This window comes from Amycolatopsis rifamycinica (assembly GCF_000695625.1).
Classification (GTDB): Bacteria; Actinomycetota; Actinomycetes; order Mycobacteriales; family Pseudonocardiaceae; genus Amycolatopsis; species Amycolatopsis rifamycinica.
Genome location: NZ_JMQI01000028.1, coordinates 112476 through 168795 on the forward strand (window position 1 = coordinate 112476; position 56320 = coordinate 168795).

At 72.0% G+C, this 56320-nt stretch carries 53 protein-coding genes, 1 pseudogene and 1 riboswitch (1 of these 55 running past the window's edge); of the genes and pseudogenes, 17 read left to right on the top strand and 37 right to left on the bottom strand.

All coding sequences use genetic code 11. The features are described from left to right. The 10 genes from pcaG to DV20_RS15005 form a co-directional block, all read right to left on the bottom strand. Positions 1-411, bottom strand: partial view of a protocatechuate 3,4-dioxygenase subunit alpha gene (gene pcaG, locus DV20_RS14960; protein WP_043780528.1) — the 5' portion only. It extends 144 nt beyond the left edge of the window; the window shows 411 of its 555 coding nt (coding positions 1-411); the start codon lies at positions 409-411; the stop codon falls past the left edge of the window. After that, positions 411-1145, bottom strand: coding sequence for a protocatechuate 3,4-dioxygenase subunit beta (gene pcaH, locus DV20_RS14965; RefSeq protein ID WP_043780530.1), 735 nt, complete (start codon positions 1143-1145; stop codon positions 411-413). The genes pcaG and pcaH overlap by 1 nt, the downstream gene beginning before the upstream one ends. A 12-nt stretch (positions 1146-1157) precedes the next feature. Then, on the bottom strand, positions 1158-2339 hold the full coding sequence (locus DV20_RS14970) for a thiolase family protein (protein ID WP_043780532.1): 1182 nt from the start codon (positions 2337-2339) through the stop codon (positions 1158-1160). Then, entirely contained in the window at positions 2336-3094 is a 759-nt protein-coding gene (locus DV20_RS14975; RefSeq protein ID WP_043780534.1) for a CoA-transferase subunit beta, read from the bottom strand. Before DV20_RS14975 ends, DV20_RS14970 begins: the two co-directional genes overlap by 4 nt. Then, a complete protein-coding gene (locus tag DV20_RS14980) occupies positions 3091-3900 on the bottom strand; it encodes a CoA transferase subunit A (RefSeq protein ID WP_043780536.1) in 810 nt (269 codons plus the stop codon). Before DV20_RS14980 ends, DV20_RS14975 begins: the two co-directional genes overlap by 4 nt. Positions 3901-4065: 165 nt before the next feature. Beyond that, positions 4066-5373: a glycoside hydrolase family 27 protein gene (locus DV20_RS14985; protein ID WP_043780537.1), complete on the bottom strand. Its 1308-nt coding sequence runs from the start codon at positions 5371-5373 to the stop codon at positions 4066-4068. A gap of 22 nt (positions 5374-5395) precedes the next feature. Further along, on the bottom strand, positions 5396-6229 hold the full coding sequence (locus DV20_RS14990) for a carbohydrate ABC transporter permease (RefSeq protein ID WP_043780539.1): 834 nt from the start codon (positions 6227-6229) through the stop codon (positions 5396-5398). Next, on the bottom strand, positions 6229-7185 hold the full coding sequence (locus tag DV20_RS14995; protein WP_043780542.1) for a carbohydrate ABC transporter permease: 957 nt from the start codon (positions 7183-7185) through the stop codon (positions 6229-6231). Before DV20_RS14995 ends, DV20_RS14990 begins: the two co-directional genes overlap by 1 nt. Further along, positions 7182-8444 (bottom strand): ABC transporter substrate-binding protein, encoded by a 1263-nt coding sequence (locus tag DV20_RS15000; protein WP_043780543.1) that lies wholly within the window; start codon positions 8442-8444, stop codon positions 7182-7184. The genes DV20_RS14995 and DV20_RS15000 overlap by 4 nt, the downstream gene beginning before the upstream one ends. An 18-nt stretch (positions 8445-8462) precedes the next feature. Further along, on the bottom strand, positions 8463-9632 hold the full coding sequence (locus tag DV20_RS15005; RefSeq protein ID WP_235190841.1) for an ROK family protein: 1170 nt from the start codon (positions 9630-9632) through the stop codon (positions 8463-8465). A gap of 76 nt (positions 9633-9708) precedes the next feature. Here DV20_RS15005 and DV20_RS15010 point away from each other — a divergent pair, with 76 nt between their 5' ends. From DV20_RS15010 to DV20_RS15020, 3 genes are read left to right on the top strand one after another with little or no spacing between them, the layout of a single operon-like run. Further along, positions 9709-11805 (top strand): alpha-galactosidase, encoded by a 2097-nt coding sequence (locus DV20_RS15010; RefSeq protein WP_043780548.1) that lies wholly within the window; start codon positions 9709-9711, stop codon positions 11803-11805. 30 nt (positions 11806-11835) lie between these two features. Further along, positions 11836-12780 (top strand): 2-hydroxyacid dehydrogenase, encoded by a 945-nt coding sequence (locus tag DV20_RS15015; RefSeq protein WP_043780550.1) that lies wholly within the window; start codon positions 11836-11838, stop codon positions 12778-12780. Beyond that, positions 12777-13898: a glycerate kinase gene (locus DV20_RS15020; protein ID WP_043780552.1), complete on the top strand. Its 1122-nt coding sequence runs from the start codon at positions 12777-12779 to the stop codon at positions 13896-13898. The genes DV20_RS15015 and DV20_RS15020 overlap by 4 nt, the downstream gene beginning before the upstream one ends. Positions 13899-14122: 224 nt before the next feature. Here DV20_RS15020 and DV20_RS15025 read toward each other — a convergent pair whose 3' ends face one another. Both DV20_RS15025 and DV20_RS15030 read right to left on the bottom strand, forming a co-directional pair. Then, entirely contained in the window at positions 14123-14416 is a 294-nt protein-coding gene (locus DV20_RS15025; RefSeq protein WP_043780554.1) for an iron-sulfur cluster biosynthesis family protein, read from the bottom strand. 76 nt (positions 14417-14492) lie between these two features. Next, a complete protein-coding gene (locus DV20_RS15030; RefSeq protein WP_043780555.1) occupies positions 14493-14903 on the bottom strand; it encodes a hypothetical protein in 411 nt (136 codons plus the stop codon). A gap of 149 nt (positions 14904-15052) precedes the next feature. Between DV20_RS15030 and DV20_RS15035 the strand changes: the two genes are divergently transcribed. The 4 genes from DV20_RS15035 (at position 15053) to shbA (ending at position 17282) form a co-directional block, all read left to right on the top strand. Continuing rightward, positions 15053-15532 carry a GtrA family protein gene (locus tag DV20_RS15035; RefSeq protein ID WP_043780556.1) on the top strand — a complete coding sequence of 160 codons (480 nt, stop codon included), beginning with the start codon at positions 15053-15055 and terminating at the stop codon, positions 15530-15532. Positions 15533-15543: 11 nt separating this feature from the next. Beyond that, positions 15544-15912, top strand: a complete 369-nt coding sequence (locus DV20_RS15040; RefSeq protein ID WP_407638337.1) for a YidH family protein — start codon at positions 15544-15546, stop codon at positions 15910-15912. A gap of 163 nt (positions 15913-16075) precedes the next feature. Further along, positions 16076-16372 carry a DUF202 domain-containing protein gene (locus tag DV20_RS15045; RefSeq protein ID WP_043780559.1) on the top strand — a complete coding sequence of 99 codons (297 nt, stop codon included), beginning with the start codon at positions 16076-16078 and terminating at the stop codon, positions 16370-16372. 253 nt (positions 16373-16625) lie between these two features. Further along, the gene (gene shbA, locus DV20_RS15050) at positions 16626-17282 is read left to right on the top strand and encodes an RNA polymerase sigma factor ShbA (protein ID WP_456356071.1); all 657 of its coding nucleotides are present in this window, start codon (positions 16626-16628) and stop codon (positions 17280-17282) included. 34 nt (positions 17283-17316) lie between these two features. Here the strand turns inward: shbA and DV20_RS15055 are convergent, their stop codons facing one another. Genes DV20_RS15055 through DV20_RS15065 form a run of 3 tightly spaced genes read right to left on the bottom strand, consistent with a single transcriptional unit; the run spans position 17317 to position 19477 of the window. Continuing rightward, positions 17317-18168 (bottom strand): amidohydrolase family protein, encoded by an 852-nt coding sequence (locus tag DV20_RS15055; RefSeq protein ID WP_043780564.1) that lies wholly within the window; start codon positions 18166-18168, stop codon positions 17317-17319. Next, positions 18165-19133, bottom strand: a complete 969-nt coding sequence (locus tag DV20_RS15060) for an aldo/keto reductase (RefSeq protein ID WP_043780957.1) — start codon at positions 19131-19133, stop codon at positions 18165-18167. Before DV20_RS15060 ends, DV20_RS15055 begins: the two co-directional genes overlap by 4 nt. 5 nt (positions 19134-19138) lie before the next feature. Beyond that, entirely contained in the window at positions 19139-19477 is a 339-nt protein-coding gene (locus tag DV20_RS15065; RefSeq protein ID WP_043780566.1) for an L-rhamnose mutarotase, read from the bottom strand. Between the two features lie 80 nt (positions 19478-19557). Between DV20_RS15065 and DV20_RS15070 the strand changes: the two genes are divergently transcribed. Then, positions 19558-20277, top strand: coding sequence for a FadR/GntR family transcriptional regulator (locus DV20_RS15070; protein ID WP_043780569.1), 720 nt, complete (start codon positions 19558-19560; stop codon positions 20275-20277). Between the two features lie 58 nt (positions 20278-20335). Here the strand turns inward: DV20_RS15070 and DV20_RS15075 are convergent, their stop codons facing one another. From DV20_RS15075 to DV20_RS15100, 6 genes are all read right to left on the bottom strand, one after another. Then, complete coding sequence (locus DV20_RS15075) at positions 20336-21349, bottom strand: ABC transporter permease (RefSeq protein ID WP_043780572.1); 1014 nt, start codon at positions 21347-21349, stop codon at positions 20336-20338. Further along, on the bottom strand, positions 21346-22842 hold the full coding sequence (locus tag DV20_RS15080) for a sugar ABC transporter ATP-binding protein (RefSeq protein WP_235190842.1): 1497 nt from the start codon (positions 22840-22842) through the stop codon (positions 21346-21348). The genes DV20_RS15075 and DV20_RS15080 overlap by 4 nt, the downstream gene beginning before the upstream one ends. Next, a complete protein-coding gene (locus tag DV20_RS15085) occupies positions 22839-23870 on the bottom strand; it encodes a sugar ABC transporter substrate-binding protein (protein ID WP_043780576.1) in 1032 nt (343 codons plus the stop codon). The genes DV20_RS15080 and DV20_RS15085 overlap by 4 nt, the downstream gene beginning before the upstream one ends. 62 nt (positions 23871-23932) lie before the next feature. Further along, a complete protein-coding gene (locus DV20_RS15090) occupies positions 23933-24679 on the bottom strand; it encodes an SDR family NAD(P)-dependent oxidoreductase (RefSeq protein WP_043780579.1) in 747 nt (248 codons plus the stop codon). Then, entirely contained in the window at positions 24672-25976 is a 1305-nt protein-coding gene (locus tag DV20_RS15095) for an enolase C-terminal domain-like protein (RefSeq protein ID WP_043780581.1), read from the bottom strand. The genes DV20_RS15090 and DV20_RS15095 overlap by 8 nt, the downstream gene beginning before the upstream one ends. Before the next feature lie 2 nt (positions 25977-25978). Further along, entirely contained in the window at positions 25979-26830 is an 852-nt protein-coding gene (locus DV20_RS15100; protein WP_043780583.1) for a fumarylacetoacetate hydrolase family protein, read from the bottom strand. Between the two features lie 207 nt (positions 26831-27037). Here DV20_RS15100 and DV20_RS15105 point away from each other — a divergent pair, with 207 nt between their 5' ends. Further along, complete coding sequence (locus DV20_RS15105; RefSeq protein ID WP_043780584.1) at positions 27038-28240, top strand: multidrug effflux MFS transporter; 1203 nt, start codon at positions 27038-27040, stop codon at positions 28238-28240. Between the two features lie 70 nt (positions 28241-28310). After that, positions 28311-28613 (top strand): annotated as a pseudogene (locus tag DV20_RS46585) (MerR family transcriptional regulator); the annotation flags it as partial. A 434-nt stretch (positions 28614-29047) separates the two neighbouring features. Here DV20_RS46585 and DV20_RS15115 read toward each other — a convergent pair. After that, the gene (locus DV20_RS15115) at positions 29048-30271 is read right to left on the bottom strand and encodes an NAD(P)/FAD-dependent oxidoreductase (RefSeq protein WP_043780587.1); all 1224 of its coding nucleotides are present in this window, start codon (positions 30269-30271) and stop codon (positions 29048-29050) included. A gap of 204 nt (positions 30272-30475) precedes the next feature. Here DV20_RS15115 and DV20_RS15120 point away from each other — a divergent pair, with 204 nt between their 5' ends. From DV20_RS15120 to DV20_RS15130, 3 genes are all read left to right on the top strand, one after another. After that, positions 30476-30676 carry a hypothetical protein gene (locus DV20_RS15120; protein ID WP_043780589.1) on the top strand — a complete coding sequence of 67 codons (201 nt, stop codon included), beginning with the start codon at positions 30476-30478 and terminating at the stop codon, positions 30674-30676. A 59-nt stretch (positions 30677-30735) separates the two neighbouring features. Beyond that, entirely contained in the window at positions 30736-32715 is a 1980-nt protein-coding gene (locus DV20_RS15125) for an SDR family oxidoreductase (RefSeq protein WP_043780592.1), read from the top strand. Between the two features lie 379 nt (positions 32716-33094). Continuing rightward, complete coding sequence (locus DV20_RS15130) at positions 33095-34864, top strand: hypothetical protein (RefSeq protein WP_043780596.1); 1770 nt, start codon at positions 33095-33097, stop codon at positions 34862-34864. Here DV20_RS15130 and DV20_RS44930 read toward each other — a convergent pair. Then, positions 34861-36012: an FAD-dependent oxidoreductase gene (locus tag DV20_RS44930; protein ID WP_043780598.1), complete on the bottom strand. Its 1152-nt coding sequence runs from the start codon at positions 36010-36012 to the stop codon at positions 34861-34863. The genes DV20_RS15130 and DV20_RS44930 overlap by 4 nt on opposite strands. A gap of 103 nt (positions 36013-36115) precedes the next feature. Continuing rightward, positions 36116-37438, bottom strand: a complete 1323-nt coding sequence (locus DV20_RS15140; RefSeq protein WP_043780961.1) for an aminotransferase-like domain-containing protein — start codon at positions 37436-37438, stop codon at positions 36116-36118. 71 nt (positions 37439-37509) lie between these two features. On the opposite strand from DV20_RS15140, the gene DV20_RS15145 reads away from it, so the two are divergent. Next, positions 37510-38166, top strand: coding sequence for an O-methyltransferase (locus DV20_RS15145; RefSeq protein ID WP_043780601.1), 657 nt, complete (start codon positions 37510-37512; stop codon positions 38164-38166). Between the two features lies 1 nt (position 38167). Here the strand turns inward: DV20_RS15145 and DV20_RS44030 are convergent, their stop codons facing one another. Continuing rightward, on the bottom strand, positions 38168-40009 hold the full coding sequence (locus tag DV20_RS44030; protein WP_235190844.1) for a transglycosylase domain-containing protein: 1842 nt from the start codon (positions 40007-40009) through the stop codon (positions 38168-38170). A 287-nt stretch (positions 40010-40296) separates the two neighbouring features. Then, entirely contained in the window at positions 40297-41016 is a 720-nt protein-coding gene (locus DV20_RS15155; RefSeq protein ID WP_043780603.1) for a FadR/GntR family transcriptional regulator, read from the bottom strand. 157 nt (positions 41017-41173) lie between these two features. On the opposite strand from DV20_RS15155, the gene DV20_RS15160 reads away from it, so the two are divergent. Then, positions 41174-41350, top strand: a complete 177-nt coding sequence (locus DV20_RS15160) for a hypothetical protein (RefSeq protein ID WP_235190845.1) — start codon at positions 41174-41176, stop codon at positions 41348-41350. Positions 41351-41425: 75 nt separating this feature from the next. Here the strand turns inward: DV20_RS15160 and DV20_RS15165 are convergent, their stop codons facing one another. The 7 genes from DV20_RS15165 to DV20_RS15195 all read right to left on the bottom strand — a co-directional run bounded on the left by DV20_RS15165 (position 41426) and on the right by DV20_RS15195 (position 51013). Next, a complete protein-coding gene (locus DV20_RS15165) occupies positions 41426-42793 on the bottom strand; it encodes an L-serine ammonia-lyase (protein ID WP_043780604.1) in 1368 nt (455 codons plus the stop codon). A gap of 14 nt (positions 42794-42807) precedes the next feature. After that, on the bottom strand, positions 42808-43809 hold the full coding sequence (gene lipA / locus DV20_RS15170) for a lipoyl synthase (RefSeq protein ID WP_043780607.1): 1002 nt from the start codon (positions 43807-43809) through the stop codon (positions 42808-42810). Further along, the gene (glyA, locus tag DV20_RS15175; RefSeq protein WP_043780608.1) at positions 43806-45080 is read right to left on the bottom strand and encodes a serine hydroxymethyltransferase; all 1275 of its coding nucleotides are present in this window, start codon (positions 45078-45080) and stop codon (positions 43806-43808) included. Before glyA ends, lipA begins: the two co-directional genes overlap by 4 nt. After that, on the bottom strand, positions 45080-45457 hold the full coding sequence (gene gcvH, locus DV20_RS15180; RefSeq protein WP_043780611.1) for a glycine cleavage system protein GcvH: 378 nt from the start codon (positions 45455-45457) through the stop codon (positions 45080-45082). Before gcvH ends, glyA begins: the two co-directional genes overlap by 1 nt. Positions 45458-45468: 11 nt before the next feature. Beyond that, complete coding sequence (gene gcvT / locus DV20_RS15185; RefSeq protein WP_043780613.1) at positions 45469-46560, bottom strand: glycine cleavage system aminomethyltransferase GcvT; 1092 nt, start codon at positions 46558-46560, stop codon at positions 45469-45471. A gap of 4 nt (positions 46561-46564) precedes the next feature. Beyond that, complete coding sequence (gene gcvP / locus DV20_RS15190; protein WP_043780968.1) at positions 46565-49396, bottom strand: aminomethyl-transferring glycine dehydrogenase; 2832 nt, start codon at positions 49394-49396, stop codon at positions 46565-46567. Positions 49397-49528: 132 nt separating this feature from the next. Continuing rightward, positions 49529-49622: riboswitch (glycine riboswitch) on the bottom strand. Positions 49623-49711: 89 nt separating this feature from the next. Then, positions 49712-51013 (bottom strand): helix-turn-helix domain-containing protein, encoded by a 1302-nt coding sequence (locus tag DV20_RS15195; protein ID WP_043780616.1) that lies wholly within the window; start codon positions 51011-51013, stop codon positions 49712-49714. A gap of 72 nt (positions 51014-51085) precedes the next feature. Here DV20_RS15195 and DV20_RS15200 point away from each other — a divergent pair, with 72 nt between their 5' ends. Then, positions 51086-51283, top strand: a complete 198-nt coding sequence (locus tag DV20_RS15200; protein WP_043780618.1) for a hypothetical protein — start codon at positions 51086-51088, stop codon at positions 51281-51283. Here DV20_RS15200 and DV20_RS15205 read toward each other — a convergent pair. The 4 genes from DV20_RS15205 to DV20_RS15220 are packed head-to-tail and all read right to left on the bottom strand — an operon-like array spanning position 51280 to position 55490. Next, on the bottom strand, positions 51280-52047 hold the full coding sequence (locus DV20_RS15205; protein ID WP_043780620.1) for a 3-oxoacyl-ACP reductase: 768 nt from the start codon (positions 52045-52047) through the stop codon (positions 51280-51282). The genes DV20_RS15200 and DV20_RS15205 overlap by 4 nt on opposite strands. Next, complete coding sequence (locus tag DV20_RS15210; protein ID WP_043780621.1) at positions 52047-53414, bottom strand: aldehyde dehydrogenase family protein; 1368 nt, start codon at positions 53412-53414, stop codon at positions 52047-52049. The genes DV20_RS15205 and DV20_RS15210 overlap by 1 nt, the downstream gene beginning before the upstream one ends. Beyond that, positions 53411-54145 (bottom strand): gamma-glutamyl-gamma-aminobutyrate hydrolase family protein, encoded by a 735-nt coding sequence (locus tag DV20_RS15215; protein ID WP_043780623.1) that lies wholly within the window; start codon positions 54143-54145, stop codon positions 53411-53413. The genes DV20_RS15210 and DV20_RS15215 overlap by 4 nt, the downstream gene beginning before the upstream one ends. Further along, positions 54126-55490 carry a glutamine synthetase family protein gene (locus DV20_RS15220; protein ID WP_200876427.1) on the bottom strand — a complete coding sequence of 455 codons (1365 nt, stop codon included), beginning with the start codon at positions 55488-55490 and terminating at the stop codon, positions 54126-54128. The genes DV20_RS15215 and DV20_RS15220 overlap by 20 nt, the downstream gene beginning before the upstream one ends. Before the next feature lie 212 nt (positions 55491-55702). On the opposite strand from DV20_RS15220, the gene DV20_RS15225 reads away from it, so the two are divergent. Further along, positions 55703-56227, top strand: coding sequence for a general stress protein (locus DV20_RS15225; RefSeq protein ID WP_043780627.1), 525 nt, complete (start codon positions 55703-55705; stop codon positions 56225-56227). Positions 56228-56320: the final 93 nt, after the last annotated feature.

A 56320-nucleotide genomic window follows, 5' to 3' on the forward strand; every position in this document is an offset into this window, starting at 1 on the left:
CTCGAAGTAGATCCGCGTGACGACCCGGTTGAGCAGGCCGCGCGCGAACACCGAAACGTCGATGTGCCGGGCCTGCGTGGTGCCACCCTCGCCGGGGACCACGCCCGGGAGCAGAGTGAGGATCCCGTAGGTGCCGTCGGTCTCGGTCGGGCAGCGGCCGAAGCCGCGGAACTCGCCGGACGCCGCGCCGCGCGGGTCGTCCGGGTGGCGGAAGCCGCCGTCCGGGTCGGCCTGCCAGGTTTCGATCATCGCGTCCGGGACCGGGTCGCCGTTGCCGTCGCGGACGGTGCCGCGGATCCAGAACGCGCCCGGCGTGCCCTCGGGCACGACATGCGGGCCGTCGGGCCAGGGCAGCCCGATCGACAGGTACGGGCCGACGGTCTGCGAAGGGGTGGGCAGCAGCCTGGTCATCAGTCTTCGTCCTCTTCCTCTTCGAACACCGACGCGTCGCGTCCGCGCAGCACGATGTCGAACTGGAACCCGAGCGCCCACTCGGCCTGCGTGATGTCGTGGTCGTAGCGGGAGACCATCCGCTGCCGGGCCTTCTCGTCCGGGATGGAGTTGAAGATCGGGTCCTGGGAGAACAGCGGGTCGTCCGGGAAGTACATCTGGGTGACCAGCCGCTGGGTGAACGCCGAGCCGAACACCGAGAAGTGGATGTGCGCGGGACGCCAGGCGTTGTCGTGGTTCTTCCACGGGTACGCGCCGGGCTTGATGGTGGTGAAGGTGTAGCGGCCCTCGCTGTCGGTCAGGGTGCGGCCGACGCCGTCGAAGTTCGGGTCGAGCGGGGACGGCCAGCGGTCGCCGGTGTGCCGGTAGCGGCCGCCCGCGTTCGCCTGCCAGATCTCGACGAGCGAGTCGCGCACCGGACGGCCGTCGCCGTCGAGGAGCCGCCCGGTGACGATGATGCGCTGGCCCTGCGGCTCGCCGGCGTGCCGGCGGGTGAGGTCGTTGTCGTGCTCGCCGAGGCGGCCGGGGCCGAGCAGCGGGCCGGTGACCTCGGTGAGCATCTGCGGGAGCAGGACGAGGTCCTGCTCCGGGTGCCGCAGCGCGGTGGAGCGGTAGCCGCTGGAGTCGAGGGGCGGGTGGGTGCCTTCGGGGTCTTCCCCGTAGCGCGGCAGCCTGAGATCGGTCGGAGTGGCCATTGCTGTTCTCCCTTACCGGCCTTCGAGGACGACGGCCAGCCCTTGGCCGACGCCGATGCAGATGGCGGCGAGGCCCCAGCCCCCGCCGCGGCGGTGCAGGTCGTGCGCCAGGGTGCCGAGGATGCGGCCGCCGGACGCGCCGAGCGGGTGCCCGATGGCGATCGCGCCGCCGTGGGTGTTCACGATCTCCGGGTCGAGGTCCTTCCAGTCGCGCAGGCAGGCCAGCGACTGCGCGGCGAAGGCCTCGTTGAGCTCGACCGCGGCCAGGTCGCCCCAGCCGATGCCGGCCCGCTCGAGGGCGATCTCCGCCGCGCGCACCGGGCCGATGCCGAAGACGTCCGGGTCGACGCCCGCCGCGCCGCGGCCGGCGATCCGGGCGAGCGGGGCCTTGCCCAGGCGGCTCGCGGCCGTTTCGCCGCCGAGGAGGAGGGCCGACGCGCCGTCGTTCAGTGGGGAGGCGTTGCCCGCGGTGACGGTGCCGTTCTCCTTGCGGAACACGGGCTTCAGCTTGGCGAGCTTCTCGGGACTGGAGTCGGGGCGGATCCCTTCGTCCCGGGCCAGGTCGACGCCCTCGACCGGGACGACCAGGTCGTCGTAGAAGCCCTCGTCCCACGCCTTGGCGGCGTTGACGTGGCTGCGGGCGGCGAAGGCGTCCTGCTCGTCGCGGCCGATGCCGTAGCGCTCGGCGAGCTGCTCGGTCGACTCGCCGAGGGAGATCGTCCACTGCGAGGGCATCGCCGGGTTGACCATGCGCCAGCCGAGCGCGGTGTTGTACAAGGTCTGGTTGCCGGTGGGGAACGCCTTTTCGGGCTTGGGCATGACCAGCGGCGAGCGCGTCATGGACTCGACGCCGCCGGCGACGACGAGGGAGGCGTCGCCGACCTGGATCGCCCGACTGGCCTGGATGGCCGCGTCGAGACCGGAGCCGCAGAGGCGGTTGACCGTGCTGCCGGGGACGGTCGTGGGCCAGCCGGCGAGGAGGGCGGCCATGCGGGCGACGTTGCGGTTGTCCTCGCCCGCGCCGTTCGCGTCGCCGAGGGTGACCTCGTCCACTGTGGACGGGTCGAGGTCGTTGCGCCGCTGCAGGGCGCGCAGCACTCCGGCGGCCAGGTCGTCGGGGCGGACGCCGGCCAGCGCGCCGCCGTAGCGGCCGAACGGGGTGCGGATCGCGTCGAGGATGTAGACGTCGGTCATGCGCTTGCCTTCTCCAGGTCTCGCAGGAGGGTCAGCTCCTGCTCCGTGGGGGCGGGGGTGGTCTCGAGGTCGTCGGACACCTTCAGTTTCCACCCCGTGGCCGCGACGGCGCTGTCGAGGTCCACGCCGGGGTGCAGCTGCGTCAACGTCAGTTCCGCCGTCTCCGGGTCCGGGCGCAGCAGGCCCAGGTCCGTCACCACCAGCGTCGGGCCGCGACCGGGGAGGCCGAGGCGCTCGCGGTCGCCCTTGCCGGTTCCGTGGCCGAACGACGTCACGAAGTCGACCTTCTCCACGAACGCCCGGGGGTTCTGACGCAGGACGACGAACACCTCACCGCACGAGGCCGCGATCTCCGGGGCGCCGCCCGCACCCGGCAGCCGGACCTTCGGGTCGCGGTAGTCCGAGCCGATCACCGTCGTGTTGATGTTGCCGAACTTGTCCAGCTGGGCGGCGCCGAGGAAGCCCACGTCGATGCGGCCCGGCTGGAGCCAGTAGTTGAACACCTCCGGCACGCTGATCACCGCGTCCGCAGTGTCGGCCAGCTCGCCGTCACCGATCGACAACGGCAGCCTCGACGGCTTGGCGCCCAGGCAGCCGGACTCGTAGATCAGCGTCAGGTTCGGGGCGTGGGCCCGGCGGGCGAGGTTCGCCGCCTTGCTCGGGAGACCGATCCCGACGAAGCAGGACATGCCGTCACCGAGGGCGCGGGCCGCCGCGACGCTCATCATCTCGTCGGAGGAGTACTGGGCGCTCATGCCTTCACCCCGGTCAGCTCGTTCAGCCACTTCGTGAACTGTTCGCGGTCTCGCCCGATCTTGTCCCACGCCTGGTACGCCGAGTTGTCCCGCTCGTAGTACCCCGCCGCGTACGACGGCTTCGCGCCACCCGGGACCTCGGCCACCGCCGTGACCACCCATGCGGGGAGCACGACCGCGCCGGGCCGGGGTTCCAGCTCGTCGACGATCTCCTCGACCGTCACCAGCGACCGCTTCGCCGCCAGCACCGCTTCCTTCTGGACGCCGGTGATGCCCCACATCTGCACGTTGCCGGCCCGGTCCGCGCGCTGGGCGTGGACGATCGCGACGTCCGGGTTCAAGGCCGGCACCGCCGTCAGCTTCTCGCCGGTGAACGGGCAGGTGATCGGCTTGATCGTGGCCGTCTGCGCCGGCAGGTCGGTGCCCGTGTACCCGCGCAGCACCGCGAACGGCAGGCCGGACGCGCCGGCGACGTACCGGTTCGCCATGCCCGCGTGGCTGTGCTCCTCGATCTCCAGCGGCACCGGCCAGTCGTGCTGGACGGCGTCGCGGAAGCGGTGCAGCGAGCCGACGCCCGGGTTGCCGCCCCACGAGAAGATCAGCTTGCGCGCGCAGCCCGCGCCGATGAGCTGGTCGTACACGATGTCCGGAGTCATCCGCACCAGCGTGAGGTCCCGGCGGCCCTGCCGGATGATCTCCTGCCCGGCCGCGACCGGGATGAGGTGCGTGAACCCTTCGAGCGCGACGGTGTCGCCGTCGTGCACCAGCCGGGTCACGGCCTCCTCCAGTGACAGCAGCTCCGCCATCCCACGCTCCGAATCCGTTCGCATCACGCACACTCGTTCTGAAACCGAACATAGCACGACGACCCGCGGCCCGACCAGACGTCTTCCACCCAATGGATGACGCACGCACGTCGAAGGGGACTTTCTCGCGGAGCACAGCGAGAAAGTCCCCTTCGAACAGGAAAGTCAGCCGATCCGGATCAGCCGCGAGCCGTGGGGCGGCACGGCGGACGCCGTCCACGTGCCCCGGAACCGCCCGAGATCCTGGCGCGCGACGAGGTCACGCACCGGCCGCGCCCCGGGGATCCCCAGGTCCACCGGGATGTCCGCGGGCGTGGCGCCGAGGTTGTAGACGGCCGCGTACCACCGGCCGTCCGGCGCGCGCTTCTTCCACACCTGGAGGTCCCCGCCGGTGACCCGGGTGGGGTAGGTGCCGGCCTGGTCGACCGCGATGACCTCGGGGTTCGTCAGGATCGACACCGCCGGGTCGTCCAGGAAATAGATGTCTCCCCCGACGTACAGCGGCGACGACGCCATGGACCAGAACGTCATGACGCTCTGCCGCTCGACGTCGGAGATCCCGTCCTGGATGCCGCTGCCCGTGTTGTTGCTGATCGGCATCGAGTCGAGGTCCGGCCGGTACTGCGGCCCGAACACGCCCAGCCAGCCCGGCAGGTCGGCCCACCGCGCCTTCACCGAGCTGTCCCAGGTGGACACCGTCTCGCAGTAGCACTCGACGTCCGTGTCGACGCGCACGCCGTTCGCGTACGGGGCCAAGGCGGAGCCGATCGACCGCGGCACCGGCCACGCGCTCGCGGTCAGCCACATCGGCCGCCGCGCGTGGTCGATGGCCGCCGACCAGGCCCTGATGTCGGGGACGTTGTCCGCGGTCGTCCCGTCGACCTTGACGAAGTCGACGCCCCAGGACGCGAAGCGGGCCACGATCGAGTCGTAGTACTTCTGCGCGCACGGGTTCGTGAAGTCGACCTTCCAGTTGCCGCCCCAGCCGTTCGACGGCGTCAGCGGCCGGGAGGCGATGTCCTGCGCGCGGCACGACGTCCCGAAGATCGGCGCGTTCTTGTCGTAGACCTCCTTCTCGAGCCCGGTCACGGCGTACAGGCCCAGCTTCAGCCCGAGCGAGTGCACGTAAGAAGCCAACGCCGGGATCCCGGACGGGAACCGCGTCGGATCGGGGTCGGGGATGCCGTTGACGTCGGTGTGGAAGACCCAGGACTGCGAAGCGTTCCAGCCCGAGTCGATGTTGACGTAGGTGTAGCCGGCGGACTTGAGCTTCGACGCCATCGCCGAAGCCGCGTCCCGGATGTGCGACTCGTTGAGCCACGAAGTGCCGTAACCCGCGCGGGTCGACGACTCGAGACTCCAGCTGCTCCAGCCCATGAACGGCTTGACGAACGGCGTCCGCGCGTCGGCCGGTGGCACCACCAGCGCGAAAACACCCAGGACAGTGAGGAAAACGGAAAGGAGGCGCTTCACTGAACACTCCTCGATAGGGGACCTACTCCTTGAGCCCGCTCGCCGCGATCCCGCGGACGATGAACCGCTGGGCGACCAGGAACATCGCGACCAGCGGCGCGATGGTGACCAGGGCGCCGGCGAACAGCGCCGGCAGGTTGACCGACTGCGCGGTCAGGAACGTCGAGAGCGCGATCTGCGCGGTCCACGACGACGGGTCCTGCCCGATCACCAGCGGCCACAGGAACGCGTTCCAGCTTTCGATGAACAGCAGCGCCCCGAGCGAGGCGATCATGCTCCCGGAGTTCGGCAGGACGAGCCGCCGGTAGACGCCGAGGTGGCCGAGCCCGTCGAGCCGCCCGGCCTCCTCGATCTCGGCGGGGAACCGCAGGTAGAAGTTGCGGAACAGGATGACGGTGAACGCGCTGAACAGGTTCGGCGCGATGATGCCCCACTCGGTGTCGACCCCACCCACCGAACCGACGACGACGAACGTCGGCACGAACGTCACCGACTGCGGGATCATCAGGGTGACCAGCACGTACGTGAACACCGCACGGCGTCCGGGCACGTCGATCCTGGCCAGCGCGTACCCCGCCATCGAGCCGAAGAGCGTGCCGACCGGCGCGGTCACGACCGCGACCAGGAACGAGTTCCCCAACGCGTGCGCCATCGGCACCGAGGTGTCGGCGAACAGGTCGCCGAAGTTCACCCACGACAGCGGGTCCGGCAGCCACGACCAGTCCGGCGAGCTGACCTGCTGCCGCGTCATCAGCGCGTTGCGCACCATGATGTAGAACGGCAGCAGGAAGATCACCGAAAGCACCGACGCCAGGACGTACTTCGGCGCCTTCCGGGAGACCGGGAGGACGGCCATCAGTCCTTCTTCCCGAAGCCGACGAACCGGCCCTGCAGCAGCGTGATCACGATGATGATCACCGTCAGCAGGAACGCGCCCGCCGAGCCGACGCCGTAGTTCTGGTCGCCGAGCGCGGAGTCGTAGAGGTACACCAGCGGCGGCTTCACCGGCGCGGTCGCCGTGCCGGAAAGCCCGGTGCCGAACAGGTTGTAGAACTCGTCGAACGCCTGGAACGCGGCGATGAGGATCAACAGCAGCACCGCCACGGACGTGTTCCGCAGCTGCGGCAGCGTGATGTGGCGGAACGCCTGCCACTTCGTCGTGCCGTCGAGTTCGCCGGCTTCGTACAGCGACGGCGAGATCGCCTGCAGCCCGGCCAGGAACAGGATCATGTACAGCCCCACCTGCAGCCACAGCCGCAGCGTCACGACCGCGACCCAGTACACCGGCGGGCTCGTCGTCGACAGCCACGGCACCGGATCGGCGCCGAACAGCCCGCCCACGACGTTCGCGACCCCGGACGGCAGACCGGTGTACAGCGCCATCTTCCACACCAGCGCCGCGACGACGTAGGACACCGCCGCCGGGATGAGGAACACCGTCCGGAAGAACGCCTTTCCGCGGCGGATGCTGTTGATCAGCACCGCGAGACCGAGTGACGCGACGAAGGTGATCGGCACGATGAAGACGGTGAAGATCGCGATGGTCGTCAACGAGGTCCGGAAGGCGTCGTCGCCGAGCAGGAACGCGTAGTTGTCGAAGCCGATCCAGTTCCCGAGCGTGATGGTGCCGCGGGCGTCGTTGAAGCTGAGCAGGAAGCTCCAGCCGATGGCGACGTACTTGAACAGCCCCAGCCCGATCACGACCGGCCCGGTCAGCACCGCGAACGCGCCGATCGCGCGCCAATCGCGACGCCGGCGCCGCTTCTTCGCGGGCGTCGCCGAGGCCGCCGGCGCCTCCATCACGGCCGTCATGCCAGCTGCTTGTCTACTTCGGCCTGCGCCTTCTTCGCCGCGTCGGCCAGCTCCGCGGCGGGGTCGGCCTGCCCGTTCGCGATCTTCGTCGCGGCCTGCAGGAACAGCGTCGCCGACGCCTTGTTCCACAGGCCCGAGTAGGACTTGCCGAACTGCTGGGAGATCGTCACGGCGTCCTTCGCCGGGCCGGTGGCGAACTCGGTCGTCCGCGCCGCGACCGGCTTGCGGGCCGGGATGTGGAAGCCGTACTTGACGCACCAGTCCTTCTGCAGGTCGGCGTTCTTGATCCACAGCCAGTCGATGTACTTCTTGACCGCGTCCAGGTTCGGGGACTTGGCGTTGGCCAGCTGGTACCAGCCGCCGACGCGGGCGACCTGCTTGCCCGCGTCCCCGAACTTCGGCCACGCGACGACGCCGAAGTCGTCACCCAGGGCCTTCTTGATGTCCGGCAGCGACCACAGCCCGCCCCACTGCATGGCCGTGGCACCGTTCGCGAACGCGCCCGGGTCGGACCAGTCGGTCGGGTAGCCCTGGAGGAGGCCGCCGGTGTCGTGCAGCTGCTTGAGCCCGCCGATCGCGGCGACGGCTTCGGGCGAGGCGAAGGCGACCTTCTTGCCGCTGGAGTCGAAGAAGTCGGCGCCGGACGACCAAAGCAGGAGGGTCGCCGCTTCGCCGACGCCGTCGGTGCCGACGTACAGGCCCTTCTGCTTGCCGCTGTTGAGCTTCCGCGTCGCTTCGAGCAGCTCGGCGAACGTCTGCGGCGGCTGGACGCCCGCGGCCTGCAGCGCGCTCTTGCGGTAGTACAACATCATGACGTCGTCGATCATCTTGACGCCGTAGACCTTGCCGTCGACGGTCACGGTGTCCAGTGCGGCCGGGCTGAAGTCCGCCTTGACCGGGTTGACAACGTCGTCAAGCGGCGCGAGCAGGCCGTTCTTGACGTTCTGGTAGCGGAAGTCGCCCAGCTCGAACAGGTCGGGCGCCTGCGCGGTGAGCATCGCCGAGTTCAGCTTGGTCTCGTAGTCGCCGGCGATCCAGCTGACGTTGATCGCGATGTCCGGGTTGGCCTTCGTGAACTCCTGCGCGTACCGCTGGACCGCTTGCTGCGTCCCGGATTCGCCGTACGCGTGGTACCACTGCTGCAACGTCGTCTTCGCCCCCGAGGAAGCGTTCTTGTTCAACGGGTCCGAGGCACAGCCCGCGAGGGCCGCGCCACCGGCGAAGAGGACGGAACCGACCAGGAAGCTTCGGCGATTCATGGGGCTCACAGGGACTCCTTAGACGCTCTCGGCGACGAAAAGACTTTGGATGGCGACGGCGGCCGCGCCCCGCGCCCACTCCTCGAACGGCAGCGGCCGGATCACCAGGCCGCACCGGGCGGCGCTGCCGAACGCCTGGACCGCGAAGGTCCGGCGGATCTGGTCCTCGAACAGGTCGTAGGTGGCGACACCTTCCCCGGAGACGACCACCCGCTCCGGGCCGAACAGGTTGACCAGCGCGGCCAGGCCGAGCCCGATCGCGTGCCCGGCCCCGGCGAACACCCCGCGCAGCGGTTCGTCGCCGCCGCGGGCGCGCGCCACCGCGTCTTCCATGGTCAGGGCCGGCTCTCCGGAAACCTCGCGAGCGAGGGTCAGGATCGCCTCGGTGGACGCGATCGCCTCGACGCAGCCGCGGCCACCGCAGTGGCACGGCGGCCCGCCGTCGGCGACCGGAACGTGCCCGATCTCGCCCGCGACGCCGTGCGCGCCGCGGATCAGGCCGCCGTTCACCACGAGCGCGCTGCCGATCCCCGTCCCCACCGTGACCAGCGCGAACGAGGACGCGCCGACGCCTTCGCCGAACCACTGCTCGGCGACGGCGAGGGCCTTGACGTCGTTTTCCAAGGTCACCGTGAGCCCGGTGGCCTCGTGCAGGAGGGCGGCCAGGGGGACGTCCCGCCAGCCGAGGAACGGGGAGTACCGGACGACGCCGGACGTCTGGTCGACGTCGCCGGACACCGCGACGCCGAGGCAGTAGGCGCGCTCGGCAAGGTCGCCGGACAGGAGTTCGCCGGCGAGGTCGGCCAGCGCCTGGACGACGTGACCGACGTCGTGGCTGGTCAGGGCGTGGTGGGCGCTGGCGCGGACGTCGGCGCGCAGGTCGGTGACCACGCCGATCAGGTCGTCCCCGGTGATCTTGACGCCGACGAAGTACTCGCGGTCGGGCCGGATGGCCAGGGGGTTCGCGGGGCGGCCTGCGCCGGGGGCAGTGCGGCCTCCGGAGGCGAGTTCTTCCAGGTAGCCGGCTTCGATGAACGGGCGGGCGGCCTTGGTGACCGCGGCGGAGGAGAGCCCCGTGCGGCGTGCGACGTCGACCCGGGCCACCGGCCCTTCGGTCAGGACCGTGGTGAACACGGTCGCGGCCGCGGGACTGGTGATCGGCGCCCTTGCCGGTGCACTGCGAGGCATGGCCGGAAGGCTAGGCGGCATTAATTAACTTCGTCAAGAATTTATTTTATCGCTGGTCAGCTCTACGCTGTCGGGCATGCCGCTCGTCGAACACGACCCCGCGCACCGGCTCTGGCTGCTGCGCACCCCCGAGAGCTCGTACGCCTTCCGGCTGGACGCCGACGACCGCCCGCGGCACGTCCACTGGGGCCCGCCGCTGACGCTGGCCCAGGCCACGCAGGTCGCCGCGCGCCGCAACCCGGCCGACAGCAGCTTCGACGAGCCCGGCGACGAGCGGCAGGAGCTCCCGGCCGAGGGCGGCGCGTTCTTCGGCGTCGCGGCACTGGCCGTGCGGTACGCCGACGGGACTTCGGCGCTCGAGTGGCGTTACGACGGCTTCGCGCTCGTGGACGACGCCCTCGTCGTGCGGCTCGTGGACCGGCACTACCCGCTCGAGCTGTCCCTGCACTACCGCGTCCGCGGTGCCGTCGTCGAGCGCTGGACGTCGCTGCGGCACACCGGTTCCGAAGCGCCGATCTCGTTGCTGCGCACCGATTCCGCGTCCTGGACGCTGCCCCGCCGCGAGAGCGTGCGGCTGAGCCGGACTTCCGGCGCCTGGAACGCCGAGTACGGCGTGCGGCGCGAACCGTTGCCCGTCGGCGAAACCACGTTGACCAGCCGTCGCGGCAACTCCAGCCACCAGGTCAACCCGTGGGTGATGCTCGACGCGGGCGACGCGACGGAGACCGCCGGTGAGGTGTGGTCGTCGGCGCTGGCGTGGAGTGGGAGCTGGCGGATCACCGTGGAGCGCACGCACACCGGCCGCGTCACGTGGACCGGCGGGTTCGGGCACGAGCACGTCGCCTGGCGGCTGCGGCCGGGCGAAACGTGGGAGACGCCGGTGTTCGCCGGGCTCTACGCGGCCGACGGCTTCGGCGGGACCAGCCGGCGGTGGCACGCGTACGTCCGCGAGTTCGTCCAGCCGCACCCCGGCGAGCTGCGGCCGGTCGTCTACAACTCCTGGGAAGCGACCGGCTGGGACGTCGACGAGAAGACGGAGACCGAGCTCGCCGCGGCGGCCGCCCGGCTGGGGGCGGAACTGTTCGTGATGGACGACGGCTGGTTCGGCGCCCGCACCGGCGACGCGGCCGGGCTCGGTGACTGGACCGCCAACGAACAGCGCTTCCCGCGCGGGTTGCGGCCGCTGGTCGACGCCGTTCACGCGCACGGCATGCGGTTCGGGCTGTGGGTCGAGCCGGAGATGGTCAACCCGGACAGCGACCTCTACCGCGCGCACCCGGACTGGGTGCTGCACATGGCCCACCGGTCACGGACGACGTTGCGCAACCAGCTGGTGCTGAACTTCGCGCGGCCGGACGTCGCGGCCTGGGCCCACGAGTGGCTCGACGGCCTGGTCGGCGAGTACGGCATCGACTACCTCAAGTGGGACATGAACCGGGCGTTCACCGAGGCCGGCTGGCCCGCAGCCGGCCCGGACGCGCAGCGGCTGTGGGTCGGCCACGTGCGGGCGGTGTACGCGGTACTGGACCGGCTGCGCGCCGACCACCCGGACCTGCGGATCCAGGGTTGCGCGGGCGGCGGCGGACGGACCGACCTGGGCATCCTCGCCCGCACCGACGAGATCTGGGCGTCGGACAACACCGACGCCGCCGACCGGATCACCATCCAGCACGGCTACGGCCAGCTCTACCCGGCGGGCACGATGTCGGCCTGGGTGACCGACAGCCCGAACCCGGCCACGCGACGGGAGGCGCCGCTGAGCTTCCGGTTCCACGTGGCGATGGCGGGCGTGCTCGGCCTGGGCGGCGACCTGCCGCGCTGGACGCCGGGCGAACTCGCCGAAGCGGCGTCGCTGGTGGCCCTGTACAAGGAGATCCGGCCCGTCGTGCAGCACGGCACGCTGTACCGGCTGGCGGATCCGGCGGTCTCGGCGCTGACCGCGGTGCAGTACGTGCTCGGCGATTCCGTGGTCGTGTTCTTCTGGCGGCGGCCCACGGAGTTCGCGCGGCCCTTCACCCCGCCGCGGCTCGCCGGCCTGGACCCCGCCGGGCGCTACCGCGACCCCGACGGCGTCGAGCACCACGGCGCGGTGTTGCTGAGCCACGGGCTCGACGTCGATCTTCCCGGCAGCGGGTACGCGAGCGCGGTGGTGCGGCTGACGCGAGTGGGCTGAATTGCCGGTGCCGTGGCTTAGGCTGTCGGGGTGGCCAAGATCGCGGTGACCCGATGGATTCCCGACGACGCGGTGAAGCTCCTCGCCGAGGCAGGCGATGTGGAGATCTCCCCCGTCGATCGGCCGCTGACGCCCGCGGAGCTGCACGAGTTCGCCGACGGCGCCGCGGCCGTCGTGGGGATGCTGCACGACCGGCTCGACGGCGCGCTGGCCGACGCCGCCGGACCGGGGCTGAAGGTCGTCGCGAACGTCGCCGTCGGGTACGACAACGTCGACGTCCCGGCGCTGGCGTCCCGTGGCGTCGTCGTCACGAACACGCCGGGCGTGCTCACCGACGCGACCGCCGACCTCGCCTTCGGGCTGCTGCTCGCCGTCACGCGGCGGCTCGGCGAGGGCGAACGGCTGCTGCGGTCGCGCACACCGTGGTCGTTCCACCTCGGCTTCATGCTCGGCTCCGGGCTGCAGGGCAAGACGCTGGGCGTCGTCGGGTTCGGGCAGATCGGGCGGGCGATGGCTCGCCGGGCGGCGGCGTTCGGGATGACGGTCGTCTACTCCGGACGGTCCCAAAAGGACACTGACGCCGAGTACGTGTCGTTCGAGGAGCTGCTGGCGCGCTCGGACGTCGTGTCGCTGCACTGCCCGCTGACGCCCGAGACACGGCACCTCGTCGACGCCACCGCGTTGCGGGCCATGAAACCCGGCGCGTACCTGGTGAACACCACGCGCGGCCCGGTCGTCGACGAAGCCGCGCTGGCCGACGCCCTGGAAGCCGGGGAGATCGCCGGCGCCGCGCTCGACGTCTTCGAGAACGAACCCGAGGTCGAGCCGCGGCTGCTCGGCCGGGACGACGTCGTGCTCAGCCCGCACCTGGGGTCGGCGACGGTCGAAACCCGCACCGCGATGGCCGTGCTGGCCGCGCGCAACGTCGCGGCGGTGCTCGCCGGGCGTCCCCCGCTGACGGAGGTGAAGCCGTGACCCGGGTCGTCATCGCGCCCGACAAGTTCAAGGGCAGCCTCACCGCGGTCGAGGCCGCGGAGGCGATCGCGCTGGGCGTGCGCGATGCCTTGCCGGGCGCGGAAATCGTCACCTGCCCGGTCGCCGACGGCGGCGAAGGCACCCTGGACGTGCTGGAGGCGGCGGGCGCGCGGATCGTGCGGCTGACGGTCCGCGGGCCGCTCGAGGAGCCGGTCAAGGCGCGGTACGCGGTGCTCGACGGCACCGCGTACGTCGAATCCGCACGGGCGTGCGGCATCGAGTTCGTCGAACCTTCGCCGTCGACGGCGCTGGCCGCGCACACCTGGGGGGTCGGCGAACTGTTGGCGGACGCGCTGATCCACGGCGCGAAACGGCTCGTGCTCACGGTCGGCGGCACGGCCAGCACCGACGGCGGGGCCGGGATGCTGGGGGCGCTGGGCGCCGGCGTGCTCGACGCGTTCGGCGCGCCGGTCGGCTTGGGCGGCGGGACGCTGACACGAGTGGCGTCGACCGAGCTGACGCCGGTGCGGGAGCGGCTGGCCGGGGTGAGCGTGGCGGTCGCGACCGACGTGACGAACCCGCTGCTGGGCCCGGACGGCGCGGCGGCGGTGTTCGGGCCGCAGAAGGGCGCGGGGCCGTCGGAGGTGGCGCTGCTCGACGAGGCACTGGGGCGGTGGGCGCACGCGCTGCGGGTGGGTGGCGCGCCGGACGTCACGCGGGTGCCGGGCTCGGGCGCCGGCGGCGGGGTCGCGGCGGCGGCGATCGCACTGGGTGCGTCGGTCGAATCCGGGTTCGACCTGATCGCGGGCCTGACCGGGGTGGACGCGGCGCTGGCGGGGGCGGATCTGGTCATCACGGGCGAGGGATCGCTGGACGAGCAGAGCCTGAACGGCAAGGCCCCGGCGGGGATCGCCGACCGGGCGCGGTCACGCGGCGTGCCGCTGCTGGCGCTGGCGGGGCGGATCCAGCTGGACGCGGCCGGGTTGGCACGGCTGGGTGTGGTGGGGAGCAGCGCCTTGATCGACCACGCGCCTTCGCTGGACCACGCGCGGAGTCACGCCGCGGAGTTGCTGCGGGAGCGAGCCGCGGAGGTGGTTCGCGCCTGGCGGGAGGGGTAACGCGGGAGGGGTAACGCGGGAGCGCACGGAGGCGGCTCACCCCGGCCGGGCGGGCAGTCTCGCAAGACTGCATCGCGCTCAGCCGGAACCACGAATCGCCCGTGGCCGAAGCGCGGGCTGGTGAACCCGCCGGCGCGGGTCAGAGCGCATCCCGGGGAGCCGCCCGGCGGCCGGCGAGCGGACGGACCTTCCGCACCCGGCGGCGAAAGGCCCGTCCGCCGCGGTCAGCTCGTGTGCTGCGGCAGCACGGCGAAGGCCACTCCGCCGGCGTCGTCCTCCTGCACGTCGAGCACCTTGTCGTCCAGCAACGCCGCTGCCTGGGGCTCGAGGAACACCTTCGGCCCCTGGTCCTCCCCCAGCACGCTGTCGCCCTCTGCCGGCTCGGGGGCCACCGACAGCGCCAGCTGGGCGCTTTCGCCGTCGGTGTTCTGGACGGCCAGGCGCAGCCCGGCCTCGCCCTCCCCCTGGCTCGTCAGGGCGGTGATCGCCTCGGCGGCGGCTTCGGTCACGGTCAGCATCTTCGGCCTTCCCTTCGTCGCGGTCCGATGCAGCTTCACGCTAGGGGCGTCCGAACGGACGTGCAGGCTGAGCGGATCAGCCCTGCCGCGCCGCGCGAATGGCGTCCGCCACCGATTCGCCCGCGTAGTCCGTCGTCTCGCGGCGGCCCTGGTTCGAATGACGGCGAGGCACCGTCTCCTCCGGGACCACCGGCTCGAAGTCCGCCGGGGCGTCCTCGATCGTCTCGTCGAGCTCCGCCGCCGGTGTGGCCGCGAGCGGGCGTTCCGGGACCGGCTCGGGCTCGGCGTCCGGGACCTCTTCGGCCAGCCGCAGGTCCATCGGTTCGCCTTCGCGGATCTCCCGCGGCGTGGTGCCGTAGCGGTCGGCCGCGCTCCAGTGCTCGGGCGGCTCCATGCCCTCCTCGAGCGAATCCACGCGCAGCTCGTCCTCGTCGAGCGCCTCGCTGGGGCTCAAGCTCTGCGATTCGGCCGAGTCACGGTCACTCACGGGCCCTCCTGGCGCATCGGAAACTTCTTCATCGCCGGTGACCTACCCCGGGCGGCGGGGCGGCGAAACCCCGTGGTGTCACCGGGATCACATTTCTTCAACTGGTTTAACACATTCACAAGTTTGTGAATGCAGGGTACGTTGGGATCATGGCCACCACCAGGTGCGCACCGGAGCACCGGCTGCTCGCCACCGACCCGGACCGCCACCACGAGCTCGGCACGCACGCGGCGTGGTACGTCGTGGCCGGCGTGGTGACGACCGGTCTGCAGGCCGTCCTGTTCCTCTTGCTGCGCGACGAGCTCGGCTCCCAGGTGGCGAACCTGGTCGCGATCGCGCTCACCACGCTCGGCAACACCGAGTTCCACCGCCGCGTCACCTTCGCCGGCCGCCGCAGCAACGCCGGCAAGCGGCACCTGCAGGACCTGCTCACCTTCGCCTTCTACGCCCTGTACGGCTCGGCCGTGCTGGCCGTCCTGGACGCCGTCGTCGACCGGCCGACGTCGTGGGAGGAGACCGGCACCCTGCTGCTGGCCAGCCTGGTCGGCGGGTTCGCGCGGTTCGCCGTGCTGCGCTGGTGGGTCTTCGCGCACCGCGCCGAACCGGCCACGGCGGCCCACACCGGCTAGCGTCTGCGGCCGTGGCCCCGGACGAGAGCAAGCTGGACGACATCAAACCCCACTCGGGCGGCACCGAACCGGACTACCGCTTCACGCTGGCCAACGAACGCACCTTCCTCGCCTGGCTCCGCACGGCCCTCGGCCTTCTCGCGGGCGGCGTCGCCGTGCACCAGCTGGTGCCCTCGCCGGCCGCGGCGAGCGCGGTGCTCGCCGGGCTGTGCGTCGTGCTGGCCGCCGTCCTCGCCGCGACCGCGTACCCGCGGTGGCGGCGGGTGCAGATCGCGATGCGAGCCGGCGAACCGCTGCCGCGCAGCCGGATGATCCTGGTGCTCACCGGCGGGCTGCTGACCCTCATCGTCGCCGCCGCCGTGCTGCTGGTGGTCTCGTGAGTGACCCCCGAAGGCAGCAGACGGTGACGGCCGGAAAATCCGCCCCGCCCCCGCTGCGAGCCGGAGAGCTCGCCGCCGGCGAGCGGTCACCTCGGACGCGAATACCGCCGGTTCGCGATTATCGTGAGGTCAAAAATACCGACACCCCCGCCGGGACCGGGCCGTGACCACCCCGAACGGCGCCCAAGCCGAGCGCACCGGCCTCGCCTGGCGGCGGACCGCACTGGCGTCCGCCGCCTGCACGGTACTGCTCCTGCACTCCGCCGCCCAGCGCCATTGGGGTGGCACAGTGATCCCCGCGTTGCTCGCCGCGGGCACGTCTGCGCTGCTAGCGGCCATCGGAATGCACCGCGAACGGGCCTTGCGCGCCGCTCGACCAGCGCCACCGAGCCCCTTACTGCCCGCGATCGCGTCGCTGGCCGTGACCGTGACCGCCACTTCCGTGGTCGTCTTCCACTGACGAGTGAACTCGGCACATCCTGAAACCGATTAATCGCAATGTGCGGGTGCGGGTCGCGGGAACATCACAGTCGATACTGCTAACGGGGTATTGGTCGTTGAAATCTGGACTGACCCGCATGGAGGTGCTTACGATTACCCTGCGTCGCACGGACCGCAGATCCGCCCGGCTCCACCGGAGCATCTGCGATGGATCAGTTACGGAGTGTTGAACCCCCGGCAGCGACGGTCGAGGGTCGGCCGGGGAGACGACCATGACAGCACCGCCGAGGACCACCGAAGCTTCCACTTCGAGCGTTCGCGATTATCGCACTCCCGAGTCATTGCCGCGCCCGAGCGGGCGGCTGACGAAGGAGGACCTCGACCCCCTCGTGAAGGACGCGGGCGAGGGCAACCCGGCGGCGATCCACTCGCTGCTGCAGATGATCGAGCCGGTGGTGGTCCGCTACTGCCGCGCGCGCATGGGCGGCCGCGACCTGTCCTACCTGTCGGCCGACGACGTCGCCCAGGAGGTCTGCCTGGCCGTGCTCAAGGCCCTGCCCGACTACCAGGACCGCGGCGGCTCCTTCCTCTACCTGGTCCACGCGATCGCGGCCAACAAGGTCGCCGACGCCTACCGCGCCGTCGCCCGCGACCGCTCCGAGCCCGTCCCCGAGCTGCCGGAAAGCCCGCTGGTCGCCGGCAACGAGCCCGAAAGCCACGCGCTGCACCTCGACCTCGGCGCCCGCCTCGGCCGGCTGCTCGCCACCCTGCCCCGGGTGCAGCAGGAGATCCTGACCCTGCGCATCGCCGTCGGCTTCTCGGCGACCGAAACCGCCGAAGCGCTCGGGATCTCCCCGGGCAACGTCCGCGTGACGCAGCACCGCGCCCTGACCCGGCTGCGGGGCATGATCCGCGACGAAGAGTTCTGACCGGCCACCTCAGCGGCGGGCGGGGAGACCTCTTTTACCCCCTGGAGGAGGTGCCCCCGCCCGCATCCAGCCCGTAGGCCGCGCGGGCGTTGTGTTCGAAGACGGCCAGGCGCTCGGCGTCCGACAGCGACCCCGTCAGGGCGATCGCCGCGTCGAGGACCAGCTCGTAGGACGCCGCCAGTTCGCAGACCGGCCAGTCCGAGCCGAACAGCAGGCGCCCCGGGCCGAACACCTCCAGCACGTGGTCGACGTACCGGCGCAGGTGCGCGACCTCCCAGCCCGGCCAGTCCGCTTCGGTGACCAGCCCGGACAGCTTGCACACGACGTTCTCGCGCGCCGCCAGCGCGGCCAGGCGGGACGCCCACGGCTCCCACTCCCCCGCCGCGATCGGGGGCTTCGCCGCGTGGTCCAGGACCAGGCGCAGCTGCGGCAGGCGCAACGCCACCTCGGCCGCGGCCGGCAGCTGCGCGGGCCGGACCAGCAGGTCGAACGCCAGATCGGCGGCCGCCACCGCGCTCAGCCCGGCCACCACCTCGGGCCGCAGCAGCCAGTCGTCGTCCGGCTCGGTCTCCACCTGGTGCCGGATCCCCACCAGCGGACCGTCGAGGGCGGCCAGCCGGTCCACGACGTCCGGAGCCGTGAGGTCCACCCAGCCGACCACGCCCGCGATCACCGGCTCGGCGGCCGCCGTCGCGAGGAACTCCGCCGTTTCCTCCTCCGACGACACCGTCTGGACCAGGACCGTCGCGTGCACCCCGGCCGCCTTCGTCACCGCGCGCAGGTCGTCCACCGTGTACGGGCGGCGGATCGGGTCCATGGCCGCCCCCGTCATCCACGGGTACTCGCGCCGCGAGGGATCCCACAGGTGGTGGTGCGCGTCGATCATGAGACTCCTTCGGCGATGACGACGTCGGCGCGCAGCAGTCCCGCGTCGATCAGCTCGGTCCACAGGGCCGTCGGCACGACCGCCCGCGCCCGCCGCGCGTTCACGGCGACCTGGTCCGGATCATGCGCGCCGACGACCACGGACGCCACCGCGGGATGCGCCATCGGCAGCGCCAGCGCGGCCTCCGGCAGCTCCACGCCGTGCCGCGCGCAGACCCGCGCGATCCGCCGGGCCCGCTCGACCAGCTCCGCCGGCGCTTCGGCGTAGTCGTAGACGCCACCCGGTTCGGCGGTCGCCAGGATCCCGCCGTTGAAGGCGCCTCCGACCACCACGCGCACGTCCCGCGCAGCGCAGAGCGGGAACAGCTCGTCCAGCGCGGGCTGGTCGAGCAGCGTGTAGCGGCCGGCCACCAGCAGGACGTCCAGGTCGGTGCGGCGGACGAACTCGGCCAGCATCGGCGCCTGGTTCATCCCGGCCCCGAAGGCGCCGATCACGCCCTGGTCCCGCAGTTCCCGCAGCGCCGGGAACGCTCCCGAAACCGCCTCCTCGAAGTGGTCGTCGGGGTCGTGGACGTAGACGATGTCGACGCGGTCGAGACCGAGCCGCGTCAAGCTGTCGTCCAGGGACCGCAGGACGCCGTCGCGGCTGAAGTCCCACCGGCGCTTGTACGCGGCCGGGACGGCGAAGCCCTGGTCGTCCCGGGCGCCGGCACCCCCGGGGTTCGGTTCCAGCACGCGGCCGACCTTCGTCGAGAGCACGTACTCGTCGCGGGGGAACGCGCGCAGCGCCGCGCCGAGCCGGGTCTCCGACAGGCCGAGGCCGTAGTGCGGCGCGGTGTCGAAGTAGCGGATGCCCTCGTCCCACGCGCGCCGGACGGTCGCGGCCGCGGTCTCGTCGCTGATCGCGTGGTAGAGGTTGCCCAGCTGCGCGCAGCCGAGCCCCAGCGGGGACAGGGAGAGTTCCAACGCCGTCACTCCTTTTCCGGCAGTTCCCAGACCAGCCCGATGCCGGTGTCGTCGCCGGAGTAGTCGTCCTCGACGGCCAGCAGCTCGGCCATCCGGGCCTGCCACGGCACGTTCGCGGGGTGGTCCCGCAGCGCCGCGCGCATCGCCTTGTAGTCGTCGACTTCGAGGACGTGGAAGAGGTCGAGTCCGTTACGCCAGATCCGCCAGGAGTGGACACCGGCTTCGCGCAGCGCGGTGTCCAGTTCCGGCGGGATGACGGCGTGGACGGACTCGTACTCGGCTTCCTTGCCGGGCTTGAGCCGGGTGTGCAGAGCCACCCTTTGCGGTGTGCGCTCGTGGGTCATCGCCCCTCCTTCGCCGGGACATGGCACGCTGGGGAGTACCACCGAAACATCCGAGGTCTGTTGCAGGGAAGGCGGACACGATGCCCGTCACCGATGTCGCGATCGACAAGATCAAGGAGATGATCGTCTCCGGCGAGCTGGCGCCGGGCGACCGGCTGCCGAAGGAGGCCGAGCTGGCCCAGCGGCTCGGGCTCTCGCGCAGTTCCCTGCGGGAAGCCGTCAAGGCGTTGTGCCTGATCAGGGTGCTCGACGTCCGTCAGGGCGACGGCACGTACGTCACCAGCCTCGAGCCCAACCTGCTGCTCGACGCCATGACGTTCGTGGTCGACTTCCACCGCGACGACACCGTCCTCGACTTCCTCGCCGTCCGCCGGATCCTGGAGCCCGCCGCGACCGCGCTGGCCGCGTTGCACATGAGCGACGGCGACATCGCCGAGCTGGGCGCGCTGCTCAGCGAGCTGGAGGACGCGCCGACGGTGGAGGCGCTGGTCGCCAACGACCTGCAGTTCCACCGCAAGATCGCCGACGGTTCCGGCAACCCGGTGCTCTGCTCGCTGCTCGACAGCCTCTCCGGGCCGACCGCCCGCGCCCGGATCTGGCGCGGCCTCACCCAGGAGGGCGCGGTCGCGAAGACCCGCGAACAACACACGGCGATCTACGAGGCCATCGCCGCGCGCGAGCCGGAACTGGCCCGCTCGTGGGCGACCGTGCACGTCGCCGGCGTGGAGCAGTGGCTGCGCAACGCACTGGGCACCGCCGACGACCCGACCACCCCGGACCTCTCCGCCGAAGCCTCGTAGCACCACGCCCCACCTCCCCGCGGCAGACTCGGAACGTCGGATCTTCACCGGGTGGGTGTCAGGTTTGGGGCTTTCCGCCCGCGTACCGGGCGATGATCAGCGCGACCAGGATGATGGCGCCGTAGATCGCCCCCTGCCACTCCGCCGTGACGTGCGCGTAGTTGAGCAGGCTGGACACCGACGCCAGCAGCAGGACGCCGGTGAGGGCGCCGACCAGGGTGCCCTTGCCGCCGTCGAGCGAGACGCCGCCGATCACCGCCGCCGCGAACACCTGCAGGATCATGCCGGAGCCCTGGTTCGCGCCCAGCGCGCCGACGTAACCGGTGTACGCGAGCCCGCCGATCGCCGCGAGGATCCCGGCGACGACGAACACCGCCCACGCGATCCGGTCGACGCGCACCCCGGCCGCCCGCGCCGCTTCGCGGTTGCCGCCGATCGCGTACAACGCGCGGCCGACGCGGTGGTAGCGCAGCACCCAGCCGGCGATCGCGAACAGCAGCGCCGCCAGCCAGACCGACATCGGCAGCCCGGCGAACGTCGTCGTCGCCAGGTCGGTGAACGAGTCGGGCAGGTTGAACAGCGTCTTGCCCTTGGTCGAGCCGACCTGCACACCGCGCAGCACGGTCAGCATGGCCAGGGTGACGATGAAGGCGTTCAGCTTCAGCTTCACGATCAGGAAGCCGTTGACGAACCCGACCAGCGCGCCGCACAGCGGGATCACCAGCAGGCCGATCGCGGCGGGCAGCTCGACGCCGAAGCCCGCCGACGCCGCCGGGATCACGACCATCGCACCCAGCGCGGGCGCCAGGCCCATCGTCGATTCCAGCGACAGGTCGAACTTCCCGGTGATCAGCACCAGCGACTCGCCGAGCACGACCAGCGACAGCGCGGCCGACGCGGTCAGGATGCTGACGATGTTGCTCCAGCCGACGAACGTGTCGTCGACCAGGCCGCCGATGAGGAACACGACGACCAGGGCGGGCAGCAGCGCGAGTTCGCGCAGCCAGAGCGCCTTCCGGCGCCGGGGTGGCGCGGGCAGCGAAGCCTGCGGGGAGGTCATCACGTCGGTCACGAAAGCACGACTCCTTCGATGTCGGCCACGAGGTCGCCGTCGGACCACCCGGCCTGGTGTTCGGCGACGACGGCCCCGGCGCGCAGCACCAGGACCCGGTCGCTCAGGCGCAGGTCGTCGAGCTCGTCGCTGACGATCAGCACCGCCTTGCCCTCGGCGCGCACCCGGTCGACGACCGCGAGCAGCGCCTCCTTCGACTTCACGTCCACGCCGGCGGTCGGGTTGATCAGCACGACCACCCGCGGATCGCTCAGCAGCGCCCGGGCCAGCACCACTTTCTGCTGGTTGCCGCCGGACAGGTCGGAGACCGGCTGCCCGGCGCCCGCGGCCACGATGTCGTAGTCCTTCAGGGCCTGCGACGCCTTCGCGTACCGCGTGGCAGGCGACGCGATCCCGCCGCGGCCCAGCTTGTCCAGGATGGACATGGTCGCGTTGTCCGCGATCGAGTGGTCCAAGACCAGGCCTTCGTGGTGCCGGTCGCGCGGGACGCAGCCGATGCCCGCGCGCAGCGCCGCCGGGATGTCGCCGGGCCGCAGCGGCCTGCCGTCGACGCGGATCGTGCCCGCGGACGGCGTCCGCAGCCCGTAGACCGTCTCGGCGACCTGGTGCTTGCCACTGGCGTTGCTGCCCGCCAGCCCGACGACCTCGCCGCGGCGGAGCCGGAAGGAGACGTCCCGGAAGCCGTCACCGGAGAGCCCGTCGACGCTCAGGATCTCCGCAGCGTCCGCTTCCAAGGACTCCCGGGAAGCCGCGTCACGGACGGACAGGCCGCCCGGTTCGCCGGTCATCGCGTCGACCAGCGCGGACTTCCCGACCTCGGCCACCGGCGCGGTGAGGACGTGCCGGGCGTCGCGCAGCACGGTCACCGCCTGGCAGACCTCGTAGACCTCGTGCAGGTGGTGCGAGATGAACAGGAACGTCACCCCACCCGCCTGCATCTGGCGCATCCGGTCGAAGAGCCGCTCGATGGCCTGGCTGTCGAGCTGCGCGGTCGGCTCGTCGAGGACGATGAACCGGGCGCCGTAGGACAGCGCGCGGGCGATCTCGACGAACTGCCGGTCCTCGACCGAGAGGTCCCCGGCCGGGGTGTCGACGTCGACGCGCACGTCCCACGAGTCCAGCAGCTCGCGCGCCTTGCGCCGCAGGGACTTCCAGCCGATCGAGAACCCGCCGCCCGCCTGCCGGTTGAGGAACAGGTTCTCGGCCACGGTGAGCTGCGGGACGACCATCGCGTGCTGGTACACGCAGGCGACGCGCGCCTTCCATTCGTCCTGTCTGGACAGTGGCGGGGCCGGCTCGCCGCCGAACTCGACGTGCCCGGTGTCCGTGGCGGACAGGCCGGTGAGGATGGAGACGAGCGTCGACTTGCCGGCCCCGTTGCGCCCGACGAGCGCGTGCGACTCGCCGGGGTGCACGGTGAGGCTGACGTCGTGCAGCGCCACGGTGGGGCCGTAGCGCTTGCCGACGCCGCGGGCGCTGACGACGGGGCTCACAGGTTGTTCCCCCAGAGGGCCTTGTCGTCCACGTTGTCCTTGGTGATGACGGGCGCGGGCAGCTGGTCTTCGAGGATGCCGGGGCTGATCTCGACGATGGTGCTGCCGTGGTCGGTCGGCCCGGCCTTGAACGTCTCGCCCGCCATGGCCTTCTTCAGCCAGTACAGGCCGTACTTCGCGTAGGCGTCGGCCGGCTGGGACACGGTGGCGTCCAGCTCACCGGCGCGGATCGCGGCCAGCTCCTGCGGGATGCCGTCGTTGGAGACGAGCACGATGTGCTTCGGGTCCCCGACCGGGAAGAACAGGTTCTTGCGCTTGAGGGCCTGTTCGGTCGGGGCCAGGTAGACGCCGCCGGCCTGCATGTAGACGCCCTTGATGTCCGGGTTCGCGGTCAGCATGCTGTCCAGACCCGAGGACGCCTTGTCGGCCTTCCACTCGGCCGGGATCTCCAGCACCTGGACACCGGGGTACTTCTGCTTCATGCAGTCGCGGAAGGCCTCCGAGCGGTCGCGGCCGTTGACCGACGCCAGGTCGCCCATGATCTGCACGACCTTGCCGGACTTGACCTTCGCGCCGATCGCTTCGCAGGCCTTGGTGCCGTAGGCCTTGTTGTCGGCCCGCACGACCATGGCGACCTTGCCGCTTTCGGGGGCGACGTCGACCGCGACGACCGGCACGCCCTTGTTCTCGGCTTGCTTGAGCCCGGCGACGACGGCCGCCGAGTCCAGCGGCGTCACGACCAGGCCCTTGACGCCCTGGTTGAGGAAGGTGCCGATGTCGGTGATCAGCTTCGCGGGGTCGCTGTCGGCGTTGACCGTCGGGAGGACGTCGACGCCCTCCTCCTGGGCCATCTTGGGCACGTAGTTGTTGTAGGCCTGCCAGAACGGCGAGGTCAGCAGGGGCAGCGTCGCGCCGACCTTGCCGCCCGCGCCGCCACCCGCCGCGGGTGCCGCGGCGTTGTCCTTCGTGGACCCGCAGGCGGCCAGGACCAGGCCGCAGACGGCGGCCGTGGCGGCCACCTGGACCACCCTGCTTCGGAATACCACAGCGCGCACCGCATCCTCCTTGATGACAGCGGAAACCAAGTCTCTTACTGGTGTTGCACCGGGCCGCGAGGACGCAGGCCGTACATGCCGCCGTCGACCGCGAGCGCGGTGCCGGTGGTCGAGGCGGACAGCGGGCTCGCCAGGTAGGCGATCGCGTTCGCGACCTCGTCCGCGGTCACCAGCCGGCCCATCGGCTGGCGGGCCGCCAGCGCCGCGCGTTCGGCCGCCGGGTCGTCGGCGGCGTCGAGCAGCCGGCCCACCCACGGGGTGTCCGCCGTGCCCGGGCACACGCAGTTGACGCGGATCCGGTCGGGCAGGTGGTCGGTCGCCATGGCCAGGGTCAGCGAAAGCACCGCGCCCTTGGTGGCCGAGTAGAGCGCGCGGTTCGGCAGGCCGGCCCAGGCCGCGATGGAGCAGGTGTTGACGATCGCCGCGGACGGCGAGTTCTTCAGGTGCGGCAGCGCGGCGCGCGCGAGCCGGACCATGCCGACGACGTTGACGTCGAACACGCGGTGCCATTCGTCGTCGTCGTTGGCCGTGACGTCGCCCTGCGCGCCGATGCCCGCGTTGTTGACGAGGATGTCGAGGCGCCCGAAGCGTTCCACGACGGCGTCGATCGCTTCACGGACTTCGTCGTCAGAGCCGACGTCGCAGCGAAAGCCGTCATCGCCCGGGTTCAGATCCAGCACCGCCACCTGGGCGCCACGCTCGGCCAGCAGGTCCGCGGCGGCCGCGCCGATGCCCGAAGCGCCTCCGGTGACGGCGGCCACCAGTCCCTCGAATTCACGCACTGGCGGTCTCCGTCCACTCGGGACCGTCCGGGAACCGGAACCGGCGCAGCGTGGCGTCGTGCATGCGCGCGGAGAACCCGGGGGCGGTCGGGGCGAGGTACCGGCCGCGCTCGACGACGGCCGGGTCGGTGAAGTGCTCGTGCAGGTGGTCGACCCACTCGATCGAGCGGTCCGCGTCGGTGCCGGACACCGCCACGAAGTCGAACATCGACAGGTGCCGGACGAGCTCGCAGAGCCCGACGCCGCCGGCGTGCGGGCACACCGGGACATCGAACTTGGCGGCCAGCAGCAGGATCGCCAGGTTCTCGTTGAAGCCGCCGACGCGGGCGGCGTCCAGCTGCAGCACGGAGATCGCGTCCGCCTGCAGCAGCTGCTTGAAGACCACGCGGTTCTGGACGTGCTCGCCGGTGGCCACTTTGACGGGCGCAAGCGCTTTCGCGATCGCCGCGTGGCCGAGCACGTCGTCCGGGGAGGTCGGTTCCTCGATCCAGTACGGGTCGTAGGGAGCCAGCGCGGTCATCCAGGCGACCGCGGCGGAGACGTCCCAGCGCTGGTTGGCGTCGACGGCGATCCGGATGCCGTCGCCGACGGTCTCGCGGGCCAGCTTCAGGCGGCGGACGTCGTCCTCGAGGTTGCCGCCGACCTTGAGCTTGATCATCTCGAAGCCGTCGGCGACGGCCTGCTCGGCGAGCCGGACGAGCTTCGCGTCGGCGTAGCCGAGCCAGCCGGGTGACGTGCTGTAGGCGCGGTAGCCGTCCGCTTCGAGCTGGGCGGCGCGCTCGGCCCGGCCGGGTTCGGCGCGCCGCAGGATCTCGAGGGCCTCGGCTTCGGTGAGCGCGTCGGACAGGTACCGGAAGTCGACCAGGGACACGAGTTCCTCGGGCGTCATGCGCGCGGCGAACCGCCAGACCGGCAGGCCGGCGCGGCGGGCGGCGAGGTCCCACGCGGCGTTGACGATCGCGCCGACCGCCATGTGCGCGACCCCCTTTTCCGGGCCCAGCCAGCGGAACTGCGAATCGCCGACGAGGGTGCGGGACAGGTCGCCGAGCGCGGCCGCGTCCTCCGGGACGTCCCGGCCGACGACGTGCGGCGCGAGCGCGCGAATCGCGGCGGCCTGGACGTCGTTGCCGCGGCCGATGGTGAACGCGAGGCCGTAGCCGTCCGGGCCCTCGTCGGCGTGCAGCACGACGTACGCGGCGGAGTAGTCTGGGTCGGGGTTCATCGCGTCCGAGCCGTCGAGCTCCTTCGACGTCGGGAACCGGACGTCGAGGACCTCCATGCCGATGATCTTCGCCATGGTCAGGCCCGCCTCGCGGTCTGGCGCTGCCGCCCGAGGCCGTCGATTTCGAGCTCGATGACGTCGCCGTCGCGCAGGTACGGCTTGGGGTCGGGCTGCCCGAGCGCGACGCCTTCGGGGGTGCCGGTGTTGATCAGGTCGCCCGGCCGCAGCACCATCACCTGGGACAGGTGGTGGACGATCTCGGCGACGCCGAAGATCATGTCCCGGGTGGACGAGTCCTGCTTCTTCTCGCCGTTGACCCACAGCCGCAGGCCGAGGTCCTGAGGGTCGGGTACCTCGCTCGCCGGGATCAGCGCCGGGCCGAGCGGGTTGAAGTTCTCGCACGACTTGCCCTTGTCCCACTGGGCGGTGCGGAACTGCAGCTCGCGCTCGGAGACGTCGTTGGAGACGACGTAGCCGGCGACGTACTCGAGGGCCTCGTCGACGCTCTCGAGGTAGCGGGCGGTCCTGCCGATGACGACGCCGAGCTCGACCTCCCAGTCGGTGCTGACCGACCCGCGCGGGATGAGGACGTCGTCGCCGGGCCCGACGACGACGTCGGGGGCCTTCATGAAGACGACGGGCTCGGTGGGCGGGGTCGCGCCGGTCTCCTCGGCGTGACGGCGGTAGTTCATGCCGATGCAGACGACCTTGCCGGGCTGGGCGATCGGCGCGCCGACGCGCAGTCCCGCCTCCGAAGCGACCGGCAGCTCTCCCGCGGCGAGCGCGGCGGCCGCGCGGGCGATCCCGTCCGCGGCGAGGAAACCGCCGTCGACGTCGGCGGTGAGGCCGCCCAGCTCGTAGGTCGTGCCGTCGCCGGCCCGCACGAACGGACGCTCACTTCCCGGCTCCCCGAGGCGCACCAGCTGCACGAATGTTTCCCTTCGCCCACACCGACCAGACATCCGATGTATATCGCAGTCGTGACCACCGATCCAGAGTCATCGCCGAATCGGTGGCAAATTGGTCGGATCAGTGTCGATTCACGGGTCCGGTGACCACGGGGTGTCACCGATCACAGCCGGAATAGCACCGGCGGCCTTCCCGCTGGTCCCGGGTGAGGGAACGAAGGGACGCGCATGACCACCACGGCGGAACGTACCGCGCCGAGCCGGCGGACGCAGCTGAAGTTCGTCCTCGTCCTGGGTGGCCTCACGGCCTTCGGGCCGCTGTCGATCGACATGTACCTGCCCGCGCTGCCGCGGATGGCGGCCGACCTGCACGCGGCGGACAGCACGGTGCAGCTGACGCTCAGCGCGTTCATCGTCGGGCTCGCACTGGGCCAGCTGGTGCTCGGGCCGCTGTCGGACGCGCTGGGCCGCCGCGGCCCGCTGCTGGCCGGGCTCGCGCTGTACGTCGTGGGCTCGGTGCTGTGCGCGGTGAGCCCGGACGTGTGGCTGCTGGTCGCGGCCCGGTTCGTGCAGTCCCTCGGCGCCGCGGCGGGCATCGTGATCGCGCGCGCCACCGTGCGGGACCTGTTCTCCGGCACCGCGATGACGAAGTTCTTCTCGACGTTGATGCTGGTCAGTGGCCTGGCCCCGATCCTGGCCCCGCTGATCGGCGGGCAGCTGCTGACCTGGACGTCGTGGCGCGGGGTGTTCGTCGTGCTGACGGCGTTCGGCGCGCTGCTGCTGGCCGTGGTGGTGTTCTTCCTGCCGGAGCCGTCGGCCACGCGGTCTCCGCTGCGGCTCGGCCCGGTGCTGCGCACCTACGGGCGGCTGGCGCTGGACCGGTCGTTCGCCGGGTACGCGCTGGCGTCCGGGCTGCTGTTCGCGTCGCTGTTCGCCTACATCTCGGGCTCGTCGTTCGCGCTGCAGGGCGTGTACGGGCTCAGCCCCCAGGCGTACAGCGTGGTGTTCGGCGCGAACGGCGTCGGCATCGTCCTGGCGGGCCAGCTCAACGGCCGGCTGGTGGGCCGGGTGCCCGAGCGGGCGCTGCTGCGGTCCGGGCTCCTGCTCGGCGTGACCGGCGGCGCCTTGGTGCTGGCCTCGGTGGTGTTCCGGGCGCCGCTGGCGTTGCTGCTGGTGTCGCTGTTCCTGCTGGTGTCGAGCATCGGCCTGGTGATGCCGAACGCGAGTTCGCTGGCCCTGGCCGCGCACGCCCGCTCGGCCGGGGCGGCCTCGGCGTTGCTGGGGGTGCTGCAGTTCGTCGTGGGCGCCTTGGCGACGCCGCTGGTCGGCCTGGGCGGACCGGGCACGGCGGTGCCGATGGCCGCGACCATGGCCGGGTTCGCCGTCCTGGCGCTGGTGGCCTACCTCGCCTTGGCACGGAAGCCGTCGTGATCGACAAGGCGGGCTAGAACCACTCACGACGGGCGGACAGGAGGCGTTCCAGCTCCTCGGCGGCCGGTTCGTGGCCGGCGTCGGCGATGCGCTGCAGTTCCAGCAGGTCTTTCGCGGCGACCGCGCGGCGGGTGAGCAGTTCGCCGGCCCGGCCGGAGCCTTCGTCCAGCAGCTCGCTCAGCTCCTCGACGTCGCCGCGGGTGTCGGCGAGGTCGGCCAGGCGGTCGAGTGCCGTTTCGTTGCCCTCGTCGAACAGCTCGCCGGGTACGTCGGGGTCACGACCAAGGCGATCCGCGTCTACCACGCGAAAGGCCTGCTCCCCGAGCCGGAACGCGACCGTTCCGGCTACCGCGCTTCCGATGCGGTCGAGCTGATCAAGATCCGCACGCTCGCCGAGGCGGGCGTCCCCCTGGCCCGCATCCGCGAACTCCGTGCGGGCGACGGGCTCGCCGGGGCGCTCCGGCAGATCGACGACGTCGCCGCGCGGATCGCCGGGTTGCAGGCCACCCGCGTGCGCCTCCGCCGTCTCGCCGACGGCGATCTCTCGCCCCTGCCGGACGCGGTGGTGGCGTACCTGCGCCGGCTGCCCGGCCTCGGGTTCAGCGAGCGCTGGGTACGGCTGCAGGACGACCTGTGGACCCTGCTGTTCGCCACCCGCCCGGAGACGGCGCACACGAACTTCCGCGACCAGGCGGCGATGCCTGCCCGCGTACGACCCGGGTTCGGCGATCCCGGCGCTGGTGCAGGGCGAGGTCAACGCGTCCTCCCCCGCCTGGCGACGGCTCGACGGTCTCCTGCGGGACCGGCTCAGGTGAGCGACGCCAGGTCGGCCGTCTTCAGCTGCTCCGCCGTCACCTTCGCGTGGCCGTCGACCAACGCTCCCAGGGCGTCGCCGTCGTCCCACATGTTCACGTTCATCGCCGCCGCCACTTCACCCTCGCGCAGCCAGAACGCCGTGAACTCGCGGGCGGCCAGGTCGCCGCGGACCACCAGCTCGTCCGATGCCGGGTCCGCCAGGCCGCGGTACTCGCAGCCGAGGTCGTACTGGTCGGTGAAGAAGTACGGCGAGGCCAGGAACGGCTCGTCCGCGCCCAGCAGGTTCTGCGCCACGTGCGTGCCCTGGTCCTTGGCGTTCGCCCAGTGCTCGACCCGGACGCGGCGGTCGTAGCGCGGGTGGAAGTGGGCCGCGATGTCGCCCACGGCGTAGACGTCCGGGGCCGACGTGCGCAGGGCCGCGTCCACGGCCACCCCGCCGTCGTCCGACAGCTCCAAGCCCGCGTCGTGGGCCAGCTCCACCCTCGGGGCCGCGCCGACCGCGATCAGGACGACGTCCGCCGTCAGCTCTTCGCCGCCGCTCAGGCGGACGCCGCGGACGCCGTCCGGGCCGCCGGTGATCTCCGCGACCTGCTCGCCCAGGCGGTAGTGGACCCCGTTCGCGACGTGGAGGTCGCGGAACACCGCGCCGATCGTCTCGCCGACCACGTTCGCCAGCGGTACCGGCACCGGGTCGACGACCGTCACCTCCGCGTTGTGCGTCCGGGCCGCCGCGGCCGCTTCGGAGCCGAGCCAGCCCGCGCCGACGATCACCACGCGCTCGGCGGCGGTGAACGCCGAACGCAGCTTCAGCGCGTCGTCCAGGGTCCGCAGCGTGTACAGCCCGGGCAGGTCGCCGCCGGGCACCGGCAGCCGGCGCGGCCGCGAGCCGGTCGCCAGGACCAGCCGGTCGTAGGGGTATGCGCCGTCCGCGTCGTCGACGACCTGCCGCGCGCCGAGCTCGATCCGGGTCGCCGTGACGCCGGCGGTGAACCGGATGTCCTTTTCGGCGTAGAACTTCTCTTCGTGCACCCAGTCGGGTTCGTCGGCGTTGCCCAGCAGCACGCCCTTCGACAGCGGCGGCAGCTCGTACGGGCGGTGCGGATCCGAGCCCAGCAACAGGATTTCGCCGGTGTACCCGCGTTCTCGCACCGCGGCCGCCGCGGACGCCCCACCGAGGCCCGCACCGACGATGACGATCTTCCGCGGTTCCGACATCCATACCTCCCAGAGACGGCTGTGGAACCGGACGCTACTCCGGAATCGGCCGCGCGACGACCCGCGAGTACGCCGCAAAACCGCGAAGCGCAAGAGGAAACCCGCGAGTAGGCGGATCGGGTGAACCCGCGTCATAGCACCGCCGGCGCCCGCTCCCACCCTCGCACGGAGCACGACCACGACGAGGAAGCGAGGGCGGCGACCATGAGTCGGGGCGAGTGGTCGATCGGCTGCCGGGATCTGGCCGGCAGGCGCAGGGATGTGACGGTGTTCGTCAGCAACGACAAGGTGGTGCTGGTCGCGCCGCCGGGGGAAGCGGCGGTGCTCGGGCCGCTCGACGTCGGACGGCTGCGCGCCGCCCTGCGGGACGCGGTCGTGGCGACGACCGACGAAGAAGAACACTGACAACTACCGTTCCTACTTTTCAGTAGGTTAGAGTCGGGCCCGACGAGAAGGGACCGGCCATGACGACCTACTTCGTGACGGGCGCGACGGGCTTCATCGGGAAACGCCTGGTCGCCCGGCTGCTGCGGCGGCCGGAGACGGCCGCGGTCTACGCGCTGGTGCGGGAGACCTCCCGCGAGCGCCTGGCCACGTACGCGCGGGACTGGCCGGGAGCGGACAAGCTGCACCCGGTGCTCGGCGACCTCGCCGAACCCCGGCTCGGCGCCGACCCCGCCGAACTCCCCCACCTCGACCACGTCGTCCACCTCGGCGCGATCTACGACCTGACCGCCGGCGAGGAGGCCAACCGGCGCGCCAACGTCGAGGGCACCCGGCACCTGCTGGCCTTCGCCGCCGCGGCACGGGCCGGGCTGGTGCACCACGTGTCGTCGATCGCCGTCGCCGGCGACCACGCCGGGCGGTTCACCGAGGCCGACTTCGACCTCGGGCAGCGCTTCGGTTCGCCGTACCACGCGACGAAGTTCCAGGCCGAAAAGCTCGTCCGCGAGCAGCCCCTGCCCTTCCGCGTCTACCGCCCCTCGGCCGTCGTCGGCGACTCGCGGACCGGCGAGATGGACAAGGTCGACGGGCCCTACTACTTCCTCCCGGCCATCTCGCGGCTGGCGGCCCTGCCCGGGCGCCTCCCGCTGGCCGCGCCCGACCTGGGCGCGACGAACCTGGTGCCGGTCGACTACGTCGTGGAGGCGATGGAGTACTTGATGCACCGGGACGCGCCCTCGGGGACGACCTACCACCTCGCCGCCGCGCGCCCGCAATCGCTCAACTCCGTCTACAACGCCTTCGCGCGGGCCGCCGGCGGGCCGGTGATCCGGGCCGTGCTGCCCGCCGGGCCGTCGGGCGCGCTGCGTCGCGCGGGCGGCCGCCTGGCGCACGCGGCCGCGGCCGGGATCGACCGCGTGCCGGGCGGCCGGGGCGCCCGCGCGGCCGTCCTCGAGGAACTGGGCGTTCCCCTGGCCGTGCTGCCGCACCTGACCATGGACGTCGTCTTCGACACCGCGCGCACCACGACGGCGTTGTTCGGCAGCGGCATCGAACTCCCGGAGCTGCGGGAGTACGCGGCGCCGCTCTACCGGTACTGGCGGGCCCACCTCGATCCCGACCGCGCGCGCCGCACCCCCGGCCTCGCCGGGCGCACGGTGCTGATCACCGGCGCGTCGTCCGGGATCGGCCGGGCGTCGGCGCTCGCCGTGGCCCGCAAAGGCGCGAAGGTCATCCTCGTGGCCCGCCGGGCTTCCGAGCTCGAAGAGGTCCGGGCGGAGATCCTCGCGGCGGGCGGCACCGCCGCGGCGTACCCGTGCGACCTCACCGACGGCGACGCCGTCGACGCGCTGGTCAAGGACGTGCTCGCCGACCACGGCGCGGTGGACGTGCTGGTGAACAACGCCGGCCGGTCGATCCGGCGCTCGGTCGCGCTGTCCACGCAGCGGTTCCACGACTTCGAGCGCACGATGGCGATCAACTACTTCGGCCCGGTCCGGTTGATCCTCGGCTTCCTGCCGTCGATGGCCGAGCGCCGGTTCGGCCACGTCGTCAACGTCACGACCCAGGGCCTGCAGACCGACACCCCGCGCTTCTCGGCCTACCTGGCGTCGAAGGCGGCGCTGGAGGAGTTCGGGCTGACGGCCGGGCGCGAGACGCTCTCGGACGGCGTCACGTTCACGTCGGTGCGGATGCCGCTGGTGCGGACGCCGATGATCGCGCCGACCGGCTACCGCGGGATCCCGTCGAGCAGCCCCGAACGCGCCGCCGCGCTGGTGGTGAAGGCCTGCGAGGAGCGGCCGGAGATCCTCAGCCTCCCCGAAGGCCGCGCCGCCGAACTGGCTACCCTGGCCGCGCCGAAGCTCGCCCGGTTCGCCGCGCACCTGGCCTACCGGGCGATGCCGGAATCCGCGCCCGAGGCGCGCGGGCTGCCCCGCCGGTCCGCGCCGGCGTCGATCGCGGCGACGGTGACCCGCCTGATCTGGCGCCGTCGCGCCTGATTTCCGCGAATTCCGCGGAAACGCTGGCACGCACGCGACGGTACTTCTACCCTCGCGCGAGTCCCGTACACCCGTGCGGGCTTCAACTGGGGAGTTCGAAATGCCGGTATCCAGCACAGGACAACGCACGGCCGTGACCGACGAGACGGCCGTGATCGGCACCGCGCGGCGCACCCTCGGGTGACGTCCGGCCGGAGCCGGGCTCGCGCCCGGCTCCGGCTTCCCGGTCGGTTCCGCCCACCCCCGGCGTCCTGACTGGGTCCGTTCCGGCGGGCGTCCGGGCGTGGTGCACGCGGGCGGGTGGTGGCGTGCACGCCGGTGCCCGCTCCGGCCGCTACCATCGCTTCCCGGGTGATCGGGAGCGGAAGGCGGGCGGGGCGTGGACGTGGCGAGTCCTGCGCAGGTCGCCACGACGCCGGCGCCGCCGGCGCGCACCCGGCCCCTGCTGCGCTGGAGCGTCCACGCCGGCTGGGTGCTGCTGCTCGCGCTGGCCACCGAACTCCGCGTCGGCCGCTTCGGCTTCCACCCCTCCGACCAGGGCTTCATCCTCGCCCAGGCGTGGCGGGTGCTGCACGGCGAAGTCCCGCACGCGGACATCATCTCCGCCCGCCCGCTGGGCTCCGCGGTGCTGCACGTCGCCGACTACGCGCTGCCGATGCCGCTGTTCTTCGGCTCCAGCTTCCTGGCCATGGTCGAAATCATCGTGGCCACGATCGCGTTCGCCGCGCTGGTCACGCGGCGCCGGGTGCTCGACTGGGGCCCGGGGATGACCGCGATCGTCGCGGCCGCGTCGCTGATCAACCTCAACGCCTTCCCCCTGATGGCCTGGCACACCATCGACGGCATCGCGCTCACCGCCTGCGGCGCCTGGGCCCTCGACGCGGGTCTGGGCAGCGGCCGCGCGCTCGCCCGCCGCGGCGGGCTGGCGCTGCTCGGCAGCGCCGTGTTCGTCAAGCAGAGCTTCGTGCTGGCCGCGGTGATCGGCCTGGTCTGGCTGCTGCTGCACCCGGCGACGCGGGCCGGCACGCGCCGCGCGCTGCGGCTGGTCCTCGACCTGCTCGCGCTCGGCGCGCCCGGGCTGGCGTACGTGGCGTGGGTGAGCCTCGGCGGCGGCTTCACGGAGATGGTGGAGCAGGTCACCGGCGGCGTGCCCGCGTACGGCGAGCGGCTGCTCGGGCTGTGGCTCGACGACCCGGAGGCGCTGACCAGGGCCCCCGGGCGCGAGCTGGGCTTCTTTGCCGCCATCGCCGTGGTGCTGCTGGCCGTCCGGCTGCCCGGCGACCGCCTCGGGGCGGCCGGGCGGGTGGCGTCCTGGGTGCTGGTGCTCGCCGGCGCCGCCGCGGTGGTCCGGACCGTCGTCGACGGCCGGTTCACCGGCGCCACGCGCTGGGCGGACGTCCTGTGGTGGATCCTCGCGGTCAGCGTGCCGGTGAACGCGGCCGTGCGGCGGAAGGTGCCGTGGCCCGGGCTGCTCGTGCTCGCCACCGGGTTCATGATCAGCCTGTCCTGGGGCAACGACACCCCGACGCTGCTCACCGGCACCCTGGCCCTGACGGCGTTGCTGCTGCTGGGCGAGCTGGTCCCGGCCCGGCCGCGTCGCTGGGTCACCGCGACGGCCGGCCTGACGGCGGTGGCGGTCTGCGGCGGGGTCGTCGTCGCCCGCCACGACCAGGCGGCCTACCTCGACGTCGGGCACGACCGGCTGACCGAGGACCTCGGGGCGGTCACCCCGGCGATGGCCGGCATCCGCACGAACCCGTCGACGTTCACCTTCGTCCGGCAGATCCGCGACTGCCTGGACCGCTTCCCGGCGCCGCGGACGGCGATCCTGCCGGACAGCCCGTTCGCCTACCCCGCGTTCGGCCTGCGCAACCCGTTCCCCCTCGAGTGGCCGCTGCCGCTGGAGATCGTCGGCGACGCGCCCGAGCGCATGCTCGCGACGGCGGACCGGCTGAACCGCGAGGGCGGTTACCTGGTCCTGTTCCAGACCGATTCGTACCGGATGCTCGCCACGGGCGGCCCGGTGCCGGAGTCGATCCCGGCCGGCACGCCGGTGTTCGACTACCTGGGGCTGGAGAAGGCGATCCAGGCCCGGCTCACGGGCCGCACCGTGACCTGCGGCAGCTTCGTGGGCGAGTACGTCCCCTAGGACTCCCGCACGGCCCCGGTGAACTCGTCGAACGCGTCGACCAGGATCCGCGCGACGTCGTCCTCCCCGGCCCCGGCGAGCAGTTCCTCGAACCGGGTGGCTTCGGCGCCCACCTCGGCGCTGCGCGGGAACATCGCCGCCTCGTACTCGGCGAGCGCGGTCTCGACGTCGTCGGGACGGGCGGCGAGGGCCTGGCCGAGCTCGGCGCCGTCGAGCATGGCCAAGTTGGCGCCTTCGCCGTTGGCCGGCATGAGGTGGGCCGCGTCGCCGATCAACGTCACCCCGGGGACCCGCGCCCAGCGGTGCCCGAGCGGCAACGTGTAGTGGGGACGCAGGACCGGCGCGGTGTCGCCGTCGGTGATCAGGGCGGTGAGCTCCGGTGCCCAGCCGTCGAACTCCGCCGCGATCCGGGCGGCGGCCCCGGCGGGATCGCCGAAGTCGATGGTGGCGAACCAGTCCAGCGGCCGGGCGAGCGACACGTAGGTGTGCAGCGTGTCCCCGCGCTCCCGGTGGGCGTGGATGCCCTTGCCCACCGACGGCACCATCAGCGAGCCGCCGCCCACCGCCTTCGCCGCGGCGGGGTGCCGGGTGTCGGCGTCGTACAGGTAGAGCTCGACGAAGGCCTCGCCGACGTACTCGGGAACCACCTCGGTGAGCAGCGGCCGGATCCGCGACCACGCGCCGTCCGCGCCGACCAGCAGGCCGGTGGTGAGGGTGCCGCCGCCGGCGAACACGACCTCGTGGCGGCCGGCGCCGACGGCGCGGGCGCCGGTCACCTTGTGTCCCCAGTGGACAGTGCCGGCCGGCAGCGCGTCGAGCAGCATCCGCCGCAGGTCGGCGCGCTGCACCTCGGGGCGGCCGCCGGTGCCGTCGTCGGCCCGCTCGGCCAGCACGGTCCCGTGCCGGTCGAGGACCCGCATCGCCTGCCTGCCGTCCAGGACGAGGCCGCGGAAGGCGTCCGTCAGCCCGGCCGCTTCGACGGCGAGCTGCCCGTTGTAGTCGTGGATGTCGAGCATCCCGCCCTGCGTCCGGGCCAGCGGGGACGGCTCGGCTTCGTAGACCGCGGCCGGGATGCCGTGGACGTGCAGGACGCGGGCGAGGGTGAGGCCGCCGAGGCCGGCGCCGACGATCGTGACCGGGGTGTGCATGCGTGCTCCTTCGGGCTGGGTGGTGACCTCCGAAGGCTGGCGAAGATCGCTGGCGCGCGACGCACACGGCGCTGACACGCTCTGGCAGGCGTCGCCGCGGCTGTCAGTCGGCGAGCAGGTCGTCCGGACTGCCGCTCGCCAGGCCCGCCAGGACGTCGAGCGCCGAAGCCAGCGTCGCCGCCGGCGGGGCCGACACCGCGATCCGCACCGCGTTCGGCGCGTGGCCCGGCAGCACCGCGAACGCCGCCGCCGGGGAGAGCGCGATCCCCCGGCGGGCCGCCGCCGCGACGAACGTCTCCGCCCGCCAGCGCTCCGGCAGTTCCCACCAGCGGTGGTAGGACGCCGGATCGCCGCGCAGGCCCGGCAGGTTTTCCGCCACGACGGCCGCGCGCGCGGCCGCGTCCCGCCGCTTCGCCGCCTCGATCTCGGCCAGGGTGCCCGTCACGATCCACTGCGTCGCCGCTTCGACGGCGAACCGGGACGCGGCCCAGGCCCCCGAACGCACCGACGACGCCAGCCGCGCGGTCCAGGACGGGGGTGCCACGAGGAACCCCGCCGTCAGGCCCGGGGCGACCCGCTTGGACAGGCTGTCGACGAACACCGTCCGCTCCGGCGCGTACGCGGCGAAAGGGCGTACGTCGTCGCGCAGGAACGTGTAGATGCCGTCCTCGATCACCGGGAGGTCCAGGCGGCCCGTGACCTCGGCCAGCTCGGCGCGGCGCCGCGGGGGCATCGTCGTGCCGAGCGGGTTGTGCAGGGTCGGCTGGACGTAGAGCGCGCGCACCGGTCCGGCCGCGGCCAGGGCCGCCGGTACCAGCCCGGACTCGTCGGTCTCGATCGGCACGAGCTCCACGCCGAGGCGCGACGCGAGGGCCTTCACCACCGGGTACGTCAGGGACTCCACCGCGAGCCGCTCGCCGACCGGCACGAACGCGGCGATCGAGGCCGCCAGTGCCTGCCTGCCGTTGCCGGTGAACAGCACCGTCGCCGGGTCCGGGCGCCAATCGCCGCGCGCGAGCAGGCCGGCCGCGGCCTCGCGGGCCACCGGGGTGCCCGCGGCGCCGATCGGGTGCAGGGCCGCGGTCAGGACGTCCTCGCGCAGCAACGGTTCCAGCGCGCGGGCCAGCCGCGCCGACTCCTCCGGCAGGACGGCGAAGTTGAGCTCGAGGTCGACGCGGGCGTCGCCGGGCTCGGCGAGGGCGGGTTCGGGCGGCGGCTTGGCCGCGCGGACGAACGTGCCGCGGCCGACCTCGCCGACCGCGAGGCCGCGCCGGACGAGCTCGCCGTAGACGCGGGCGGCCGTGGAGCCGGCGATGCCGCGCTGCCGCGCGAAGCGGCGCTGGGGCGGGAGCCGGTCGCCGGGCCGGAGGCGGCCGGCCTCGATCTCGGCGGCGATGGCGTCCGCGACGACGCGGTAGTCGTCCATGGTCCCCTCCCCGCCGGAAACGCCGTCGGCGAGCATGATCCCACCCGGGCTAGATTGGCCGTGGAGGTGCCATGACCGACCAGAACTGGACCGAAGTCGACGACTACCTCGCCGGCGCGCTGCTCGCCCCCGACCCCGCGCTCGACGCCGCGCTGGCCGACGCGGACGCCGCCGGGCTGCCGCAGATCGCCGTCGCGCCCAACCAGGGCAAGCTGCTCAACCTGCTGGCCCGGATGGCCGGGGCGCGGACGATCCTGGAGATCGGCACGCTCGGCGGGTACAGCACCATCTGGCTCGCCCGCGCGCTGCCGGCCGGCGGCAAGCTGGTGACCTGCGAATACGAGCCGAAGCACGCCGAGGTCGCGCGGGCCAACCTGACGCGGGCGGGCTTCGGCGAGGACGTCGTCGACATCCGGGTCGGCGCCGCGCTCGACACGCTGCCGACGCTGACCGGGCCGTTCGACTTCGTGTTCATCGACGCCGACAAGGCCAACCTCGCGAACTACGTGCGCGCCTCGCTGGCGCTGTCCCGGCCGGGGACGGCGATCGTCGTCGACAACGTCGTCCGGCAGGGCCGGGTGGCCGACGCGGGCAGCGAAGACCCGAACGTCCGCGGCGCCCGCGAGATGTTCGACGTGCTGGCCGCCGAGGACCGGATCGACGCGACCGCGGTCCAGACGGTCGGCGGCAAGGGCCACGACGGGTTCGTGCTGGCCCTGGTCCGCTGACTCACCGCGGCGGCCCCGCGGCCGCCGCGAACGCGCGCCAGACGTCGGCCGGGACGGAGTCGCCGGTCAGCTTGCGGCCGCTCGCGTCCTTCAGCCGCCGCTCGTCGTCGGAGCCGATCCAGACCGCCGTGGCCAGCTGCGGGGTGTAGCCGATGGCCCAGGCGTCCTGGTAGTCCGGGCTGTTGCCGTGCTCGGCCTCGCCGGTGCGCAGCGCCGCCGGGCCGCCGTCGCCGCGCAAGGTCTCGGTGACCTGCGCGGCGACGCGGCGGCTCGTTCCTTCGTCGCCGAACGCCGGGGCCGCGCTGTCGTGGTGTTCCCAGACGACCGAGCCGCTTTCGTCGCGCACCTTCGACACCAGGTGCGGGGTGGCGCGCCGGCCGTCGTTGGCGAAGGTCGCGTAGGCCCCGGCCACGTCCAGCGGCCGCAGCGGGTAGCGGCCGATGGCGATGCCCGCCCCGATGAGGAAGCCGTCCTTCTCGCGCAGGGTGGGAACGCCGTCGACGGCGTCCGGGATCCCCGCCTGCCGGGCGGCTTCGCTCAGCGCTTCCGGGCCGAGCTTCTTCGCCAGCGCGATGAACGGGCCGTCGGCGTGCGTTTCCATCGCCGAGCGCGGCGTGCACTTCGGGCCGCAGACGTCCGGGTACTGGAAGGTCTCGCCGAGGAACGTCAGCTTCGACGGTGCCGGGATCGGCTGGTCGAGGCCGTAGCCGCGGCGCAGCGCCGCGGCGAGCGTGAAGGGGTGGAACGCCGTGCCGAGCGCGTGCGGGGTCCCCGCGTAGTCGCGGACGCCCTGCTCACCGCCTTGGTAGGCGCGGACGGCCCCGGTCGCCGGGTCGATCGCGACGACGGCCCCGCGGAACTCCTTCGGCGCGCCGTGCAGCCTGTTCCGCAGGGCTTTCTTCGCGGCGTCCTGCCGGGCGCGGTCCAGCGTCGTCTCTACCGTCATGTTCCCCTGCTGGAGCCGGCCGAGGGGGAAGCCGTCCTGTTCCAGCTCGGCCAGGACCTGCTGCTTGACGTGGAATTCGTCGTAGGTGACCCGGCCGGCCCGGGTCTCCGACGGCGGCTGGATCTCGTTGCCGGGGTAGGCCATCGGCTCGTCGCTGCGCACGTACCCGCGGCTGACGAGCTTGTCGCGCACGTACTGCCAGCGCCGGGTCGCGTGGCCGTCGCCGGAGGCGGCGGGGTCGTGCACGGACGGCGACTGGATCATCCCGGCGAGGAAGGCGGCTTCGCTCCAGGTGATGGACTCGTCGAGCGGCTTGCCGAAGTAGGCGTTCATCGCGGCGGCGGGACCGAACGTGCCGCGGCCGAAGGAGATGATGTTGACGTAGCTTTCGAAGATCTGTTCCTTGTTCTGCTCCTGGGTGATCTTCGTGGCCAGCACGAGCTCGGCGAACTTGCGCCCGAGCGTCGCGTCTTCGTCGCCGGTGGACTTCTTGATGTACTGCTGGGTGATCCCGGACCCGCCGCCGACGCCGGTGAGGAACGCGCGGCCGATGCCGGTCGGGTCGAAGCCCTGGTTGTCCCAGAAGGTGGGGTCCTCGGTGGCGATGATCGCGTCCCGCAGCTTGGCGGGCACCTGCGCGTAGGGGACGAACCGGCGGTCGCCGTCGGCCGGGACCACCTTGAGCAGCTCGGACCCGTCGGCGTACTGCAGCACGACGGTCTTGTCGAGCCCGGCGAGCACTTCCTGGGGGCTGCGGACGTCGAGCACGAGGTAGGCGACCCAGAAGGCGATCAGCGGGCCGCCGATCAGGACACCGGACGTCCAGCCGGCGATCCGCCGGACGCGGCGCCACTTCGGGGTGCCGGGCTGGTCTTCTTCCTCCGTCGGCAAGGTCACGAACAGATGACGGCCGGCCGGAGAGGAAGGTTCGGTGGAGAAGCAACGAGGGTTGTTCGAATCCTGTGAAGACCCCCGCCGCCTCGATCGCCCATCCCCAGCCCCGGCCCGGCCCGGCCCGGCGATCATCAACGTCCTGCTCATCCCCCGTCCCCTGCCCGCCGCGAACCGGCCGAAGAGGTCTGCCGGCGGGTCCTCCGGATCCTGGGCCACCACGCACCGGCGGCGGATCGCGGCGCACCGTCGCCGCTACGACGCGGGCCACCGGGACGACGGCTGACGGGCGCTCAGGACAGGAAGGCGCGCAGCAGCGAAGCGGTGCCTTCGATGTGCTCGGCCATCGCCCGGCGCGCGGCGGGCGCGTCGCCGGCCAGGATGGCGTCGACGATCGTCTCGTGCTGGGCGTTGGAGTGCTCGAGGTTGGGCGGGAGCAGGGGGATCCGGTCGAGCAGCTGGTTGACGCGGGTGCGGGCGTCGGCCATCGCCGTGGTCAGCGAGCCGGACGCGGTCACCTCGGCGATGGCCAGGTGCAGGCGGGAGTCCTTGCGGCGGTAGTCGTCGAGGTCCGCGCCGGCGGCTTCGGCGAGCGTGCCGGTGAGGTGCCGTCGGTCGGCGGGGCTCAGCGACCGCGCGGCGGCCATCTCGGCGGCGCCGGTCTCGAGGACGTAGCGGAGGCTCAGCGCGTCTTCCAGCGAAACGGCGTCGACCTCGCCCCCGGGCTCGGGCGGGGCCGGCAGGGTGTCGTGCACGAACGTCCCGCCGTAGCGGCCCCGCCGTGACTCGACGTAACCGGCGTCGGAGAGGGCGCGGATGGCCTCGCGCAGCGTGACCCGGCTGACGCCGAGCCGCTCGGCGAGCTCGCGTTCGGACGGCAGCCGCTCCCCCGCGCCGACGACTCCCAGCCGGATGGCCTGCAGCAGCCGCTCGACGGTCTCCTCGAAGGCGTTGCCGGTGCGGACCGGCCGGAACAGCGCTTCGCCGGCATTCACCACCGGAGTCGACTCCATCCCGCGAGTCTAGGCGGGCCGCCCGCCCTCGGGCAGGCGCGGCCATCACCCTGTGTTCGCGGTGCGGAAAACCGGTGGCACCGGACGGCCACTCTTCGCGACGATGGGCGCACCGACACCGAACATCGACGCAGGGGGCGATCCGGTGCACTTCCTGATGGCTGAAGATCTGGTCCACGAGCGGGAGGGCGAGCTGCGCCGCGGCGTGCGCAACCGCCCACCCGGCCGGGCCACACCTCGCCGCCGCACGGGAACGCGGAAGCAGCAGCTGGGCTGGCGGCTGGTCGAGGTCGGCTTGAAGCTGGCCGTGGAACCGGACGACCCCCGGCCCTGACCCGGGGCACTTTCACGTGAAAGTGCCCCCCAGGGTCAGCAGTCGCGGCACTTCCACGTGAAAGTGCCCCCCAGGTCAGCACTCGATGACGTTGACCGCGAGGCCGCCGCGGGCGGTTTCCTTGTACTTCACGCTCATGTCGGCGCCCGTCTCGCGCATGGTCTTGATCGCCTTGTCCAGCGTCACCACGTGGCTGCCGTCGCCGCGCATGGCCATGCGGGCCGCGTGGATGGCCTTCGAGGCGCCCACCGCGTTGCGCTCGATGCACGGGATCTGGACCAGGCCGCCCACCGGGTCGCACGTGAGGCCGAGGTGGTGCTCCACCCCGATCTCCGCCGCGTTCTCCACCTGGGCCGGGGTTCCGCCGAGGACCTCCGTCAGGCCCGCCGCCGCCATCGCCGAGGCCGAGCCCACTTCACCCTGGCAACCGACCTCGGCGCCGGAGATCGAGCCCGTCTGCTTGAGGATCGAGCCGATCGCGCCCGCGGTGAGCAGGAACGTCACGATCCCGTCGTCCGTCGAGTGGCGGATGAACCGCTGGTAGTAGTGCAGCACCGCCGGGATGATGCCCGCCGCGCCGTTGGTCGGGGCGGTCACCACGCGGCCGCCCGCCGCGTTCTCCTCGTTGACGGCGAGGGCGTACAGGCTCACCCAGTCCATCGCGTACAGCGGGTCGTCCGCGCCGTCCTCGGCCAGGAGTTTCTCGTGCAGCGCGCGGGCCCGCCGGGGCACCTTGAGGCCGCCCGGCAGCACGCCTTCGTGGGTGCAGCCGTTGCGGACGCACTCGGCCATGACCGCCCAGATCCGCAGCAGCCCGGCCCGCACCTCGTCGCGCGAACGCCAGGACAGCTCGTTCGCCAGCATGACCTCGCTGATGGACATCCCCGTCGCCGCGCAGTGCTGCAAGAGGTCCGCGCCGGTGCGGAACGGGTACGGCACCGGCGTCGAGTCCTCGACGAACACCGTGTCCGTCTCGTAGGACTCGTCGCGGACGAAACCGCCGCCCACCGAGTAGTAGGTCCGCTCGCGCAGCAGCGACCCCGAGGCGTCGAACGCGCGGAACACCATGCCGTTCGGGTGCGCCGGCAGTGACTTGCGCCGGTGCATGGTGAGGTCGGTGTCCTCGTCGAAGGCGATCTCGTGCGTGCCGGCCAGTACCAGCCGCCCGGACTCCCGGATCGACGCGATCTTGCCCGGCACCGTGTCGGTGTCGATCTCTTCGGGACGCTCACCCGACAGCCCGAGCAGGACGGCCTTGTCGCTGCCGTGGCCGAACCCGGTCGCGCCGAGCGAGCCGAACAGCTCGGCCTGGACGCGCGACACCGAGCCGAGTTCCGCGCCGAGTCCGTCCACAAAGGTCAGTGCCGCTCGCATCGGCCCGACGGTGTGGGAGCTCGACGGGCCGATGCCGATGGAAAACAGGTCGAAGACGCTGATCGCCATTGATCCGCCCCTTCCTATCGCGCCAGCAGCGAGCTGGCCTCTTGCGAAGCCGGGCCCTGGTCGGCGAGGTGCGCCAGGTTTTCCGGCAGCTCTTCCCCACGGTGACGCTTGGTCTGGGCGTAGAGCCGTCCCGCGCGGTACGACGATCGCACCAGCGGCCCGGCCATGACACCGGCGAAGCCCATCGCCTCGGCGGCCTTGGAGTGCTCGACGAACTCTTCCGGCTTCACCCACCGGTCCACCGGGTGGTGCCGCGGCGAGGGACGCAGATACTGCGTGATCGTCAGGATCTCGCACCCGGCATCCACCAGATCCCGCATGGCCGGAGCCACCTCGTCCGGGGTCTCGCCCATACCCAGGATCAGGTTCGACTTGGTCACCAGACCGGCCTCACGAGCCTTCGTGATGACCTCCAACGAACGCGCATACCGGAAACCGGGACGGATCCGCTTGAAAATCCGCGGCACCGTCTCCACGTTGTGCGCCAGCACCTCCGGCCGCGACCCGAACACCTCCGCCAACTGCACCGGATCAGCATTGAAATCCGGGATCAGCAACTCCACACCCGTACCCGGGTTCAACGCATGGATCTGCCGGACGGTCTCCGCGTACAGCCATGCACCGCCGTCCTCCAGGTCGTCCCGGGCGACGCCGGTGACCGTCGAATACCGCAGACCCATGGCCTGCACCGACTCGGCGACCTTCCGCGGCTCGGTCCGATCCAGCTCGGCAGGCTTACCCGTGTCGATCTGACAGAAGTCACACCGCCGAGTGCACTGATCCCCACCGATCAGGAACGTGGCCTCGCGGTCCTCCCAGCACTCGTAAATGTTGGGACAACCAGCCTCTTCGCACACCGTGTGCAGACCTTCGCGGCGCACGAGACCCTTGAGCTCGGTGAACTCCGGACCCATCCGCACCCGCGTCTTGATCCACGACGGCTTCTTCTCGATCGGCGTCTCACTGTTGCGAACCTCGAGACGCAGCAGCTTCCGGCCTTCGGGCGACGCGCTCATCGGGAAAGGTCCGCGTACAGCGGGTGCTTCTTCGCCAGGCTCTCCACGCGGCCGCGGAGCTGGGACCGCACGGCGTCGTCGAAGTCCGGCTTCAGCGCTTCCGCGATGATGTCGGCGACCTCGGCGAAGTCCTCGGCCTGGAAGCCGCGGGTGGCCAGGGCCGGCGTGCCGATCCGCAGCCCCGAGGTGATCATCGGCGGGCGCGGGTCGAACGGGACGGCGTTGCGGTTGACCGTGATGCCGACCTCGTGCAGCCGGTCCTCGGCCTGCTGACCGTCCAGCGCGGACTGGACCAGGTCGACCAGCACCAGGTGGACGTCGGTGCCGCCGGTCAGCACCCGCACCCCCGCCGAAGCGCAGTCTTCCCGCGACAGCCGCGAAGCCAGGATGCGGGAGCCTTCGAGGGTGCGCTGCTGGCGCTCCTTGAACTCCTGGCTCGCGGCGATCTTCAGCGCGACGGCCTTGGCCGCGATGACGTGCTCCAGCGGCCCGCCCTGCTGGCCGGGGAACACCGCCGAGTTGATCTTCTTCGCCAGTTCCTCGCGGCAGAGGATGAGTCCGCCGCGCGGGCCGCCGAGGGTCTTGTGCGTGGTCGTGGTGACGATGTCGGCGTGCGGCACCGGCGACGGGTGCAGCCCGGCCGCGACCAGCCCGGCGAAGTGCGCCATGTCCACCATCAGGCGCGCGCCGACCTTGTCGGCGATCCGGCGGAACTCGGCGAAGTCGAGCTGACGCGGGTAGGCGGACCAGCCGGCGATGATCAGCTTCGGCTCGTGCTCGACGGCGAGGCGCTCGATCTCGGCGAGGTCGACGATCCCGGTCTCTTTGTCGACGTGGTAGGCGACGACGTTGTACAGCTTGCCGGAGAAGTTGATCTTCATCCCGTGCGTCAGGTGGCCGCCGTGCGCCAGGTCGAGGCCGAGGATCGTGTCGCCCGGCTTGAGCACGGCGAACATCGCGGCCGCGTTGGCCTGGGCGCCCGAGTGCGGCTGGACGTTGGCGTGCTCGGCGCCGAACAACGCCTTCGCGCGGTCGATGGCGAGCTGCTCGACGACGTCGACGTGCTCGCAGCCGCCGTAGTAGCGGCGGCCCGGGTAGCCCTCGGCGTACTTGTTGGTGAGCACCGAGCCCTGCGCCTCGAGCACGCCCACCGGGGCGAAGTTCTCGGAGGCGATCATCTCCAGGGTGGACTGCTGGCGGGTCAGCTCGTCCGCGACGGCGGCGGCGACCTCGGGGTCGACGTCGGCGAGGTGGGCGTCGAAAGTCGGCATCAGTTCTCCTGGGTGTGCGCGGCGTACGCGGCGGCGTCGAGCAGGTCCGGCACGTCCCCGGTCAGACGCACCTTCAGGAGCCATCCTTCGGTGTAGGGGTCGGAGTTGATGACCTCGGGGGTGTCCGATGTGGTGCCGTTCACCTCGACGACCTCGCCGGAGACCGGCGCGTACAGCTCGCTGACCGACTTGGTCGACTCGACCTCGCCGAACACCTCGCCGGCGGTGATGGCCGAGCCCGCTTCGGGCAGCTGGACGAACACGATGTCACCGAGCGATTCGGCGGCGAAGGCGGTGATGCCGACGGTGGCGATGCCGTCCTCGACCTTCAGCCACTCGTGTTCCTTCGTGTACTGCAGGTTCTCGGGGATGCTCACAGGAAGAGTCCTTACGCGCGGGAGTAGAAGGGCAGGGCGACGACCTCGACGGGCTCGATCCTGCCGCGGATGTCGACGGACAGCTCGGTGCCGGGCTCGGCGTACGCCCGATCGACGTAGGCCATGGCGATCGGGTAACCGAGGGTGGGCGACAGCGCGCCGCTGGTGACCTCGCCGATCTCGCGGCCGTCGGCCAGCACCGCGTAGCCGTGCCGGGGAGCGCGACGGCCGGCGCCCTTCAGCCCGACGCGCACGCGCGGGACGTCGGCCTTGGACCGCTCTTCGAGGGCCGCGCGGCCGACGAAGTCGCCCGGCTTCTCGAACTTGACCACGCGGCCGAGCCCGGCTTCGAAGGGGCTCTGCTCGACGGTGAGTTCGTTGCCGTACAACGGCATCCCGGCTTCGAGACGCAGCGTGTCGCGGCAGGCGAGACCGGCCGGGACCAGGCCGTGCGGCTCGCCGGCCTCCAGCAGCAGGCGCCACAGCGCCGGAGCCTCGTCGGCGTCGACGAACAGCTCGAAGCCGTCCTCGCCGGTGTAGCCGGTGCGGGCGAGCAGGACGTCGTGGCCCTTCACCGACGCCGGGACGCTCGCGTAGTACTTGAGCGCGTCCAGGTCGGCGTCGGTCACGGCGCCGAGGATCGCCGCGGCGTTCGGGCCCTGGACGGCGATCAGCGCGGTGGTCTCGGACTTGTCGTCCACGACGGCGTCGAAGCCCGCGACCCGCTCGGCCAGCGCGTCCGCGACGACCTTCGCGTTGCCCGCGTTCGCCACGACCAGGTAGTGCTCGTCGGCCAGCCGGTAGACGACCAGGTCGTCCAGGACCCCGCCCTCGGGGTCGCAGATCATCGTGTACCGCGCCCGGCCCGGCTTGACCCCGGACAGGTTGCCGACCAGCGCGAAGTCCAGGACGTCGGCCGCCTGCTTCCCGGTGACGTGGATCTCGGCCATGTGCGACAGGTCGAACAGCCCGGCCGCCTCGCGGACGGCCTTGTGCTCGGCCAGTTCGCTGGCGTACCGGACCGGCATCGACCAGCCGGCGAAGTCGGTGAACAGCGCACCGAGTCCCTTGTGGACTCCGTGCAGGGAGGTTTCGCGTGACACGGGTTCAGCCTTCGTAAGCGTTGAGGGGCGGGCAGGAGCACACGAGGTTACGGTCGCCGCGGGCGCCGTCGATGCGACGCACCGGGGGCCAGTACTTGTTCTTGCGCGAAACACCCGACGGGTACACCGCGAGTTCCCGGTCGTAGGGCTTGTCCCACTCCCCGACCAGCGTCTCCGCGGTGTGCGGGGCACCCCGCAACGGCGATTCCTCGGCACTCCAGCGGCCGTTGGTCACCTCGTCGATCTCGGCGCGGATGGCGATCATGGCGTCGCAGAACCGGTCGATCTCGCCCAGGTCCTCGGACTCGGTCGGCTCGACCATCAGCGTCCCCGCCACCGGGAACGACATCGTCGGCGCGTGGAAGCCGTAGTCGATGAGCCGCTTCGCGACGTCGTCGACCGTCACGCCGGTCTCCTTGGTGATCTGGCGCAGGTCGAGGATGCACTCGTGCGCGACCAGGCCGTCCTGGCCCGTGTAGAGCACCGGGTAGTGCGGCGCCAGGCGCGAAGCGACGTAGTTGGCCGCCAGCACGGCGACCTTCGTGGCCGCGGTCAGGCCGGGCGCGCCCATCATCCGGACGTACGCCCACGAGATCGGCAGGATCGACGCCGAGCCGTAGGGCGCGCCGCTGATCGGGCCGACGCCGGTCTCCGGGCCGGCGGCGTCGAGCAGCGGGTGGTTGGGCAGGTAGGGCGCGAGGTGCGCGCGCACCGCGACCGGGCCGACACCCGGGCCGCCACCGCCGTGCGGGATGCAGAACGTCTTGTGCAGGTTCAGGTGCGAGACGTCGCCGCCGAACTCGCCCGGCTTGGCCAGCCCCAGCAGGGCGTTGAGGTTCGCGCCGTCGACGTAGACCTGGCCGCCGCCGTCGTGCACGATCTTCGCCAGCTCGTCGATGCCGTGCTCGTAGACGCCGTGCGTGGACGGGTACGTGACCATGATCGCGGCGAGGGTGTCGCGGTGGGCGTCCACCTTGGACCGCAGGTCGGCCAGGTCGACGTTGCCCTCGTCGGTGCACTTGACGACGACCACGCGCATCCCGGCCAGCACCGCGGAAGCGGCGTTGGTGCCGTGCGCGGACGACGGGATCAGGCAGACGTCCCGGCCCTCGTCGCCGTTCGCGCGGTGGTAGGCGCGGATGGCCAGCAGCCCGGCGAGCTCGCCCTGGCTGCCCGCGTTCGGCTGGAGCGACACCTTGTCGTAGCCGGTCACCTCCGCCAGCCACTCGGCGAGCTGCGCGACGAGGACGTGGTAGCCCTCGGCGTCCTCGGCCGGCGCGAACGGGTGGATGCCGGCGAACTCGCGCCAGCTGATCGGCTCCATCTCGGCGGTGGCGTTGAGCTTCATCGTGCAGGAGCCGAGCGGGATCATGCCGCGGTCGAGGGCGTAGTCCTGGTCGGACAGCCGGCGCAGGTAACGCAGCATCGCCGTCTCGGAGCGGTGGGTGCCGAAGACCTCGTGGCCCATGAAGCCGCTCTCGCGGGCCAGGCCGTTGGGCAGGGCGGCACTGTCGTCGACGTCGGTCTCGATGCCGAACGCACGCAGCACCTTCGCGGTGATGGCGGGCGTGCTGACCTCGTCGAAGGCGACGCGGACGTGGTCGGCGTCGACGTGACCGAGGTTGATGCCGGCTTCGCGGGCCGCCGCGTGGACCTCGGCGGCCTTGCCGGGCACGCGCGCGACGACGGTGTCGAAGAAGGATTCGTGCACGACCTCGACGCCGCCGGTGCGCAGGGCGACGGCGAAGCCCGCGGCGAGACCGTGGACGCGCCGGGCGATCTTCTTCAGGCCGTCCGGGCCGTGGTAGACCGCGTACATCGCGGCCAGCACGGCCGGGAGGACCTGCGCGGTGCAGATGTTCGACGTCGCCTTCTCGCGGCGGATGTGCTGCTCCCGCGTCTGCAGCGCGAGGCGGTAGGCCGGGTTGCCGTCGGCGTCGACCGAGACGCCGACCAGGCGCCCGGGCAGCGAGCGCTCGAGGCCCGAGCGGACGGACATGTACCCGGCGTGCGGGCCGCCGTAGCCGAGCGGGACACCGAAGCGCTGCGTCGACCCGGCGGCGACGTCGGCGCCGAACTCGCCGGGCGAGGTGATCAGGGTGAGCGCGAGGAGGTCGGCGGCGACGGTGAACAGCGCGCCCGCGGCCTTCGCCGACTCGGAAATCGCGTGGTAGAAGCCGCGGCCGCGCAGCACACCGGACGCGCCCGGGTACTGGACGACGACGCCGAAGAACTCGTCGGGCAGGCCGGTGAGCAGATCACGGACCTCGACCTCGATGCCCAGCGCCTCGACGCGCGTGCGCACGACGGCGATGGTCTGCGGCAGGCATTCGGCGTCGAGGATGACCGTGTTGGACTTGGACTTCGACGCGCGCCGCATCAGGGTGACGGCCTCGGCGACCGCGGTCGACTCGTCCAGCAGGGACGCGTTCGCGGTGGCCAGGCCGGTCAGGTCGGCGACCATGGTCTGGAAGTTGAGGAGGGCTTCGAGCCGTCCCTGCGAGATTTCCGGCTGGTAGGGCGTGTACGCGGTGTACCAGGCCGGGTTCTCGAGGACGTTGCGGCGGATCACGCCGGGCGTGACGGTGTCGGAGTAGCCGAGCCCGATCATCTGCGTCATCGGCCGGTTGCGCGCGGCGAGGGCACGCAGCTCGGCGGTGGCGTCCTCTTCGGACGCCGCCGGCGGGAGGACGAGGTCACGGGTGGCGCGGATGGCGCTGGGGACGGCGGCGCCGACGAGGGCGTCCAGGCTGCCGTAGCCGCATTCGGCCAGCATCTTCGCGCGTTCGGTCTCGGACGGGCCGATGTGGCGGGCGTCGAACTGCGTAGAAGTGATCGGGAGCTCCTCGGGCCGGGCACACCAGTGCGCTGGAACTCCCCCTCTGTCATGGCACCTGAGAGTTTCACCGTGTGCGACACGGCTTTCACCTTGGGTGAGGCGCGGGTGCGCCTGCTTTCCAGAGTGGCCTCGCGCGAAGCGGTAGCAGGTACCTGAGAGATTCCGGGGAGTTTGCTCCTTCGGTGCCCCACCGATTTCGTGAGGGCTCTCCCGCCTCGGCTCGACGGCCCGATCTGCAGTTGTGACGGTCACGGTACCCGGCGGTTCCGGGACCCGTCTACATCACCCGGCCCACACCACAGTGCCCCTCGATCACGCCTCGATGGGCCCGGCGGCGACCCGGCGGACCACCCGGCCGGCCAGCACCGGCGGACGGCGGACCCGGCCCGAGGGCAGGACCAGGCGCTTGAGCGGGCCGCCCAGCGGGACCGGGGGCAGGCCCGCGCCCAGCAGGACCTGCTCGACGAGGTGCTCGGCGTGCCAGGCCACCGCGTCGTTGAGCCGGTCCAGGGACGGCCGGTCGCCGTCGAAGACGTCCTCGTCGGCGAGCGTCACCTCGAAGTACGCGCAGCCCGGCGGGACCGAGATCGCCTTCTCGATCGCCCGGGCCCCTTCCAGCGGGTCGTCGAAGCCCGCTTCGAGCAATGCCGAGCGGTAGATGCGGGCCGCCCGGGCACGCATCCGCGGCCCGTAGCGGACGACGACCGGGAGCCGTCCGGTCAGGTCCGGCACGGCCAGGCCGTGCAGCAGCATGATCGGCGGGACCGAGTGGACCAGCCGCGGCGCGGGTTCGGCCAGCTCGCGGGCGGTGATCCGGACGCGGTCGGCCATCGCGTCCGGGAGGCCGAAGTAGCGGAAGTCGACGTTGCCGAACCCGAGCCCGTCGGCGACCAGCGACGCCAGCAGCTCGCCGTAGCCCCAGATCGGCGAGAGCACGACCACCGGCGGCGCGGCGACGACCGGTGACGGCACGGGCGGCCGCGTCGCCTCCTGTTCCGGCACCTGGATCACCAGCCGCGGCGGCTCGTGCCAGTCGTGCACCTCGGCGTCCCGCCAGTACAGCCCCAGCGGGCCCCACAGCTCGCCGAGGACGTCGTGCTCGATGACGCGGCGCACCTCGGCGTCGTCGTAGGGCAGGTCCCGCGGCGGGACGATCCCGACGTAGTGGTGGTAGGTGACGCGGACCTCGTCGCCGCGGGTGGCCGAGCGGATCCGCATCTCCCAGTCGGTCGGCGACGCCGCGATCGCGTTCGCCACCTGCGTGCCGGGCGAGGAGTAGACGAGCGCGGTGGCCTGCCGGAGGAACTGCCCGGCCCGGTCGATGCCCTCCCGCAGCGCCTTCGCGGCTTGGGCCACGTGCACCGCCGAAGCGAGGCTTTCCGGCAGCACACCGGCGACGCGCAGGAGCTCGGCCTCCCCGAGCCCGGTGACCTCGGCGAGCTGCGGCCAGTGGTCGAACACCGTCACCTTCGGCGCGTGCCGGTGCTCGATCCAGCTGCGCAGGGTCGACGTCGGGACGCCGATGCGGCGGGCGGCCTCGTCCAGGGACAGCCCCCGGGCGCGGATGCCGGCCCGGACCGCTTCCGCCCACTCGTCGGCGCGCCAGTGCGTCACCTCACAAAGCTAACGAAACCCGCTAGCTTTGTGCGGGGACAACCCGCCCACGGCGCTCCGACGCTGGTCACCATGACCACCACCGTCGTCGCACTGACCCTGATCGTCGGCGTGCTGACCTTCGCCGCCGGCGCCTTCCTCGCCTCCGAGATCGCCACGCGCATCCTGCGGCGTCGCGAACGGCAGATCTCCGAAGAGCGCAAGAAGCTCAACGCCGCTTGGAACTACCTGCGGGAGGTCTACGGCGTCAAGAAACCGACCAGGCGTTAGAGCGGGGTGACGTACGCGCCGGAGATGCCGCCGTCGACCAGGAACTGCGAGGCCGTGATGAAGCTGGCGTCGTCGCTGGCCAGGAAGGCGACCGCGGCCGCGATCTCCTCCGGCTCGGCGAACCGGCCGACCGGCACGTGGACCAGCCGCCGCGCCGCGCGTTCCGGGTCCTTCGCGAACAGCTCCTTGAGCAGCGGGGTGTTCACCGGGCCCGGGCAGAGCGCGTTGACGCGGATGTTCTCCCGCGCGAACTGCACGCCGAGCTCGCGGCTCATCGCGAGCACACCGCCCTTGGACGCGGTGTAGGAGATCTGCGACGTCGCCGCGCCCATCACCGCCACGAACGAGGCCGTGTTGATGATCGAGCCCCGGCCCTGGCGCTGCATGTGCGGCAGGACGGCCTTGCAGCAGTGGTACACCGACGTCAGGTTGACCCGCTGGACCCGCTCCCACGCCTCGATGCCGGTGGTGAGGATGGAGTCGTCCTCCGGCGGCGAGATGCCGGCGTTGTTGAAGGCGACGTCGACCGAGCCGAACTGCTCCACCGTGCTGTGGAACAGGTACTCGACCTGCTCGGCGTCGGTGACGTCGGTCTGGACGAACGCGCCGCCGATCTCGTCGGCCGCGGCCTTGCCCGAATCCGGCGTGAGGTCGGCGATCACGACTTTCGCGCCTTCGCCGGCCAGGCGCCGGGCCGAGGCGAGCCCGATGCCGCTCGCGCCGCCGGTGATGACCGCGACGCGGCCTTCGAAACGCTGGACCATTACTCCTCCGTGCTCAGAAAGACGTTCTTGGTCTCGGTGAACGCCGCGGCGGCGTCCGGGCCGAGCTCGCGGCCGAGGCCGGACTGCTTGAAGCCGCCGAACGGCGTCCAGTAGCGCACCGACGAGTGCGAGTTCACCGAGAGGTTGCCGGATTCGACGCCGCGCGCGACCCGGAACGCGCGACCGGCGTCGCGGGTCCAGATCGACCCGGACAGGCCGTATTCGGTCGCGTTGGCCATCCGGATCGCGTCGGCCTCCTCGGCGAAGGGCACGACGGCGACGACCGGGCCGAAGACTTCCTCCGCCGCGGCCGGGTGGCGCAGGTCGGGCGGGGTGAGGACGGTCGGCGGGAACCAGAAGCCGGGCCCCGCGGGCGCGGTGCCGCGGATGGCGACGGGCGCGTCGTCCGGGACGTAGGAGGCGACCTTCTCCCGGTGCGCGGCCGAGATCAGCGGCCCCATCTCGGTCTTCTCGTCGCCGGGGTCGCCGACGACGACGCCGTGCACCGCGGGCTCCAGTAGTTCCATGAACCGGTCGTACGCGCTCGCCTGCACCAGGATCAGCGACCGGGCGCAGCAGTCCTGGCCGGCGTTGTCGAAGACGCCGTAGGGCGCGGTCGCCGCGGCTTTCTCCAGGTCGGAGTCGGCGAAGACGATGTTGGCGTTCTTGCCGCCGAGCTCCAGCGTCACGCGCTTCACCTGCGCCGCGCAGCCGGCCATGATCTGCCTGCCGACCTCGGTGGAGCCGGTGAAGACGACCTTGCGCACGTACCTGTGGTCGACGAACCGCTGTCCGACCACCGAGCCCTTCCCGGGCAGCACCTGGAAGACGTCCTCGGGGATGCCCGCCTCGCGCGCCAGCTCGGCCAGCCTGATGGCGGTCAGCGGCGTCAGCTCGGCGGGCTTGAGGACCACGGTGTTGCCGGCGGCGAGCGCGGGCGCGAAGCCCCAGCCGGCGATCGGCATCGGGAAGTTCCACGGCACGATCACCCCGACCACGCCCAGGGGTTCGTGGAAGGTGACGTTGATGCCGCCCGGCACCGGGATCTGCTGGCCGAGCAGGCGTTCGGGGGCGGCGGAGTAGTAGTTGAGGACGTCGCGGACGTTGCCCGCCTCCCAGCGGGCGTTGCCGATGGTGTGCCCGGAGTTTTCGACCTCCAGCCGCGCGAGGTGCTCGATGTCGGCCTCGACGGCGTCGGCGAAGCGGCGCAGCAGCCGCGCGCGGTCGCCGGGGGTGACGTCCCGCCAGGCCGGGAAGGCCGCGTGCGCGCGGGCGATCGCCGCGTCCGTTTCTTCGGCGCTGGTCAGCGCCACCGTCCGCACCACCTCCTCGGTGGCCGGGTTGAGGACGTCGAAACTGGTGGTCATCGGTTCTCCTTGCTCGCTTCGACGCTCGCTTCGACGCTCGCTTCGACGAGAGCCTGGAACAGCCGGACGTCGTCGGTGTCCTGCTCGGGGTGCCACTGGACGCCCAGCGTGAACTCGCCGGGCACCTCCGCGGCCTCGATCGTGCCGTCGGCGGACCGGCCGACCGCTTCCAGACCGGTGCCGAGCCGGTCGATGGCCTGGTGGTGGTAGCAGAGCGTCTTGGTCTCGGCCCCCAGGATCGCGGCGGCCCGGCTGCCTTCGGCGAGCGTGACCGTGCCCCGGCCGAACGTCGCCGGCGCGGGCTGGTGCCCGGTCGTTCCCGTGGCCTCCGGCAGGTGCTGGGTCAGGGTGCCGCCGAGGGCGACGCTCATCACCTGCAGGCCGCGGCACACGCCGAGCACCGGCTTGCCCGCCTGGCGCGCGGCGTCGAACAGGCCGAACTCGAAGGCGTCCCGCTCCGGCCGGACGTAGGTGGCCGGGTGCGGCTCGTGGCCGTAGCGCGCGGGTTCGACGTCGGCGCCGCCGGTGAGCACCAGCCCGTCCACAGTGGACACCAGCCGGTCGTGCGCGTCGGACACCGGCGGGAGCAGCACCGGGATGCCGCCCGCCGCGACGACGCAGTCGAGGTAGACCCGGTGCAGCAGCGCGGCCTCGGTGTCCCAGACCAGGAACTTCGCGGGTTCCAGGTAGGACGTCAGCCCGATGACGGGCTTAAAGGCGCTCGAAGCCACGGACGAGCTCCCAGTCGGTGACGGCGGCGTTGTAGGCGTCGATTTCGATCTTCGCCGCGTTCAGGTAGTGGTCGACGACCTCGTCGCCGAAGGCCGCGCGCGCCAGGTCGCTGCCCGCCAGGGCCGCGGCGGCCTCGGGCAGGGTGGTCGGCACGGTGGCGCGGTCGGAGTCGTAGGCGTTGCCGGTGAAGGGCGCTTCCAGCTCGAGCTCGTTCTCGATGCCGTGCAGCCCGGCGGCGACGAGCGCGGCGACGGCGAGGTACGGGTTGACGTCCCCGCCCGGCACCCGGTTCTCGACGCGCAGGGACTCGCCGTGCCCGACGACGCGCAGCGCGCAGGTGCGGTTGTCGGTGCCCCAGGCGATCGCGGTCGGCGCGAAGCTGCCGGGCACGAACCGCTTGTAGGAGTTGATGTTCGGCGCGAGGAAGTACGTCAGCTCGTGCAGCGCGGCGAGCTGGCCGGCGAGGAAGTGTTCCATCAGCTTCGAGAAGCCGTGCTCGCCGTCGCCCGCGAGAACCGCGCGCCCCTCGGTGGAGCGCAGGCTGATGTGGATGTGGCAGGAGTTGCCCTCGCGCTCGTTGTACTTCGCCATGAAGGTGAGGCTCTTGCCCTCCTGCGCGGCGATCTCCTTGGCGCCGTTCTTGTAGACGCTGTGGTTGTCGCACGTGCTCAGGGCATCGGTGTAGCGGAAGGCGATCTCCTGCTGGCCGGGGTTGCACTCGCCCTTGGCGGACTCGGGGTAGAGCCCGGCGCCGGCCATGTCGTTGCGGATGCGGCGCAGCAACGGCTCCAGCCGGGCGGTGCCCAGCATCGAGTAGTCGACGTTGTACTGGTTGGCGGGCTTGAGGCCGTGGTAGCGCTTGTCCCAGGCGGCTTCGTAGGTGTCGTCGAAGACGATGAACTCGAGTTCGGTGCCGACGAAGGCGGCGAGCCCGCGTTCGGCGAGGCGGTCGAGCTGGCGGCGCAGGATCTGGCGCGGCGACACCGAGACCGGGCCGCCCTGCACGCGCTCGACGTCGGCGAGCACGAGCGCGGTGCCCTCCTGCCACGGGATCTCCCGCAGTGTCTCGAGGTCGGGACGCAGCACGAAGTCGCCGTAGCCGCTGTCCCAGGAGGAGAGCGCGTAGCCGCCGACGGTGTTCATGTCGACGTCGACGGCGAGCAGGTAGTTGCAGGCCTCGGTGGCGTGGCCGACGACCTCGTCCAGGAAGTACTCCGCCGAGCAGCGCTTGCCCTGCAGCCTGCCCTGCATGTCGGTGAGCGCGACGAGCACGGTGTCGATCGTGCCCGCGTCCACGCGCGCGGTGAGTTCGTCGAGCGTGAGCATGCCTCGCCTGCGTGCCATCCGTCGCCCCAAAGGTTTGGTATGAATCCTTTGCCGGTCCTTCCTACCCGGTGAGCCCCGCCGGGTCAACCGGAACAAAGGTATCTTTTTGAACCATTGCGACGGCGGCCGGATTGTCCGGGTTGCCCGGCTGAGAAGAGTCTGTGAATTCGCCCGCGCGGGAGGAAAACGGGGGTGGCCGCACGTTGAACGGGACAAGAGAGGTGAGATCGATGACCACAGCATTCACGCAGAGCACGTTCGGCGAGCAGCAGCAGGCCCGGCCCCAGCTGCCGACCCTGCCCACCGGCTGGCCGATCGGTTCGTACGAGTCCTACGAGCAGGCACAGCGGGCGGTCGACCACCTCGCGGGCGCGGACTTCCCCGTCACCGACGTCACGATCGTGGGCGTGGAGCCGCTGCTCGTCGAGCGGGTCGCGGGCAAGATGTCGTGGGGCAAGGTCCTCGGCAGCGCGGCGACGTCCGGCGCGCTGTTCGGCTTGTTCCTCGGCCTGATGCTCAGCCTGCTGAACCCCGGCGCCGGCCTGGTGCCGATCGTGATCGGCCTCGTCGCCGGTCTCGGGTTCAACCTGCTCTTCGGCGCGCTGGGCTACGCGGTGAACCGCAACAAGCGCGGGTTCATCTCGCAGAGCCAGCTGGTGGCCCGCCGCTACGACGTCCTGTCCCAGCCGCGCAACGCCGAGAAGGGCCGCGCCCTGCTGGCCGACCTCGCGGCGCGCAGCGCGTTCGGCCACTGACCCAGCGTTCGGCCACTGCACATCGGAAGAGCGAAGGCCGCCCCCCACGGGAGGCGGCCTTCGCCGTGTTCGAGCAGCTCCCGTGTCCCCTTC

Bases quoted from the DNA above. Each gene is read 5' to 3' on its own strand.
- DV20_RS15035 (WP_043780556.1), top strand. From the start codon at position 15,053: ATGGCCACCACCAGGTGCGCACCGGAGCACCGGCTGCTCGCCACCGAC.
- DV20_RS15065 (WP_043780566.1), bottom strand. From the start codon at position 19,477: ATGACCCACGAGCGCACACCGCAAAGGGTGGCTCTGCACACCCGGCTC.
- DV20_RS15005 (WP_235190841.1), bottom strand. From the start codon at position 9,632: ATGCCTCGCAGTGCACCGGCAAGGGCGCCGATCACCAGTCCCGCGGCC.
- DV20_RS14975 (WP_043780534.1), bottom strand. From the start codon at position 3,094: ATGAGCGCCCAGTACTCCTCCGACGAGATGATGAGCGTCGCGGCGGCC.
- pcaH (WP_043780530.1), bottom strand. From the start codon at position 1,145: ATGGCCACTCCGACCGATCTCAGGCTGCCGCGCTACGGGGAAGACCCC.
- DV20_RS15205 (WP_043780620.1), bottom strand. From the start codon at position 52,047: ATGGTCCAGCGTTTCGAAGGCCGCGTCGCGGTCATCACCGGCGGCGCG.
- DV20_RS15000 (WP_043780543.1), bottom strand. From the start codon at position 8,444: ATGAATCGCCGAAGCTTCCTGGTCGGTTCCGTCCTCTTCGCCGGTGGC.
- DV20_RS15115 (WP_043780587.1), bottom strand. From the start codon at position 30,271: ATGTCGGAACCGCGGAAGATCGTCATCGTCGGTGCGGGCCTCGGTGGG.
- DV20_RS15105 (WP_043780584.1), top strand. From the start codon at position 27,038: ATGACCACCACGGCGGAACGTACCGCGCCGAGCCGGCGGACGCAGCTG.
- DV20_RS15155 (WP_043780603.1), bottom strand. From the start codon at position 41,016: ATGGAGTCGACTCCGGTGGTGAATGCCGGCGAAGCGCTGTTCCGGCCG.
- DV20_RS15160 (WP_235190845.1), top strand. From the start codon at position 41,174: ATGGCTGAAGATCTGGTCCACGAGCGGGAGGGCGAGCTGCGCCGCGGC.
- DV20_RS15210 (WP_043780621.1), bottom strand. From the start codon at position 53,414: ATGACCACCAGTTTCGACGTCCTCAACCCGGCCACCGAGGAGGTGGTG.
- DV20_RS15010 (WP_043780548.1), top strand. From the start codon at position 9,709: ATGCCGCTCGTCGAACACGACCCCGCGCACCGGCTCTGGCTGCTGCGC.
- DV20_RS15145 (WP_043780601.1), top strand. From the start codon at position 37,510: ATGACCGACCAGAACTGGACCGAAGTCGACGACTACCTCGCCGGCGCG.
- DV20_RS14980 (WP_043780536.1), bottom strand. From the start codon at position 3,900: ATGGCGGAGCTGCTGTCACTGGAGGAGGCCGTGACCCGGCTGGTGCAC.
- DV20_RS15095 (WP_043780581.1), bottom strand. From the start codon at position 25,976: ATGGCGAAGATCATCGGCATGGAGGTCCTCGACGTCCGGTTCCCGACG.
- DV20_RS15225 (WP_043780627.1), top strand. From the start codon at position 55,703: ATGACCACAGCATTCACGCAGAGCACGTTCGGCGAGCAGCAGCAGGCC.
- DV20_RS15220 (WP_200876427.1), bottom strand. From the start codon at position 55,490: ATGGCACGCAGGCGAGGCATGCTCACGCTCGACGAACTCACCGCGCGC.
- DV20_RS15055 (WP_043780564.1), bottom strand. From the start codon at position 18,168: ATGATCGACGCGCACCACCACCTGTGGGATCCCTCGCGGCGCGAGTAC.
- DV20_RS15120 (WP_043780589.1), top strand. From the start codon at position 30,476: ATGAGTCGGGGCGAGTGGTCGATCGGCTGCCGGGATCTGGCCGGCAGG.
- glyA (WP_043780608.1), bottom strand. From the start codon at position 45,080: ATGCCGACTTTCGACGCCCACCTCGCCGACGTCGACCCCGAGGTCGCC.
- DV20_RS14970 (WP_043780532.1), bottom strand. From the start codon at position 2,339: ATGACCGACGTCTACATCCTCGACGCGATCCGCACCCCGTTCGGCCGC.
- DV20_RS15070 (WP_043780569.1), top strand. From the start codon at position 19,558: ATGCCCGTCACCGATGTCGCGATCGACAAGATCAAGGAGATGATCGTC.
- lipA (WP_043780607.1), bottom strand. From the start codon at position 43,809: ATGAGCGCGTCGCCCGAAGGCCGGAAGCTGCTGCGTCTCGAGGTTCGC.
- DV20_RS15200 (WP_043780618.1), top strand. From the start codon at position 51,086: ATGACCACCACCGTCGTCGCACTGACCCTGATCGTCGGCGTGCTGACC.
- DV20_RS15025 (WP_043780554.1), bottom strand. From the start codon at position 14,416: ATGCTGACCGTGACCGAAGCCGCCGCCGAGGCGATCACCGCCCTGACG.
- DV20_RS14995 (WP_043780542.1), bottom strand. From the start codon at position 7,185: ATGACGGCCGTGATGGAGGCGCCGGCGGCCTCGGCGACGCCCGCGAAG.
- DV20_RS15165 (WP_043780604.1), bottom strand. From the start codon at position 42,793: ATGGCGATCAGCGTCTTCGACCTGTTTTCCATCGGCATCGGCCCGTCG.
- shbA (WP_456356071.1), top strand. From the start codon at position 16,626: ATGACAGCACCGCCGAGGACCACCGAAGCTTCCACTTCGAGCGTTCGC.
- DV20_RS44930 (WP_043780598.1), bottom strand. From the start codon at position 36,012: ATGCACACCCCGGTCACGATCGTCGGCGCCGGCCTCGGCGGCCTCACC.
- DV20_RS15125 (WP_043780592.1), top strand. From the start codon at position 30,736: ATGACGACCTACTTCGTGACGGGCGCGACGGGCTTCATCGGGAAACGC.
- DV20_RS14990 (WP_043780539.1), bottom strand. From the start codon at position 6,229: ATGGCCGTCCTCCCGGTCTCCCGGAAGGCGCCGAAGTACGTCCTGGCG.
- DV20_RS15140 (WP_043780961.1), bottom strand. From the start codon at position 37,438: ATGGACGACTACCGCGTCGTCGCGGACGCCATCGCCGCCGAGATCGAG.